This window comes from Mycolicibacterium llatzerense (assembly GCF_000878195.1).
In the GTDB taxonomy this organism is placed as follows: domain Bacteria; phylum Actinomycetota; class Actinomycetes; order Mycobacteriales; family Mycobacteriaceae; genus Mycobacterium; species Mycobacterium llatzerense.
In genome coordinates this window covers 1-56,438 of the sequence record NZ_JXST01000038.1, presented here as the reverse complement: position 1 = coordinate 56,438, position 56,438 = coordinate 1, and the positions used below count along the sequence as shown (strand labels likewise).

The window sequence follows — 56,438 nt, the reverse complement described above, 5'->3', positions numbered from 1 at the left end:
TTGGCGCACCTGCGATCTCGCGGACCAGGACGCCACTGCCCGACTGCTGACCGAGCTTGCCGATCAGCGGGTGGACGTCCTCGTGAACAACGCCGGCCACTCGATCCGCCGCAGCATCGCCGACGCCACCGACCGGTTGCACGACTACCAGCGCACGATGTCCCTCAACTACCTCGCGGCCGTCCAGCTGAGCCTGGGCCTGCTGCCCGGCATGATCGAACGCGGCCGCGGTCAGGTCATCAACATCTGCACGTGGGGCCTGCACGCCAACACATTTCCGCGATTCTCCGCCTATGCGGCCTCGAAGAGCGCGCTGGCGATCTTCGGCCGCAGCCTCAACGCCGAGCGGCCCCACCCCGGCATCAGCGCCACCAATGTCTACTTCCCGCTGGTCCGCACCGAGATGATCGCGCCCACTGCCGAATACGAAAGCGCCGCAGCACTTTCGGCGGAAGAAGCGGGACGCTGGATCGTCCGCGCGGTCACGCATCAGCCGGTGGAAGTCAGCCCGGCGGTCCTGCGTGCGGTCCTACCGACGATCGATCTCATCTCCCCTGCTACGGCCGACCGTGCCCTCGCGGCGCTCACGTAGCCCCGGCCGCAACTCGAAGGATCCGATGAACAAGCACCTGGTCTCCCGCGCGCTGTCGCGCGTCGTCATCGACGGCCTGCTGCCGCTGGTCGACAGCCGGCTGCCGGCGTCGCGCCTGCCGTTCGATGCCCCTGAGATTCTCAAACCCCATGATGTCTCGCGCGCCTGGGGCGTAACGCATTTCGGGGTGTTCGTCCCGGACCTGCCGGAGCCGTACCGCTACCTCAACACGATGACGCTGCTGGGCGCATCGGGTACCGAACTGTTCGACCTCGACCACCTCGCGGCGCCCGATGCGCGCGATACGTCCACGGTCTTCTCGTCGACGGCACATGCGGACCAGCGCTTCTATCGGGCCTACGACATGCACACTGACTGTTCGTTCACCGCCGACGGCCGCCGGCTGCGCTGGGCCGAGGACCTGGCCATCGATGTGGCGTTGCCCCACGTCGTCGTACGCGGCCGCTACCCGCAGTTCGACGTCGATCTGAAACTCGATGTCACAGATCAGGTTTCGTACTTCGTGAAATCGCCGGTGTACGACCATCTGAGCCTGCTCGCGCCGTATGCGGGCACCGTCGACGGCGTCGACGTCAGCGGTCTCGGCACCTTCGAGTACGCGAGAATCCGTACGCACCAGGCGCTTACCCGCAGTCCGGTGCCGGCCCGGTTCAAACTGCCGATGGACTTCTTCACCTACCAGATCATCAACCTCGATGAGCGCACTCAGGTGCTGCTGACCGACGTCCGGGCCCGGGGCCGGACTGCCTGCAAGTTGGCTCACGTACGAGTCCTCGGTGGTGAAACCGAGGTGTACTCCGACGTCCACTTCGCGGTCACCGAGTACGGCGAGCCACTGGTCGACGACCGCGGCAACACCATGCGAAGGCCCCGCAAGTTCAAGTGGTCGGTGCGCGACGGCGGCCGTGAGATTCTGGCCCTGATCGGCACCGTCGACTCGCCGTGGCGCCACGGCCACGGACCGGGATACGCCGCCGCCTACTCGTATACCGGTACCTGGGGTACCGGATCAGTTTCGGGCAGTGCATATCTGGAGTGGATCGACGTTCAGCCGCACTGAATCGGCCTGTTCGTCCCGGGCACCGGTCAACAACGGTTCGAACACCCGACAAGCCTGATTAGGCTGTCACGATGACCACGCGGCCCGTCAGCGGCAGAACCGGCACCAAAGGGGTGCCGCGCGGCGAGCGTGAGCAGCTGATCGTCGAGGCGGCAATCGCCGAATTCAGCCGGGCCACCTACGCGGGTGCGTCGCTGGCTGCCATCGCCGCGCAGGCCGAGGTCTCCAAGACCCTGATCATCAGCTACTTCGGGTCCAAAGAGGCGGTGTACGCCGCGTGCGTCACCAGGATCGGAAATCAGATCGAGCAGGCGGTCGCCGACGCGCTCCAGTCCCCCGATCACCTGGCCGGGGCCGGCGCCGCGGCCGGTGAGCCGGTGCTGGCCGCGATCTTCACGACGTTCGAGGGGCATCCGGGCGACTGGCATGTGCTGTTCGACCGGTCGGTCCCGAAGGGTCCGGCGCGGGATGCGGCGCGCGAGCAGCGGACGATCTTGCGCCAGCAGGCGTTCGCGGGAGTGTCGCGGTCCCTCGGCGGGGTCGGCCTGACCGATCCCGTCGATCTGGTCGCCGCCACCGGCGTGTGGGAACACATGGTGTCGGCACTGATGCTGTTCTGGCGCAATCATCCCGAGGAGCCCGCCGCTGAGATGGTCGCCCGCGCCCACCGGGTCCTGGCGGCCATGGCCGGGCACACGCTGGACAGCACGACGGGCTAGGTCACGACCCGTCCGTCGATACCGGCCGCCAACAACCTGCGGGGCGGCTCGGTCCCATCGAGGAGCCGGGTGATGCGTTTGACGATCAGCCAGCCGTGCGGTGCCTCGGCTGCGCGGTTCAGCTGGAAGTGGCTGACGCCGGCGCGGATGGCCTCGTAAGTCGTTGCGCGCCTGAGCAATAGCGTCGACTCACAGACCGCGACTGCCTCGTCGCCATGGATGGTGACGACGGCAGGACTCAGGAAGTGGGTGCATCCGGTGGTGATGAAGTCCTGATGACCGGGTGAGCGCACCATCGCGGCGACATCGTCGCGACCTGTCATGAGCCAGTTCTCGACGTCGTACACCCCGTCCGGTGCCCACATCGCGGCGACGGCGTCGGCCGAACCGGCGTCGACGAGCGGTCCGTACGAAGCGATCATCCGCTCGATGGCACGTTCGTCTTCGATGCGGCGCAGACGGGCTTCGAGCTCGGCGAGCCGCTGCTCGGTCACCGTTGCTCCGTGGCCAGCAGGTTCGTCAGGTCCGCCAAAGCGCCGAGCTGTTCGCAGCAGTGCGCGGCGGATCGGGAGGCGATGACGCACGTTGCCGCCGTCGCACCGGCGTCTTCGAGCGCACCGAGTTCGTCGAGTGTCTGTTGCGGTGCGCCCATCGGATCCAGCGGCCCCGTGGCGAGCACGACGTCGAAAGGGTCCGGAAGGTCCACGGCTGCAAGCATTGTCGCTATCTCGGCTGCCGTGAGGCCGAAGGGCATCCAGCCGTCCCCGAGCTCGACGGCGCGGCGAAGCGAACGCCGGGTCCGGCCGCCCACCCAGATCGGTACCCGCAGTTGCAGCGCGCAAGGGTCCATGACGACGGAGTCGTAGTTGTAGTACTTGCCTTGGTGCACTGGGTGATTGGTGGCCAAGGCCCCACGCAAGGCACTCATTGCCTCGTCTGCCCGGGCGCCCCGGTCGTCCCAGGCGGCGTCCAACAGGTCGAACTCTTCACGCAATGACCCGACGCCCACCCCCAGGATCAGCCGGCCGTCGCTGACCTGGTCGAGAGTGCCGTAGCGCTTGGCGATCTCCAGCGGATGGTGGTAGCCCAGCACCAGTACGGACGTCGCCAACTGAATTCGCGATGTCCGCCCGGCGATGAAAGCCAAGGTGGCCAACGGATCCCAGTACGTCGACCCCCGAGTGGCCGCGACATCAACTGGCACGACGACGTGCTCGGAGCAGGTGAGATAGTCGACGCCGAGCAGATCGGCCACGGCGGCGATCTCTCCGATCTCCGCGGCGCCTGCGGTTCTTTCCCACGTCGATGCGGTGGCCGGAACTTGGATGACCACCGGTGTCTGCAGTCCTATCCGCATGCACACGCCCTTCCGTCTTGGCGTCTGGATCGGATACCCTCGGACGCAGAAAACTAAAATGAATTTTAGATATGGGGTGAGAACTTGTCTAGCGAAGACGCGTTGCAGCTGCACAAGTACGGGCCGTGGGCCGTCATCGCGGGTGGCTCGGAAGGCGTCGGCGCCGAGTTCGCGGCACTGCTGGCGCAGGCCGGCATCAACCTGGTGTTGATCGCCCGCAAGCCGGGTCCACTGCAGGCCACCGCGAACCGGTGTCGCGAATCGGGCGTGGCGGTACGCGAACTCGCCGTCGACCTCACCACCGACGACGGCATCGACCAGATCATCAGCGCGACAGCTGATCTGGAAGTCGGGCTGCTCATCTACAACGCGGGCGCCAACACCCACAGCGCGGAGTTCCTCGACGGCGACCTCGGCGCGTTCCAGCGGGTCATCGATCTGAACATCACCACGCCGCTGCGGCTGGTCCAGCATTTCGGAGCGCCGATGCGCGAGCGCGGCCGCGGCGGACTGATGTTGGTCGGGTCGCTCAGCGGACATCTCGGGTCGGCGCGGCACACCGTGTACGGCGGTGTGAAGGCATTCAGCCGGATATATGCCGAAGGGCTCTGGCTGGAGCTGCGCGAGCACAACGTGGACGTCCTCGAGCTCGTCCTCGGCCTCACCAAGACACCGGCGATGGAGCGGGTCGGTCTCAATTTCGACATCCCCGGGATGCCGGCGTCCGATCCGGCCGACGTCGCGCGTGAAGGCCTGGCGAATCTCGCCAACGGCCCGGTGCACATCATCTCGAAGCACGCCGACAGCCCGGCCGTCCACGCCACCGGCGACCGCGGCAAGGTGCTGCTGGCGTCCCACGCGATGATCCAGAAGATGTTGCAGGGCACGCCTGCTGGACCACCGGAGTAGCGATGCCGCGAGCACCACTCGACCGGGAGCCGGCGACCCCGAGGACCCCCGCACAGATCGACCGCTGCGACCGCATCCTCGCCACCGCCGCGCGGCTCGGCGCGCGCCACGGACTCGAAGAAGTCCGGATGCAGGATGTGGCAGACCAGTCCGCGGTCTCGATCACCACGGTCTACCGCTACTACCCCACCAAGCATCATCTGTTCGCGGCGTTGCTCTTTCACTACACACAGAACGCCGCGCCGCCGGGCCCGACGACGGGGTACCCCATCGCCGACGTCACCGAACTCATGGCCGGCATCATTCGGACCATGCTCGCGCGCCCGCAACTGGCGCGCGCGATGATCACTTCGGTCAACGCCCGGCGCGCGGAATCGACTGTGAGCGGCGACTACAACCTGCGGAGCAACATCCTGGGTGTCGCCGGCATCGCCGCGCCGACCGCGGATGAGACGCAGATCGCGCTGCTGCTCGAGCAGTGCGCGTACGGCATCCTGTCGTGGGCCATCACCGGCGAGACGACGCCCGAGCAGGCCGAGCGCGACATGCGCCGCGCCTGTGAGCTGCTCATGGCGCCGTGGCGCCGACGCACCCGAACCAGACGAAATGAGGTCGACCGATGACCACCGACATCACCCTGAGCACCGGCGACCAAGCGCACGCCATCGAGGCATCAAACGCACCTTTGCCCGCCGCCTCCGGTGCATGGACACCAAGCAGTGGGAGATCTATCCGACGCTGCACACCGACGACGTCGTCTCCGAAACCTGGGATGGGTTGCCCGACAACAACAATTGGACACCCAAGGCCGGCAGTGGAAACCGTGTCGTCGGCAAAGAGCCACTGACGCGGGCCATTCGGTCACTGCTCGACGGCGGCACCACCGTCACGACCGTGCACCACGGCCACACCCCCGAGATCGAGCTGACCAGTGACACCACCGCCACCGGAATCTGGGCCATGGAGGACCAGCTGTGGTGGACCAACGGAGACATCGAAGAACATCTGCACGGTTACGGGCACTACCACGAGCAGTACCGCCTGGCGGACGGGAAGTGGCTGATCAGCTACCGCAAGCTGACGCGCCTGCGAGTCGACACCACGCCCCACTTCTTCGACTTCCTCAAGCGGCGGTAGGGCGCACTCTCATTTCAGCTGACTGGCCGCGTAGTCCTCGGGCCGGTTCGTCTTCATCCAGGCGCGCACCGGCCAGAACAACACCCACAGCACGCCGTACCCGACGGCGTAGATGGCCGCACACAGTGGGGCCGCAAACAGCCAGCCGGGGTAGATCAGCAGCAGGCAGAACTGCAGAAACTGTTTGACACCAACGGGATAGCCGTCGGCCATCGAAAAGAAGAATTTCGGGTGCATCGACCTCAGCAGGCCACGCCAGGCCGAGGTCGTCTCTTCCTCCGGTGTATCGCCGTCGGTGACGGCAGTCTGGTCGGGATGGGTCATGGGGCTCCTTGGCGGATCTCGGGATATCAGAGGGTCAGGCAGGGCTTGGCGCCGTCGTACACACCGCGGTGGTAGGCGTCGATGCGTTCGGTCCCCTGGCCGTGGTGTTGGACGTCCCCGCCGTCGGTGCGGTAGAGCAGCAGGGCGGCGACGGCCTTGTCCAGGTCGCCGGGCGAGAGGCTGTATCTGCTGTTGGGGCGGTTGTGGAGCAGGATGCTGGCGGCCCAGGAACCGGCGAGACAGTCTGCGCGCAGCGAGGTCTGCTTCGAGTCCTGCGGCTGGCCCATGCGGATCAGCGCCGCCAGTCCGTACTGTGTCGCGATGAGCGTCGCCACCGAGAAATCGCCGCCGCTGTCATAGATGTCGGGCATCGTCTTGACGTTGTCGAAGCCGACGTAATCGTCGTCCACGCAGTAGTACAGGACCGAACCCTTCATCGACTTGCCGCCGCAATCGGGCACCTTGTCAGGATCGATCTTGCGCGGTGCCTTCAGCGGAGTCCAGTCGTACTTGCCGTCGGTCAGCTCGGGGATCAGCTGCGTGAAGTAGTCCTCGAGATCCGCTGGGACACCATCGATTATCGCGTCATACGGAGCCTCGCCCCCGGAGGCCTGATCGGCGGCGTCGTTGAACGGCAATTCGACCACCACCGGGTCGCCGTTGCGATAGTCCGCACAGGCCTTCGGGCCCTTGCCGAACCCGGTGCGGAACGAGCTCACCCGGTCGAACCCACTGCCGTGCGCACTCAGATCGTGCTTGGCGGTACCCGGTTCATCGCGCAAGAACAAGAAACCGGCGAGGGCGTAGTCCATATCGTTGGCGCTGACGTTGTAGATGTCTTTGGCGTGGGCGGCCCACGCACCGGCAAAGCAGTCGGCCTGGATCTCCTTGGTCACCGTCTCGCCCTGGAAGTTCGCGCGGGCCTGGATCGCATGGCCCCACTCGTGGGCCAATACCAGCGGAATGACGAAGTCTCCGAACTTCTTTTGCAAGTCGGGTAGCAGCCCCGTGGCGTCCCAGGCCACGTCGTCGCCCTTGGAGCAGTAGAACGCATTGCCGGCAACGTCCGCGGGTGAGTCCGCACACGGCGGCACCGGGCCCTTCTTCGGGTCCACGGCGTAGAAGCCGCCCTTGACCGGCGTGTAGTCCTTCTCGTAGAGCTTGGGAAATTCGCTCTTCCAGTAGCTTTCGATGTTGCCGATGGCTTGGGCGACGATCTTGTTCACGGGATCCGATGCGTCGCCGTGGATCTCGGCCGGCGGGGCCATCGGCTTCGTCGTCGACGACGAACCCGCTTGAGGTTTCAGCTGCTTCTCGCCGCAGCCGGCGACGGCCAGGGTGCAGACCGCCAATAGCGCAGATGCCCGCCAGAGGGCTCGGTGCATTCCCATCGCTTACGACTTGGGCTTGTCGTCGACCTTGAACCCGTAGTTCACGTCGGAGCCGTCCACCTTGTTGACGGTGACCGTCACGCCGTACGTCTGGCCGCTGTCCTTGAGCTCGCAACGGAGGGTTGCGCCCTCCGTACCCTTCAGGTTCTCCGGGCACGTCAATGTTTCGGGCTTGGTCCCGAACTGCTGCCCCAGCTCTTCGCTGATCTGCTTGGCGACCTGGTCCTTGTCGATGGTCTGGACCATGTCGAACTTGACCTGCTCACCTTCGATGCTGGTGACCGTGACGTTGACGGTGCTGGTCTTGTCACCGACCTTCATGGTGCAGTTGATCTCGGCACCCTTTTGGCCCGCAAGGTTTTCGGGGCACGTCACCGAATCGGCCTTCTTGCCGTCGGCGCCGGTCATCTTGGTGATGATCTGGCTCTCGACATCCTTCTTGCTCACCGACGGCGTCCCGCTGGAGCAGGCAGCGGCGCCGAACACGGCAACCGTGATCGCGGACGCCAGAACGAGCCTCTGACACGTCGTGTTGGTCATGTCGCCAACCCCTTCCGAGTTTCGGGCGCCACTTACCGGCGCCGCACTGATCAAGCCGGACGGCAAAAGTTAGCTCCGCGGTGTTGGAATCCGGTTGGAAGTCCAGGCCGGTCTGGTTGGCGGCCGCCGGCGTTCCAACCACGTGCCGCGGCGAGTTCAACGGAATTCCAATCGGACGTCCATATCGTGACGCCGAGGACGTGACCGACGTCCGTCGTCTAACCCTGAGGAGTCACGATGCAGATGTCGCATCGGCCTGTCATCGCCGTTGCCGCCGCCGTTTGCCTGAGCTTCACGCTGGGCGCCTGCGGAGGCGACAAGGACAAGAGCACGACCAGCTCGAGCTCCAGTTCCAGCTCGTCGAGCTCGAGCAGCAGCTCGAGCGCGTCGTCGTCGACGAAGGCGGCGCCCAAGCTGAAGCCGCGCAAGGCTGACGAATCCGGGGCGAACCCCACGATCGCCGACTACATCAAGCAAGAGAAGATCCAGGAGACGTCGATCCATCCCGGGGATCCGGGCGCGCCCGCCGTGGACATCGAGCGGCCGACCGGTTGGGACAGCGCCGGGGAAGACACCCCCGATTACGCGTACGGCGCGCTCGTCTACACCGGGCCCGGCGCGCAGAGCACGGATTACACGGCGAACATCATTGCGCTGGTGTCGCGCCTGGACGGTCCGGTGGATCCGGACAAGCTGCTCAAGCTCGCCGGTGGCGAGGTGAAGAACCTCCCAGGTTTCGAGTCCGCCGGTGAGGAGGCGGGGACGTCAGCCGGCTTCCCGGCTTTCCGCATCGCCGGCACGTACAACCTCAAGGGCGGCGGCAAGGCCGCATTCGGCCAGGAGACCGTGGTCTTCAAGGGGCCCGACGGCTTGTACGTGCTGCAGATCAACGCGACCAGCGATGAGAGCCAGGGCAAGGAGCTGTTCGACGCGTTGGATGCGGTGGATAAATCTCTGAAGATCACCTTCTGACGAGATGGCGACGGCGCCACCCCGAAGTAAGGCGTATCTCCTCAAGAGCCGAACCAACACCTGGTGGGTGAACGTCGAACTGGAGTTGACGGACACCCAGGTGCGGTGCCTGGCGTCCGAGTATTCGAAATGGGTCGACGACCAGTTGGACCTGACCGACTATCAGGCGAAGCTGGCCGCGGGCCAGGAGGTGGTGATCTTCGACTACCCGCGGGACGCGGTGACGGTCACCTGGCTGCGTCAGTTGTATCGGGGCGGCTGTGAGGTCAGTCGTGGGAACTCCCGCAAATGGGTTGTCTCCCTGGTGTATCCGGCCGGATTCGGCAGTGTGCTGGATCTGATGACGGACCGGGCGATCTGGCGTCAGTGGCGCGAGGAACTCCCCGACCGGACCGTGCGGGCCTGATTCAGACGGGCTCGACCGACTGGGTCGCCAGCCGCTGTGCGATGCCACGGGCGAAGGCTTGTTCGCCCGTGGCATCGGCCAGGCGGCCGGCCCGGTGCAGCAGGGCGCGGGCGCTGTCGGGCCGGCCCTGGTACAGCTCGATGTCGGAGAGCAGGCACAGGAACATCGTGTTCATCACCGTGGTGCCGTCGCAGGTGTATTCCTCGAACGCCTGGAAGGCGACGGCGGCGTCCCCCTCGCCGGAGCCGAGCACCTGTGCCCAGACCCGGACGATGCGCGCGCACGCGGCCCATTGCGGGCTGCCCGCCGCGCTGAACTCGACGTCGACCTGGTCGGCCAGTTCGACGATGCCGTCGGTGATACCGAGGACGGCTGCGCATTCGACGTAGGTCAGGCGGGCGGCCAAGATGTTGAACACGTCGCCGCGGCTCTGTGCGAGATGCAGTGCGCGGCGGTGGTATTCGCGCATGGCGTCCACATCACCGCGGACTGCCTCGGCGATGGCCATCCAGCAGTAGACGCGGGGATGGAAGAAGTGCAGCGGATCGGTGACGGTCTCGGGCGGCGGGAAGGTGTCCATCATGTGCAGCCCGGTGCTGATCAGCATGTCGGTGTTGCCGCGCAGGGTGTACAGCAGGATGTGCACGAAGTCGTTGACCAGACCGATCACCGGATCACCGGATTTGTCGTACTGGTCCTGCAGACCGATCACGATGATCTCGACCTCGTCGATGCGGCCGTGCGCGCACAGCAACATGGACTGCAGCGCGATGGCGCCATAAAAGTTGCGGCCCTTGACTTCCTGGCCGATCTCGAAGGCCCGCTGGACGGCCGCGGCGGCCGACTCACTGGCCTGCCCCTCGAGGATGTTCTTCGCGCCGGCCAGGTGTAGCCACAGGGTGGCTTGCCGGTCCAGGTGTTCGGGCTTGGCCGGCAGCCGGTCACTGATCTGCAGCGCGTGCTCGGCGAGCCCGGCGACGTCGTGGTACGCGGACCGGTTCAGGGCCCGTTGGATGGACATCTCGAGGATGCCAAGGGCCACATCGGGATTGAGCTCGGCACCGGCCCGCCAGGCATGGTCGGCGGTGGCGATGACGTGTTCGTACGCGGCCGTCGCGAGCGTGGCCGCCCGGGTGGTGGCGATCGCGGCGTGCACGCTGGTGCGGTCGGTGGTGGCGAGCTGAGCGATGAGCGCGTCGCGTACCAGCCCGTGGCTGAATCGGTAGGCACCGGGGCGTGCCGGCAGTTCGTCGAGCAGGCCGGTCTGATACGCCGGACGCAGCCGGTTCTGCACTGTCGACACCGAAAGGTCGACGATGTCCGCCAGGTCGGCGACGTTGAATTCGGGCCCGACGACGGCGGCCGCGCACAGTACCCGCCGGCACGGCCGGTCCAGCACGCCGAGCCGCCGGCCGACGACGCCGACCACCGCGTCCGAGAGGGCGGGATGGCTGCGTTGCGGGCCACCGTCGGTATCGAGCGCCCGGGCGAGTTCCTTGATGTAGAAAGGGTTTCCGCCGGCCTGTTCCCAGACCTGGGCCGAGACGGCCGGCGGGATGGTGCCGCCGGCCACCGCGTCGACGAGGTGTGCGGCGGACGCGCGGTCGATGCCGTCCAGGTGCATCGTGACGGTGTCGTTCGACCGGACGATGCGCTCGAAAGACGACCGGTTCATCGGCCGGTCGGCGCCGAAGAAGGTCCAGTTGCCGATGATCTGGATGGGGATGCGCGGGAATTCTTCAGCGAGCAGGACCAGCGTGTTGATCGAGGCGGGGTCCGCCCGTTGCAGGTCGTCGATGACGAGCACCAGCGGGGCCATCGCCGACAGCTCGCGCAGCGCCGACACGATTCTCTCGACCAAGGCGAATCCTGTTGGCGCGAAACGACTACCGGTGCTGAGGTCGTCGTCGCCGTGCCATTCGGGCACCAGGGCATTCACCACGCCAGGCGCTTCCCGCAGTACCGCCTTGCGGCCGGCGGGTCCGAGCTCGCCGCCCAGCTGGCGCAGCAGCTGGATCCAGGTCCAGTGCAGGGGCAGCTTCACCCCGCTCGGGTGTCCGGCCCAGGCCACGGCGATGCCCGCCGCACGGGCGCGGGCGACGGCCGCCTGCGCCAACGTCGTCTTGCCGATGCCACTGTCGCCGGTGACGAGCGTCAGTCCGCCCGCTCCGCCCTCGGCTCGGCGCACGGCGGCGTTGACCGCACCGAGTTCGGTGTCCCGGCCGACGAATGGCGGCGGTGCTGCCGGATCGGGGTCGAGTGTGTGCAGCGGCGGCGCGACCCGCAGTTCCGCGGCCCCGTCCCGGATCTTCTCGAAGAGAGTCTGCAGGCCTTCGCCGGGCCGGGTGCCTACCTCGCGGTCGAGCGTCGTGCAGGCCCGCTCGAACGCCTGGATCGCGTCGGCGGTGCGGTTGGACCGGTGCAGGGCCAGCATCAGATGGCCCCACAACCGTTCCTGCAGAGGATGTTCCGCCAGTGCCGCCTCGACCTCGGGAACCAGTTCCCCGCCGCCGCCGAGTTGCAGTGCGGCGTCGAATCGCGCCTCGATGGCGGTGGTCCGCAGAGCCGCGAAGCGGATGGCCTCAGGCGCGGCGAACTCGTGATAGGCGAACTCTCCGAACGGATCTCCATGCCAGAGTCCCAGTGCCTCGGTAAGCATCTCGACGGCGGCGCCGGCCGCATGGCGGACCAGTGCCGTCCGGCCTTTGGCCACCAGGCTTTCGAAGCTGAGCAGGTCGATGGCGTCGCCGGTGAGCAGATTCAATTGGTAGCCGTGCGGATGCGAGGCGAGCCGTTGGCTCTGGCTGTCGGCCCGGCGGAGGTCCGGGGCCTGGTCAGGTCCGATATCTGCGCCCGGATCGAGGACCCGACGGAGGTTGGCCACATAGGAGCGGACCGAAGCCAGCGCCTTCGGCGGTGGCTCGTCGCCCCAGACGGCATCGATCAGGCGGTCGATGCTGACCACCGTGCCGTGATGGGCCAGCAGCACCGCCAGTACGCACCGCTGCTTCGGTCCGCCGAGCGCCGCCGGCGTGCCGTCGACCCGGGCCGTTACTGCACCCGAGAGGTAGTACTGGACCATTTCCCCCGATTCACAGCAAATTTGGAATTGGGGAGACGATACATCCGCGCGTGACCTGCGGCAGCCCAGATGAACCTGGCAATCTGCTGGACCGCCCGGTCACATCAGAGGATTTCCGGCCCCCGTTTACGCCCGGCCCGGCTCGCGATCCCGAATCCGGCGCCCACCAGGAGAAACGGGGCGCTGATGATGGCGAGCAGGGTCGGCAGGAACCACACCTGCCAATAGGTGTCGATGGTGGCGTCGTGCGGGTCATCGGGGTGGTAGCGGACGTCGACGTGCTCGCCGACCGTGGCCGGTGGTGGATTGCTGCTGATCGAGCTGAGGAAGCGGATGTGGGTGCCCGTCGAGGTGGCGAATTCGACGCGGGCCCGGTAGCGCGGGCTGCTGCCGCCGCCGCTGGGCACCAACTCGACGACCGTCCCGTCCGCGTGGCGGTCGGACGAATTCGATTGGGCCACAAACCCCGCGCAGATGCCGGCCGCGATGGCCAATGACAGCCCCACCGACAGGAATGCCTTCGCCAGGACCGGTGCCGGGGATTTCTTGGGCACGTCGGCGGTGGCGCCGAGTTCTGTTGGGACGGTCGTGGTGCCGGAGGCCGCCTTCCGGGCGCGTTGCTTGCGCAGCAGCGCAACGAGAATGGCGATGTCCACGATCACGATGACGGCGATCAGCACCACGATGTACTCGACGCGCATGGCCCCTCCGGAAATGTCGACACGGAGAGGGTAAGACGGCAGACGCCTGTGAGGGTTGTGTACGCGTATCTCGGGTTCCGCGTACACAACCCTCACAGGGATGCGGGGACAGGGACGGGCTAGGCCGGCCTAAGCATCCGTCTGCCCCAAGGTCACCTGCACCGAGCGTTCGGCTCCGGAGGGGTCGGCGTAGGTCACGGTGACGTTGTCGCCGGGCGCCTTGGACCGGATCGCCGCGACGAGCGCCTCAGGACCGTCGATCGGCTGGTTGTCGACCTTGGTGATCACCGCGCCCTTGTCCAGGCCGGCCGCGGCGGCGGGGCCGTCGGCGACGACACCGGCCACTGCCGCGCCCTGCGCGCTGGTGTTGGCGGCCAGCTTCACACCCAGCGAGGCGTGCTGCACGGTGCCGGTCGAAATCAGTTGGTCGGCGATGCGTTTGGCCTGATCGACCGGGATGGCGAAGCCGAGGCCGATCGAACCGGGCTGGGCACCACCGGAATCCGGGCCACCACCCAGCGAGGCGATCGCCGAGTTCACGCCGATGAGGTTGCCGTTCATGTCGACCAGCGCACCACCGGAGTTACCGGGGTTGATCGCGGCGTCGGTCTGGATGGCACTCATCACCGACTGCTGTCCGGTCTGCTCGTCACCGGTGCTCACCGGACGGTTCAGCGAGCTGATGATGCCGGTGGTGACGGTGCCCTGCAGGCCCAGCGGCGAGCCGACCGCCACCACGTTCTGCCCGACGCGCAGGTCCTTCGAGGAGCCGATGCTGATCGGGGTCAGGTCGGACACGCCCTGGGCCTTGACCACCGCGATGTCGTCGGCGGGATCGGCGCCCACCACGGTGAAGGGCACCGTGCGGCCGTCGGCCAGGGTGACGGTGGCCTTGGTCGGTCCGCCGGCGGTCATGCCGCGGGGCAGCCGGCCACTCGGGCTCAGCCCGCTCGGCAGTGAATCCTGTGCCGCGGCAGCCTGGTTGGCCTCGGCGACCACGTGGTTGTTGGTCAGGATCAGCCCGTCCGCGGTGAGGACGATGCCCGAGCCCTCGCCGCCCTGCTGGCCGGTCTGGACCTGCAGTTTCACGACGCTGGGCAGCACCTTGGCGGACACCGCTTCGACGGAGCCGGCCGGGGCCGCCGGCGCCTGCGCGGAAGCGGTTGGCAGCGAGCGGTTCTGAATTCCGGTGGCGAGCGGAACCTGCGCGGCCGGCACCACGCTGCCGAAGTGATCGACCGCGGCCATGGTGCCGGCGGCACCGGCCGCGATGGCTACCGCGGCGACGCCGAAGGCCAGCAATCCGGAGCGGGAACGCTTAGCTGGCGCCGGTGGAACGGGCGCGGCGGGGTACTGGTGCGGTGCCCCGTACGGAGTCCGCAGCGGCTGGGTGTGCTCGTCGGAAGCGTAGGGGCGCCGGTAGCGGTCATTGCTCCACTGGACCAGTTTCTCCTGCTCAGTGGCGTACTGCCGCGACCAGAGATGCTGGTTGTCCGGCGTCGGGGGTTCTGACGGGTGTCTCATTGGCGTTGACTACTTTCTCGAAACGTCGGTAAGACATGCGCGTTAACGCTTGATGTCTCCACCGTGCCGTCGCCAACTGAGGCGTTGCTGAGAAAGAGTTCGGGACAGCCCAAGACTTTTCAGATCACAAAAAGTGTCATTCCTGGCCGGGGCTCGGTACCGTCTGCGCATGTTCCGACGCGGCGTCGTGGTGCTTCTGACCATGTGGTTGTCGATCCTGGTCGGTACCGCGCAGGCGTGGGCGGAACCGGGCGTCGACCCCGGCTCACCGGCCGGCGAGGCCATCGTGGCGCCTGCCGTCGCGGCGTTGGCGGCCGAACTCGGCAAGCCCGCGACGCTGGCGGTCGAGACTGTCAACGTCTCCGGGCCGTGGGCATTCGTGTACGGCGGCATCCGCGGCGCTGACGGTCAGCCGTTCGACTTCCGCGGCACACCCCTCGCCGAGGGCGCTGCCGAAGGGTTCGTGTCCCGGACCTACGCGGCCCTGTTGAACCACCGAGGCGATCGGTGGACGGTGACGGAGCAGGCCGTCGGCCCGACGGACGTCGCATGGCAGGACTGGCCGCAGCGGTACGGCGCCCCGGCGTCGTTGGTCGCGGTTCCGTGAACCCCGGCTGAACTTCGGGCCTTGATTCCGGTGTCGGACTCGCGTGACGGTCCGTGCTGGGCCACGATCGACGGGTGCGTCCGACCCGACTGACCGCCGCCGGTGAAATCCCGGACACGGGACTACCCGACGACTTGTCGGCAACCATGACCATCGCCGAGCAGCACGACTGGCACCAGCAGTACCTGCGCCGGCACCGGGTATCGCGGCGGAACTTCCTGCGTGGGTCGGCTGCAGCCGCCGCGGTGGCGGCCCTGGGCCTGGCTCCGTTCGGGCGCCGCGCCTACGCGCAGGACGCGCCGCTGAGCGTGGCCAACCGCCGGGTCGGCTTCGGCGGTGACGCCACCAACCAGCTGAGGCTGTCCGCGCAGCTGTCGCGAAATCCCGGCATTACCAAGGTGTTCGTCGACCACGGACCCACCGATCAACTGGGCGCCACCTTCGAAGCCGAGGTACGCAACCTCGTCACCCAGATTCCGACCAACGACCGCGGCGTGCTGGCGGCCGAGCAGTTCTACGCCCATGTTCCGGTCGACGGCCTACCCGGCGGCACCGCGCACTTCTACCGGTGGCGCACCGAGGACGGTTTCGTCAGCGACGTGCGGTCTGCCAAGACGGCGATGCCCAGCGTGCGAAAGACGTTGGCACCGTTCCGGTTCACCATGATGGGCGACCAGGGCACCGATGATGTGCCCCGTCAGCCTGCGGGGCTCAAGCCGGGCGACTACGACGATCGCTACTACAAGCCGGACAACGAGCCCGACGCTCCGCACACCGCCAACGTGTTCAACCAGATCGTCGCGTCCAAACCCGAATTCCACCTGCTGGCTGGGGATATCGCCTACGCCGATCCGTCCGGCGGCGGCAAGCCGCTGTCGTTCGTCGCGTCGGGCAAGCCCGCGCACGGCTTCGACAAGTACAACCCGTTCGTCTGGGACGTCTACCTGGGCTCCATCGAGGCCAGCGCGGCGAGTACACCGTGGATGTTCGCGACGGGCAATCACGACATGGAGGCCTCGTATCCGAGCCACGGATACGGCGGCCACCTGGCGCGCATGGACTTTCCGGACAACGGCCCGGCGGCCTGCCCGTCGGTCTATTCGTTCACCTACGGCAACGTCGCGGTGCTGTCGCTGGACGCCAACGACGTCAGCTTCGAAATCCGTTCCAACACCGGCTATTCCGACGGCACGCAGAATTCCTGGGTCGAACGCACGCTGGCCGCCTACCGGGCCGACCCCAACATCGATTTCATCGTCTGCTTCTTTCACCACTGCGCCTACTCGACCACCGACTCCCACGCCAGCGACGGCGGTGTCCGGGCGGCCTGGTGCGAGCTGTTCGACCGCTACCAGGTCGATCTCGTGCTGCAGGGACACAACCACGTCTACGAACGCACCGACCCGATCCGCGCCGACCGCTCCACCAAGGTCGCCGGTGACAACTCCACCGTGGACGCGGAAACCGACGGCACCGTCTACTACACCGTGGGTTGCGCCGGCCGGCCGCGATACGGCTTCCAGCCGGGCGAGCCCGAGAGCTACCGCGGCCACGAGACTCCCGACACGTTCGTCCCCAACAGCTATGTCTGGACGTCCGACGGTGAGAAGAAGGCCGAAGCCGTCGGCTGGTCGCGGGTGCGCTTCCGCAACTACGCCTTCATCCGCGTGGACGTCAGGCCCGGGCAGCTGCTCAGCGAAATGGACGTGACCGCGGTCGACGAACACGGCCGGGAATTCGACAAGGTCACCTATCGCCGCAGGGTGCGCGCGTAACCGCGGATCACCCACCTCTGGCAGCTGACGCGGCTGCCTCTTATGGTTAGCCGGTGGATGGGACACCGTTCGGCCGCTACCGGCTGATTGAGCTGCTCGGCCGCGGCGGCATGGGTGAGGTCTGGAAGGCCTACGACACCACCATGAAGCGGGTCGTCGCGATGAAGGTGCTGCCCCCGACCTTCGCGGACGACGAGCAGTACCAGGTGCGTTTCCGGCGGGAGGCCCATGCGGCCGCCGGGCTGGACGAGCCGCACATCGTGCCGATCCACGATTTCGGTGAGATCGACGACCGGCTCTACGTGACGATGCGGCTCATCGACGGCAAGACCGTCCAGGAGCTGCTGGCCAACGGCCCGTTGCCGCCCGACCGCGCGGTCTCGATCGTCGAGCAGATCGCCGCCGCGCTCGGTGCCGCGCACGGTGTCGGCCTGGTGCACCGCGACGTGAAACCCGCCAACATCCTGGTCACCCCAGACGATTTCGCGTACCTCATCGACTTCGGTATCGCCCGCGCCGCCGGCGAGACCAAGCTGACCCACACCGGCGCCACCATCGGGACGGTCGCCTACATGGCGCCCGAGCGCTTCACCAGCGACCGTTGCGACGCGCGGTCCGACATCTACGCGCTGACCTGCGTGCTGCACGAATGTCTGGTCGGGGCCCCGCCGTTTCCGGGCGACAGCATGGAGCGGCAGATCACCAGCCACCTCTACTCGGATCCACCGCGGCCATCGACCATGCGGCCTGGTATCTCGGCGTACATGGATCAGGTGATCGCTACTGGCATGGCCAAAGATCCCGAACTGCGTTATGCCACAACCAAAGACCTGGCTGCCGCCGCCCGCGCCGCATTGGCCGGACCGGCGCAGCCCGCTCAGTTCGGTCAGCCCGCTCAGCAGACACCGCCGCCGGCGTGGGCCGCCCCGTCGGTCCCCTACCCCACGACCGGCCCCGAGTCCTACCCGGCGCACGCACACACGCAGTATGCGAGCCCGGCCCAGAGCCTGGGGCCCGGATCCGCGCAGTGGTCGCCGCCCCAGCTGACGAATGCCCAACCGGCACAGTCGTGGTGGCGCAACTCGGCGGTCGTGATCGTCGCCGCGTTGGTCACGGTGGTCGTCCTCGGAGGCGCCGGCATCGCCTACGTGATGTGGCCCGACAGCGGTTCGAGTGATCAGCCGGCGGCCACCAATGATCCCAGCGCGCAACTGTTTCCATCGATGCCCACCGGCCCCGGCGGCACCGTTGGGTACCCGACCGGTGGCATGTCCACTCCCGCCTCGACTGCCGCGTCGACACCGCCGGGACCCAGCCAGCTGCAGACCGCCGACGGCCTGACCAATCTGATCGGGACCATCAAGGCGAAGTTCGGGGACGCCATGGGATTCAAGCTCGTGGTCTACCCCGACTACGCGATCATGGATCGCGTCTCGCCCACCAACAAGCACGTCGACCAGAGCTTCATGTACCGCGGCGGCAGCTGGAACAAATGGGGTTCGGATACCAGCACCAGTTCGTTCGACGTGCTGGCGGATCTCGGTGCCATCAATGCGCAGGCGGTGGCTGCGACGATGGCCGGCGCGCCCCCACAACTGGGCGCGGAGCCGGGATCGCAGATGTACCTCATCATCGAGGGTGAAGAGGGCGGCGGCCTGGGCCTGGCGATTCACTCCACCGCACCGGGCACCGGATACATGCAGGTCAACGCCGACGGAACCGTCAAGCAGATCTACCCGCCGTAACGGGCTGCGCCCCCGCTGCGTAGTAACGGAGCGATCGCTCTGTTATGGTGTGCCGGTGCCCCGGCCTCGTGTCTACGACCTCGATGCGGTGCTCGACGCTGCCGAGTCGCTGGCCGTCGAGGCCGGACCGGCCGGCGTCACCACCCGCGCCGTCGCGGCTGCGGCCGGGATCTCCAACGGCGCGATCTATCACAATTTCGGCTCGCGGACGGATCTCGTCGCCCGGACGTGGCTGCGTGCGGCACGCCGATTCCTCGATGTCCAAACGGAATTGGTCGATGCGGCGCTGGCCGACACGGCTGCCGACCCGGTGGACGCCGTCGTCGCAGCCGCACAGGCCCCTGCGGTGTTCTACGAACGCCGGCGGCAGTCGGCTCAACTGGTGTGGCGGGTGCAGCGCGACCAGCTGCTCGGCCCCGACCTACCGGTGTCGCTGGCGGCCGAACTCAAAGACCTCGACCGCCAGCTGATCGATCTGATGGTGCGGCTGTCGTCGCACCTGTGGGACCGGCGCGACGGCGCGGCGGTCGATGCCATCACGGTGTGCATCGTGGATCTGCCGACGGCAATCATCTTGTCCCGCAACAGAATCAGTAACAGCTGGGCGCGCGATCGGCTGTCCGCAGCCGTTCGGGCGGTCCTTGCCGACGAACCCATCCCAACCAGGAGGAAACAACCATGACCATCACCGTCAGCTACCAGGACAAGATCGCCATCCTCAATCTCGGCGATGACGAGAACCGGTTCTCGCTGGGCTTCCTCGACGACATCAACGGCGCCATCGACGATCTCGTCGCGGGTGGCGCCCAGGGTCTGGTCACCACCGGTGCCGGGAAGTTCTACTCCAACGGGCTGGATCTCGACTGGCTGATGGCGCACGGCGACCAGATGCAGTCGTACGTCGGGCGGGTGCATGCGCTGTTCGCGCGGGTGCTGACCCTGCCGATCCCCACGGCCGCCGCGGTCAACGGGCACGCCTTCGGCGCCGGCGCCATGCTGGCGATGGCCCACGACTACCGGACCATGCGCTCCGACCGCGGATTCTTCTGTTTCCCCGAGGTCGACATCCGGATTCCGTTCACGCCCGGGATGGCCGCCCTGATCCAGGCCAAACTGACCCCGCAGGCGGCGATCGCCTCGATGACCACGGGCCGGCGCTTCGGTGGTGACGACGCCGCCAAGTACGGAATCGTGGAGGCCGCCGCGGCCGAGGACGCCGTGGTGCCTGCCGCGGTGGAGCTCGTGATTCCGGTGGCGGGCAAGGATTCTCAGACCATGGCCGCCATCAAGGCGACGATGTTCGGCCCGGCGATCGCGGCGCTGCAGGCCGAGTAAGAGCCGGCAGCTGGGGCGGCTGGACAGCTCGCTGCCGGGTCCGATGGGCAGCTCGCTGCCGGGTCCGATGGGCAGCTCGCTGCCGTGGCCTGATAGGCATAAGAGCGTGGGACAGAACGAGCGCAAGAAGATCGTCATGACCGACGACGAGATCGTCGAATTCATCGATCGCAGCCGGACCGCGACCATGGCCACCGTCCTGGCCGACGGCCGGCCGCACCTGGTGGCCATGTGGTACGCCGTGCTCGACGGCGAAATCTGGTTCGAGACCAAGGCCAAGTCGCAGAAGGCGCTCAACCTGCGCCGGGACTCGACCATCACCGTGATGATCGAGGACGGTGACACCTACGGCACCCTGCGCGGCGTCTCGATCGACGGCACCGCCGAGATCCTCGACGACGTCGACACCTGTCTGCGCGTGGGCATCAGCGTGTGGGAGCGCTACACCGGCCCCTACACCGACGAGATGCGCCCGTTCGTCGACCAGATGATGAACAACCGCGTCGCGGTCCGCGTCGTGCCGAGCCGGATGCGCAGCTGGGATCACCGCAAGCTCGGCATGCCCGACATGCCGGTCAGCGGTTCGACCGCGCAGTACCTGGGCCAGCAGTGATCTCGGCGCGCCCCGTATCACTCTCCGATACGGAGCGCGCCCAAACCACTCAGGCCGGATCGACCAGCGGCGCGTACTCGGGATGCTTGGCGATGTATCCGCTGACCATCGAGCATTCCGGGACGATGCGTAACCCTGCGGCTCGCGTGGCGTCCAATGCCTCGGCGACGAGGATTGTCGCCAGCCCGCGGCCACCGTATTCGGGCTGAACTTCGGTGTGCGGGAAGATGCGTCGGCCGCCCTGGTCGAGGTAGTCGATCAGCCCGACAGTCCTGCCGTCGACGGCGATGGTGAATCGTCCGGCTTCGGCGGTGACGGTGGTGGGTGCTCCGGTGTTGTCGGTAACGCTCATCCCGCCACGGTAACCCTCATGCGTAAAACCGCTGCCCGCGCTGCCGCCCCCTCAAACGGCAGCGTGGGCAGCGGGTACTACGCGACTTCGAGGAAGATGCGGCGCTGACGGCGGACCGGGTAGCCGTTGGCTTCGGCCAGGGACCGCAGCTGCTTCAGCGCGAACGTCCGGCCGCGACCCTCGTCGGCCGGAATGACGATGCCGGCCCAGAGGCCTTCGGCGCGGGGCAGTTCGACGGCGTCACGCGCGCAGGCCCAGCGGCGGGGGCACTGCCGGCAGAGGCTCTTGGCTTCTTCGCTGGCGATCGTCGTCCACTGCTCCGGGCTCCGGGTGCACTCGCCGAGCGGCAGGCCGTCCATGGCAATTGCGGTCATCGGGGTACTCCTTAGCTGTTGCGCTGCGACTGTTCCGTCGCGGTTGAGAAGAATCTATAGCACCAGACTGCAGTAACGCAACAGTTAAACCGTAGCGCTAGACATATTCGCAGGTCAGTGCGCTATTGACGCTCAGAAATCATCCGAATGGTCCGGAATAACATTGGTGAAAGTCGCGGTTTGGGGAGGGTGTACGGTCTAACTGAAGCGCTTCCGGGCCTACCGATACGGTTCAGTGACCGTCAACGCAATAGTTATGCGAGACGGAACGGGCTAAGCTGTACCGGACCGCTGACAGCGCTCCGGATTTCTTGTTGAGCGCGGGCCGCAATGAGATGGAGGTGACCTCGGGTGCCGAACATCGATCCCGATGACGTCACCGAGTACATCGCCCTGCCCGCCGTCGATCCCGGGATGGAGCGTGCCGGTGCGGCCGCCGCAGCTCGCCGCCGCGAGCTCGACATCAGCCAGCGCAGTCTGGCGGCCGACGGCATCATCAACGCCGGAGCACTGATCTCCTTCGAAAAAGGCCGCAGCTGGCCGCGCGAAAGAACGCGCCTGCGCCTCGAAGAGGTGTTGCACTGGCCGCCGGGAACCATCGCACGGATCCGCAGTGGCGAGCCCGTCCCGGCGCAGGCACAGTTCGCGGCGGCGCCACAAGCCGCGCCCGCCCCGCCGATGACCAACGCAGGTGAGGTTCCGCTGATCGCCCAGGCGGTCGTCGCCGCGGTGAACACCTTGGGTGCCACCGCCGACGCCCTGCCGGCCATTGAAGATTCCGAATTCACGCCGTGGGTGACGCAGATACTTTCCGACCTGCGGCAGCTCGAAGCCGTCGCCGCGAGCGCCGCCCGGCTCGGGCCGGTATCGCCGCCGCTGATCAAAGCACTGGGATTGGTGCGCGCCCGGATCGACGAACTGACACTGCTCGGCGCCAAAGCACCGACCGCGACTCTCGGGCAGCGGCTGTACGCCGCGCGGCGCGGTGCCAACCTGACCATCCAGGAGACGGCCCTGGCCGCCGGCGTGCCCGAGGCCGTCGTGGTCGGTGCCGAAGCCGAAGCGACCGTGTCGGAGCAGGACAAGCAGCTGGTCGAAAAATTGCTCCTGCAGCTGGTCTAGTTGCAGCTATCAGGAACGCTCGCGGTGCCGGTCGTCACTGGTCGGGAAGTTTGCCGCGAGTGCGGCCGCGATCTCGATGAACTTGCGTCGCGTCGCCGGCGCCAGCTGCCGGGTACCGGCGATGACGCCACCCGGCCGCAGGTGCCCGTCGAACGGGACCTCGACGACGGCCTGACCCTGCCCGGCGAACTGCTGGGCCAGCACCGAGCGCGTGCGCTTGTCGGCATGGCCGTCGGAATCGTTGAGCACCACCACCGTTCGCTGCAACAGACCGTTGAGGCCGTGTGCCGCCAGCCAATCCAGCGTCTGCCCGGCCGCGCCGGCCCCGTCGACCCAGGGTGATGACACGACGATGAGCGCGTCCAGATCCCGGAGCACCTCCTGAGTGACGGGGCTGTCCATCGTCGAGCTGCAGTCGATGATCGAAATGGTGAAGTGACGATCCAGCCGGGAGGCCGCCTCCCGGTAAACCGCGGGGTCCAGCACCCGCCGGCGGGCCGGGCTCGCCTCACCGGCCAGCACGAACAGTCCGGCGGCATTGCTGCCCACGCGGTTACGGATATCGGCGAAACTCTCGAGATGCTGGTCGGACGCCAACTCCCAGTACGAACTCAGGGCCTTGGGATCGACACGGCTGCCGAGCTTGCCGAACGCGGTGTCGGCGTCGACGGCCACGACGCGGTCCTCCTGCCGGAGCTCGGCGAACAGCGACCCGATCGAGGCGGACATCGTCGTCTTGCCGACACCGCCCTTGCCCATGACGCCGACCTTGTAGTGGCCCGACAACGCCGACCGAATCCGGTTGATCTGCTGAGCCTCGTGGATCTCATCGGGTGACGGCCCGAGGTTGACCAGCCCGAACGTCGCCTTGAACAGCGTCTTGCGCCAGCCGCGACCGGGTTCGGGCTTGCGGGCCCGGAGCAGGTCGTCCCGGCGGATGGCGTCGGCGTACGACCCCGGTGCCGTGAACTGACCCTGCGGGCCGTACGGCCACGGCTGCTGTGGCGGGCGACCTGGCTGGATGGGGCCGGGCTGCGGCGGGTAAACGGTCCTGCGCTGCAGCGGTTCGGTGTGCTGCATGCCGGTGTTGCCGCCCGCCGGATTCACGCGTGGCCAGGCCGGCGGCGTGTTCACCGGATGTCCGGCAAAAGCGCTTTCCGGGGGGTTGTGCTGCGGTTCGAAGTGGTCAGTCACCGAATACGCGCTTTCTCTCCTCGGTTGGCTCGACGCAGGTGCCAAGACGCAGATGCCCTCCCAGTATCGACCACGTCAGTGGCGATAGCGGGATGGCCGGGCCCAATACCGTTGCCTGCCGTCCGGCCGACGGTTCGACGGAGGTTCGCGCAGTGCCGTCGAATTGCTTGTCCACCAAGACCTTTCGGCGTGTGACGGTGACGGCCGACCAGGCCGTGGCGGTGCCGAATTGGTGCGGACCTGTGGTCAGACCCGCTGGTAGGCTCGATGCGGGTTGTGGGGAAGCGCTGTGGGGGTGGTGTGGGGCCGCCTGTGCAGGTCAGATGCCGTGACTCGCGTAGGAGTTTGGCCATCGGCCTGCCGCCTGTGAGGTGGCATACCAAGATGGTCACGGAGGACAGCGATGCCCGGCGCTTGGCGCTGGGAACAGGGGGTGGAGCCGAGATGCAGCGGGTGGACACATGTACCGGGCGTGAGGCCAGGTCACTGACGCGGTCGGGGCAGTGGACGTGACCGGCCCGTACACCGCGGCCAGCAGCGCCTCGGGCGGCATCGACGACGTCGTGGCCGTCGAGGTCACCATCGACGGCATGCTCGTCATCGCCGACAAGCTCGGTCTCATGGATTTCCCTACAAGCCTCGGCATCCGGCCGAACATCCCACAACTGGACCTGCGGAACATCGTCTGGGACCAGGTCCGGCGGGATCTGACGGCGCAGGGCGTCCTCGACATCTACGGGAACCCGCATCCAGAAGTGGCCGCGATGGTCGACACCCTCAGCCGCGCCGACCGCACCATCGAGGGTCGTTGGTGGCGCCGCGACGTCGGCGGGAAGATGCTGCGGTTCGTGGTTTGTCGCAAGGGTGAGCGGCATGTGGTCGCGGCCCGTGACGGCGAGATGCTGGTCCTACAGCGGGTTGCCCCGCAGGTGGGACTGGCCGGCATGGTCAATGCCGTGCTCGGCTCGGCCAACCCGGCCAACGTCGAGCCACTGACCGCGTCGAGCAGCCGCCTCACCGAGTCCCGCACCCCCGACCAGCTCACCCAGTTCGGCATCAGCCTGAGTTCGGCGCGGACCTACTCCGAACTCATCGGCAATCCCGACTCATGGGTCGAACTCACCGCCAACGAGCGGCACGCGGGCGGCACCTACAGCCAGGCCGACGTGGCCGCCGGTGTCCTGGACTCCCGGCTGGGCCGCATCGTGTCCCTGCCGCGGAAGGTCAGTGGGGAGCTCTACGGCAGCTTCCTCGCCGGCACCGACGAGAACCTGGAACGCGCACTCCAGGGACTGATGGAGTTCCTGCCGTCGCGCTCGTGGTTCGACACACCGTCCGCGGGCGCCTCCGGCGACGACTACCAGGACTGACGTTGGCGGCCCACCATCCAGACGACGGGTTTGACGACGAGCCGTCGGGCGATGATCCGGACGACGGTTCGGACGACGATCTCGGCGGTGCACTCGACTACCTGTACGCCGACGACGACGTGGTCAGCCCGGGCGCGCTGGCTGCCGAGGACGGTGAGTCGTCCGTCGACGACCAGCCGGTCCCGTTCGGGTACACCGTCGCGAACCCACCGCAGACGGTGACTGTCACGGCCCTCATGGACGGCCGGATCCACCGCGTGCGGCTCGCCCCGGGAGTCACCAACATGACGGAAGTGGAACTGGCGCAGGAAGTTCTCTTGATCGCCGACCTGGCCCGCCAGGACGGGCGGTCGGCGCAGTACGACGTCATGTATTCGGGGCTTCGGGAACTGGGCCACGACCGCGCCGAGGCCAAGGATTTCCTGTCCCGCAGTCTCGACCTGCCGTCGCCCGAAGAGGCCGCCGCGACCCGCGCCCACATCTTTGCCACCAGATATTCAGGGGAAACACTGACCTGGGCACCGAGGTTCGCCGCATGCACGATGGCGCGCGCCAGGCTGCGCAGCGAGCCGGCGGTCTGGGTGGTGTTCGGGTCGTTCGGGTCGCTGCGCGAGTCCTTCGGCATGAAGGCTTCCGAGGTCTGGCGCAGCGACAGGATGCGGGCCTCGGGGGCGACGCCGATGAATGCGTCCGTCGGCGCCGGGCGGCCGGCGATGATCGACGCCGTCAGGGTGCCGTGGGCATCGCAGTCCGACAGGCCGTTGCCGCCCTTGTCGACGAAGTCGCCGCCGGGTTCGGCGGGCACGCGCGGCGAGGCGTTCACGCCCGTGTCGATGACCGCGACGGTGACGCCCGCCCCGGTGGCGAATTTCTGCGCCTCCGCGAGGTGCAGATAGTCGGCCGCCCACGGCTTGTCGGCGAAGTTCGAGTTCGGCAGCACAGTCGGCGCGGAGCAGATCTTGCGCTGCTCCATCGCCTGATCGGGGCCGGTGTCGTCGGGAGGGACGGCGCCGGGGTCGATGGCCGGCGGTTCGATGGCCAGTGCGGGCGGCGCGCTGGCGACAGCCAGCAGCAACGCCGCAGCGACGGCGGCTAGACGACGCACGAGCTACCGCCCCCACCATGGGGACGACCGCTCGTGAACTTCCGAGTCCCCCGTGACATTTTCCCTGCTACGACATCTGCGTGAACCGCGATGCCTTCCCCGTAACCATGTAGCACGAATTCATACTAGTGGTGTGTAGCGGGGGCTCAGTGCGCTTTCTGTGGCCGCTGGGAGTGGCCCCGAGCGGTGCGCGTCAGGCGTCGAGGTCCTGCGACACCAGGTCGGCGACCACCGCGAGCGCGGTTTCGTCGTCCGAAGCCACCGTCACCTGGGCGCCGTTGCCGGCCCCGAGCGTCATGATCATGAGCGCCGAGCCGGCGTCCACGGGTTCGCCGTCGTCGACCGCGAGGGTTACCTGCGCGCCGGAGTTGACGACGGCCTCGGAGATGACGGCTGCCGGACGGGCGTGCAGGCCGATGGCGGATCCGACGGTGACGGTCTTGCTGGGCATGGCTTCTCCTTTGTGGGGTTGGGTTGGTTGTCTGATCTGGAAGTTGCTCAGCTGCCGGCGGGCTGCAGGGACGCGCTGGCCTCGGCCGCCGGGACTGCCCTGCCGGCGCTCTTGGCGACGACGACCGCCAGTGCGCTGCAGACGGCTCCGACGACGACGGCCACGACGAACCAGATGAGGTGGTCGATGGCGAAGAAGACGAAGATGCCGCCGTGCGGTGCCTTGGAGGTCACGTCGAACGTCATCACCAGGGCCCCGGTGACGGCGCCGCCGAACATCATCGACGGGATGACCCGCAGCGGGTCGGCCGCGGCGAACGGGATGGCGCCCTCGGTGATGAAGCACGCGCCGAGAAGCCAAGCGGCCCGGCCATTTTCGCGCTCGGGTTCGGTGAAGAGCCGGGGCCGGACGGCCGAGGCCAACGCCATGGCCAGCGGCGGCACCATCCCGGCGGCCATGACGGCGGCCATGATCCGCAGCGACGCGACGTCGGTGATGTTCAGTCCGGCGGCGGCGAAGGCGTAGGCCGCCTTGTTGACCGGTCCACCCAGGTCGAAGCACATCATCAGGCCGAGGATGACGCCCAGCAGGACCAGTGAGCTGCCGGTCATGCTGCCGAGCCAGTGGGTCAGGCCCGAGGTGACGGCGGCCAAGGGGCGACCCAGCAGCAGGAACATGGACAGGCCGACGATCAGTGAGGCGCCGAGCGGAATCACCACCACCGGCATCAGGCCGCGGAACCATTGGGGCACTTTGAACGAGCCGATCCACAGTGCGGAGAACCCGGCGATCAGCCCGCCGACGATGCCGCCGATGAACCCGCCCCCGACGGCGACGGCCACCGCACCGGCGGTGAAACCCGGTGCGATACCGGGACGGTCGGCGATGGCGAACGAGATGTAGCCCGCGAGGGCCGGGACGAGGAACCCGAATGCCAGCCCGCCGAGCGTGAACAGCACCGCACCGAGGTACTGCAGGAGTCCTCCGGTCGGCAGGTTGGTCAGTGAATTGGTGGTCGCGATGATGTGCGCGAGTGAATCAGATTGCCCGGCAGGCTTGTTGGCGATCTCGTAGCCCGCGAACAGGAAGCCCAACGCGATCAGCAGGCCGCCGGCCGCGACGAACGGGATCATGTAGCTGACGCCGGTCAGCAGGATCTGGCGCAGCCGCGTGCCCCAACCCAACCCGCCGCGGGCATCGGTGGGCGCGGGGGCCGCGGCATCGCCCTGCACCCGGGCGGCCCGCGGATCCTTGGCCGCGGCAACGGCTTCGGCGATCATGGTGTCGGGTTCGTTGATGGCCCGCTTCACACCCGAGGCGACGACGGGCTTGCCGGCGAACCGCTGTTTGTCCTTGACTCCGACATCGGTGGCGAAGATGACAGCATCGGCCGCGGCGATGGTCTCGGCCGACAGTGGGGTCGAGCCGGATGACCCTTGGGTTTCGACGCTGAAGCGAACGCCCGCGCGGTCGGCGGCCAGTTTCAGGGCGTCGGCGGCCATGTAGGTGTGGGCAATTCCGGTGGGACAGGCGGTGATTGCGATGAGTGAGGCGGCGGGTGCCGATTCGGGCGTGGGGGCCGGGGCCGGCGGTGCGACTGGGGCTGCGGGTGCCGGGCTGACGACGCCCTCCACGAGAGCGACCACCTCGGCGTCCGTACCCGCGGCACGGAGCTGTTCGACGAAGTCCTTGCGCACCAGGGCCCGGGCCAGGCTGGACAGCAGCTTCATGTGTTCGGCGCCGCCCGATTCCGGCGCCGCGATGAGGAACGCCAGGTCGGCGGGACCGTCGGGTGCGCCGAACGGGACCCGGGGTGTCAGCCGGGCGAAAGCGATGGTGGGCTCGTCGACATGGGGTGAGCGGCAGTGCGGGATCGCGATGCCACCGGGAAGGCCGGTCGCGGACTGGGATTCGCGCGCCAGTGCCGCCTCGATGAGTCCGTCGCGGTTGGTGGCGCGGCCGGCCGCGGCCATCCGGCCGGCCAGCAGTTCGATCACATTCTGCTTGTCGGGGCCGGCGTCGACGTCGAGTGCGACGAGGTCCGAGGTGATGATCGGCATGGGTGTTCCTTTGACTAGAACGGGATCAGAGAGTGGCTGAGGCGGAGGTGACTGCCTGTACGCGAACGGTTTTCACATCGATCTGCTCGGGGTTGGGCAGCGCGGAACCTGGTAACGAGGCAGCTGCGCTGCCGTAGGCGACGGCCGTTTGGAGCCGCTGCGCGGGCGGGGCGCCGGCGATGGTGGCGGCGAGATATCCCGCCAGCGATGCGTCACCCGCGCCGACAGTGCTGCGCGGCACGATGGACGGGGCCGTTGCCGCCCATACGCCGTCGTGGTCGACCAGGACCGCGCCCGCGCCACCGAGGGTGACGAGCACGGTGTGCGCCCCGCGGGTGACGAGTTGCTGGGCGGCGGAGATCACCGGCAGTGAATCACCTTGTGCGGCAGCCGCTTCCAGCTCATGCGCTGAGCGTCCGGTCAACCACGCCAATTCCTCGGAATTGGGCTTGATCAGATCGGGCGCCGCGGTCGAGAAGGCTTCGGCGAGTGCGGTCAGGGGACGCTCGGAGGTGTCCACCGCGACGCGGCACGGCAGGGCCGCCAGCTGCGCGACGATGTCGGCGTACCAACCGTCGGGAACGCCCGGCGGCAGCGATCCGGACAGCACCACCCAGGTGGCCCGCGCCGCGTGATCGGAGACGACTGCGGTCAGCGCCGCCAGGGTGGCGTCATCCAGATGTGCCCCGGGCTCGTTGAGTTTTGTTGTGGTGCCGTCAGTTTCGGTGATCGTCAGATTGCTGCGCACGGTGCCCGGGATGTCGATGTTGTGGAACGGCACCCCGCGGGTCCGCAGCTCCGCCAGGATCGGATCGTGGTCGGCGGCAGGCAGCAGGGCGACGGTGTCGACACCGTTCTGCGTCAGCGCGCGAGATACGTTGACGCCCTTGCCCCCTGGCTCGGTGGAGACGGGGATCAGGCGGTGTACCGCTCCCCTGGTCAGCGGTTCGTCGAGGGAGAGGGTGCGGTCCAGGCTGGGGTTGAGGGTGACGGTGACGATCACGAGCCGGCCTCCGCGCAGATGACGTCGACTCCGGCGTCGATGAGTTGGCGGCGCTCGTGATCGCGGATCTCGTTGTCGGTGACGACGGTCCGCACGGCCGACAGCGGTGCGAAACTGACCAGGTCCTCGCGGCCGAACTTGCTCGAATCAGCCGTCACCACAACGTGGTTGGCGCACTTGGCCATGGCGCGCTTGATGGCGGCCTCGTCACTGTCGGGGGTGGAGAAGCCGTGCCGGACGGTGATGCCGTTGGTGCCGAGGAAGGCGACGTCGACGCGCAGGGAGTCGAGGGTTCGCAGCGCCTGCTCCCCCACCACGGCCTGGGTCAGGCTGCGGACCCGGCCGCCCAGCAGTTGCAGGGAGATTGTCGGGTTGGACGTCAGCTTCGCGGCCGCGGGAATCGAGTTCGTGATGATGACGAGGTCGCGGTCGGTGGGGATGAGCTCGGCGATGCGCGCGGTGGTGGTGCCGGCGTCGATGAGTACCGTCCCGCCGGTGGCGGGCAGCAGGGCAACCGCCGCGGCGGCGATCGCGGCCTTCTGTTGGGTCTGGGTGGAATCGCGCTGGACCACGCCCTGCTCCACCAGGTGCAGTGTGCGGGCCGGCACCGCTCCCCCGTGCACTCGGCGGATGACCCCCGCTTTGTCGAGGACGTCGAGGTCGCGGCGCACCGTTTCTGTGGTGACGTCGTAGGCGTCTGCCAGTTCGTTGACCGAGGCGCGGCCGTCGGCGAGCACTTGCGAGGCGATGGCCTGCTGCCGTTCTTCCGCGTACATGACCCTCCAAGATTGTGGGAACACATCCGATTCGATCTTTATATTGTTTGTTTTACGCTTGGATATGTTGACTTGTCAACGGTTCGGAGTAATCTACATCACATGAGCCAGACATCTGTGAGCCCGGCCCCGACGCCACAGTCAATGCCGGTCGATGTGGAAACCGGCGGCGCACCGGTGGTGCTGCGCGGAGTTCCCGCAGTCGGCGGAGTGCGTTACGCGCCGGTGCTGTGGCCAGGGGCGCGACCCACGCCCGAGGCCGATGCCGTGCCCGTTGAACTGGGGGAGTCGGAGCGAGCGGGGGAGCGGGAGCGCTTCGCGGCCGCGTCTGTCACCGTCGCGGACCGCCTCCGGACCCGGGCGGCCAAGGCCACCGGAGCGGCCGCGGAGGTGTTGGCCACGACGGCGACGCTGGCGCAGGACCGGGCCTGGGCGGCGGCGACGGACAAGCGCATCGCCGACGGCATGTCCGCGGTGCGGGCCGTGGTCGCCACGGCAGACCAGTTCGTCGAGATGTTCACTCGGATGGGCGGATTGATGGCCGAGCGGGTCGCCGACCTCAGGGATATCCGGGATCGCGTGATCGCCGAACTGCGCGGACTTCCCGAGCCGGGGGTGCCGGTGCCGGACGTGCCGTCGGTGCTCTGCGCCGAGGACCTGGCGCCGGCGGACACGGCCGGGCTGGACCCGCAGCTGGTGGTGGCGTTGGTGACCAGCCTCGGCGGGCCGACCAGCCACACCGCGATCATCGCCCGTCAACTAGGCATTCCGTGTGTGGTGGCCGTTTCCGGGCTCGAGCAGGTGCAGTCGGGCGCGATGGTGCTGGTGGACGGCACCCACGGCACGGTGGCGATCGAGCCCGACGCGACCGCAGCGGCCGAGGCTGTGGCGCAGGCGCGGCGTGAGTCCGACCTTGCCGACAGCTGGCGTGGCCCCGGATCCACCGCCGATGGGCATCGGGTAGCGGTGCTCGCCAACGTGCAGGACGGCGCCGCCGCGCACGCGGCCGCCGCGACCCCGGCGGAGGGCATCGGGCTGTTCCGGACCGAATTGTGCTTCCTGAATCGGGATTTGGAACCGACCGTCGACGAGCAGGCGCAGATCTACGGCGACGTGCTGGCGGCGTTCCCGGAGCGAAAGGTGGTGGTGCGCACCCTCGACGCTGGTTCGGACAAGCCGCTGCGATTCGCCGGTCATGCCGATGAAGCCAACCCGGCGCTGGGAGTACGCGGCATCCGCATCGCCCAGGGCAATCCGGAGCTGCTGACCCGCCAGCTCCAGGCGATCGCGGCTGCGGCCGCGGCGACCGGCCAGCGTCCGTGGGTGATGGCCCCGATGATCGCGACGCCGGCGGAGGCGAAAGCCTTTGCGGCACAGGTGCGGTCTTTCGGTCTGACGCCCGGCGTGATGATCGAGGTGCCCGCCGCGGCGCTCCTGGCCGACCGGATCTTGCGGCACGTCGACTTCCTGTCGATCGGCACCAATGACTTGACGCAGTACACGATGGCGGCCGATCGGATGTCGGCCGACCTGGCGACACTGAGCGACCCGTGGCAGCCGGCGGTGCTGGCGCTGGTGCGCGCGGCGGCCAAGGCGGGCGAGGAGCAGGGCAAGCCGGTCGGCGTGTGTGGAGAGGCCGCGGCTGATCCGGCGCTGGCGTGCGTGCTGGTCGGGCTGGGCGTGACGTCACTGTCGACGGCTGCTGCCGCGGTCCGCGCGGTCGGTGCGGCGCTGGCGGGGGTGACGCTCGATCAGTGCCGGGCGGCCGCCGATGCCGCGCTGGCGGCGGAGTCGTCGGACGAGGCGCGCAGTGTCGCGATTGCGGCGCTGGCCGGGCATTGACCTGCGCTGTTGCCGTCCGGAATTAATCGGACTGCGGTCCGGTTATAGGTGACATGCCTGCTATCACTGCTGACACGATCAGCTTGCCGCGTATCGCTTCCGCCGCACCGAGTGAGACAGAACGCCCGGTGCGATCCATCACCACCGGCCCCCGGGGCTATGAGGGCGAGGGTTTCCCAGTCGTCCGTGCCTTCGCCGGGGTCAGCCCGGCCGACCTCGATCCGTTCGTCCACATGGACCAGATGGGCGAGGTCGAGTACGAGCCCGGCGAACCGACGGGCACCGACTGGCACCCGCACCGCGGTTTCGAGACCGTGACGTACATGATCGACGGCCGCTTCGCACACCAGGATTCACACGGTGGCGGCGGCCTGATCACCGACGGCGCCACCCAGTGGATGACCGCCGGATCGGGCATCCTGCACATCGAGACGCCGCCGGCCGAACTTGTCGAGAGCGGTGGCCTGTTCCACGGCCTGCAGCTGTGGGTGAACCTGCCCAAGAAGGACAAGTTCGCCGCCCCCAGGTACCAGGCCATCGAGGGCACCGACGTGACCCTGTTGTCCTCCGACGACGGCGGCGCGCTGGTGCGCGTCATCGCCGGTGAGATCGGCGACGCCACGGGGCCGGGCGGTACCCACACGCCAATCACCATGGCACACGCCACAATTGCGCCCGGAGCTCGACTCGACGTGCCGTGGAACCGCAAGTTCAACGCGCTCGTCTACATCCTCTCCGGACGCGGCACCGTCGGACCCGTCGGGCACCCCATCCACCAGGGCCAGCTGGCCGTGCTGGGACCGGGGGACCGCATCACCGTCGCAGCCGACGCGGGCCAGGACTCCAACCGGCCCGCGCTCGAGGTGCTGTTGCTCGGGGGCCAGCCGATCCGGGAACCGGTCTTCCACTACGGCCCGTTCGTGATGAACTCCAAGTCGGAGCTCATCGAGGCGTTCGAGGACTTCCAGTCCGGCAAGTTCGGCCAAATTCCGCCGAATGCGTTGAAGCCGCACCGGCCCGGTCGCTGATCAAGCGGGCGCGGGGTCCGGGTAGAGCAGCTCCAATTCGCCGAGGCTGGCCGCGACGGTCACCAGAGGCAGCGCGGCCTCGACCGACAAGGTTCCGCCTCCAGATTCGGCGCGCAGAGCCAGCACGAAGTCGTCACTGATCGGGCTGCGCTCTGCGGCGCCGGGATCTTCGGTGCCCGAGATTCGGGCGCAGATCGACGCGGTGTGTTCTTCGAGTACGGCGCGGGCGGCCGGGTACGGGGCCAGGGGCGGCGGCACGACGTCAGCGATGAGGTCGGCCGCCGCCCGCAACCGGACCGTCTGATTGGCAGCCCGGACCACCGGCGCCCGTAACTCCGTGGCCCCACTGCTCTCCGAAAGAAAGTGGCGCACAGCATCATCCACGGTGCGGGAGGCGGTCAGGGCGTCGTAGCTCAAGGCGTGCACCCGGTCGGTGGCTGCCTCGGATGCGCCGCGGGTCACCCGCCGCACGGCGGCGATCAGGTACCGCGTGCCGGCGGTGCGCGCCGAGTCCAGCGTGCGCTGCACCACCGCCGCTGAACCTCGTGGCCACAGCAGCAGCGACACCACGACGCCCACCGCGGCGCCGACCAGGACATTCTCGAGCCTGATCAGCCCGACCCGCCAGCCCGCCGGACTGAGCAGGTTGTAGATCGTGAGCACCAACATCGTGAACATCGCCTGGCCCGCGACGAACGAAAACACGTCGGGCACATAGGCGGAACCGAACGCCACTATCGGCAGGAGCAACCACAGCAGGACGGGATTCGCCCCGATCAGGTGGATCACCACGGTGCCGAGCAGGAACCCGATCGCGGTGCCGCCGACCGCACGCACGACGCGCGTCCCGGTGGTCAGCGCGCTGCTGCGCAGCACGGACAGGGACGCCATGGCGATCCAGAATCCGTGTTGCAGCGGAAACAGATGAACGACCGCCACCGCCACGGCCAGCCCGATGCCGGTGCGGAGGCTGTTCTGCACCACCACGGCCCGGGTCGCGACGAACCCCGACGGGATGGCGGACACGGCCTGGGATTCGGACAACACCCGATCGAAGTTCCCGGAAACCGGCAATCGCCGACCGAGGACGCGGGCCCACACCGGGCGGGCGTCGGCGTCGGCCGCCAACCCGATGACCCGGCCGGTGGCCCCCACACATGCCGAGAAGGTGCGTAGCCGCAACAGTTTTCGGCCGGCCGCGACAGCCAGCAGGTCGTCGGGCTCGCCCCGGATCAATTCGATGTCCTCGCGGTAACGCCCCCGGGTCGCGGCCCGATGCGCGGTCAACGCCTCGGCCAGATCGGCGCGGTACCGATTGCGGCCCTCGGCCCGCGGCGTGCTCAGCACCCGGGCGCAGTCGTTCAATACCCGAATGGCCGGCCCACGGGTCTCCGCCAGCAGTGAGCCGGTGGCATCGGTGGCACGGTCGCACAGCCAGCGCAGATCGTCGACCACCCGCACCAGGGCGCGACTGCCGGCGGTCAAACCGACCGGACGGAAATCGGCGCCGAGGAAGTTGTCACCCAGCACCTCCATCGCATCGGAGAGCTCCTGAGCCGTCGCCGACCCCTCCAGCCGGGCCGCCAGCAGCCGGCACACCTGCGCCGCGTGCTTGCGCAGGTCGTCGTGATGCGTGGGCGGCAGCAGGAACAACGCGGCCGGGACGGCAATGGCCCAGGCCACCGCCCAGCCGAGCAGTCGATCGGGGACCGGGCCTGCCGGCGTGCACACCGGCAGCACGAACGTCATCAAGGTGGAGCGCTGGCCGGCGGCGATGATCTCGCTGAGGACACCGGAGAACGTCACCAGCACGCCGATGGCGAACATCGCCGGTACGGCGAGCCACGGATGCGGGGACAGCAGCGTGCCCAGGGTGATCAGGACCGTTCCGTTGAAGCCGAGGCCGGCATAGGCCAGCGCCCGCGCCGGCCGGTTGCCGGGAAAATCCACCACCACCAACAGCGCGACCGCGCCGAAGATGGCGAACATCGTCGTCTGTGAACCGCTGCCGACGGCGGTACCGACCGCCAGTCCGACGACGGCGACGACCGGCAGCACCAATCCCGCACGGGTCGCCCGGCGCAGGGCGTCATGTTCGGGATCGCCGTCGTGTGGCCGCGTTCGGAGCTGCTGCCAGCGCACCGCCAGCGACTCTCGCGACACCACGCCCGTCATGGCGCCCAACATTAATTTGGCTGACGTCGTCATGCGCCGGCAACAACACGCCTATGGGCCGGCTTTCTCCGTGCCGTCGCCGACGCGGGGTCGTTCCTGGCCGGGCTACCGATCGGGACCGGCCGGCGGACGCGAACCTGGCGCCGTGCAGCAATCGGTCATTGACATAACTGCAAGTTTGCTGGAAGAAGCAATTTCAGCGGCCATGCTTCGCATACGAGCAGGGTCGGGCCGAGATCTGTGGCACAATTTGACGATGCCGTACATCGCCACCCGAGGCCCGGGTCGCCCTCCCGCGGCGAAGGCGGCCGAAACCCGTGAGCGCATCCTGCGCGCTGCCCGCGAGGTTTTCAGTGAACTCGGTTACGACGCAGCAACATTCCAAGCCATCGCCATCCGCGCGGATTTGACGCGCCCAGCGATCAATCATTACTTCGCGAACAAGCGGGTGCTGTACGGCGAGGTCCTCGATCAGACCAACGCCTTGGTGGTCGCTGCGGGCCGTCGCCGGGCCGAGGAGGAGACCACCTTCATCAGGCGTTTGTCGTCCTTCTTCGTCGCCGCCATCCAAGGTGACTCCGAGGACCGATCCGCCGCGGCGTTTCTGGTGACCTCGATTCTCGAGGCGCAGCGACATCCCGAATTGCGCCAGGAGGAGCACGACGCGCTCGTGGCCTCCCGTGACTTCGTGACCTGGGCTGTCACCGACGCCATCGAGCGCGGTGAGCTGGCCGTCGACACCGAGGTGCCCACCGTGGTGGAGATGCTGATCGCCGTCATGTGGGGGATGGGCTTCTACGCCGGATATGTCGGCAGTCACCAGGAGCTGACGGCCGTCATCGAACGGCTCGAACTTTTGCTCGCCAACAAGTTGTGGCGGGTCACCGAATAGGCCGGCGTCAGCTGGTACATCTAGTACATGGGCAGCGAACGCTCCGACGACGACACCTGGGATATCGCTAGCAGCGTCGGCGCGACGGCGGTGATGGTTGCCGCAGCGCGGGCCGGGGAATCCGAACGTGACGACGCGTTGATCCGCGACCCGTTCGCCAAGATCCTGGTCGCCGGCGCCGGTACCGGCGTGTGGGAGACGATCCTGGACGCCGACTTCAACAACCGGATGGCCGGCGCCGATCCTGAGGTCGCCGCGGTGCTCGAGCACATGGGCAACTACCAGGCGGTGCGCACGCATTTCTTCGACGCGTATTTCGCCGACGCCGCTGCGGCCGGCATTCGGCAGGTCGTGATCCTGGCGTCCGGGCTGGATTCGCGGGCCTACCGATTGGCTTGGCCGGCCGGCACGACGGTCTTCGAGATCGACCAGCCGAAGGTGCTGGAGTACAAGGACCAGACCTTGAAGGCGCACGGTGCGACGCCGGTCGCGGTATTGCACCAGCTGCCGATCGACCTGCGCAACGACTGGCCGAAAGCGTTGCGGGACGCAGGATTTGACGATTCGGCGCCGACCGCCTGGCTGGCTGAAGGGCTGTTGATGTACCTGCCGGCCGACGCGCAGGACCGCCTCTTCGACAACATCACCGCGCTGAGTGCACCGGGTAGCCGCATCTCGGTCGAGACGGTCGGCGAGCACGCCGCCGAACGCCGCCAGCGGATGCGCGATCGGTTCGACAAGCTCGCCGGGCAGTTCGGCATGGGACAGGTCATGAACGTGCAGGACCTGATGTACGAAGACCCCGATCGCGCCGACGTGGCCCAATGGCTCGACTCGCACGGCTGGTCGTCCACGTCCGTCACCTCCCAGGACGAGATGCGCCGGCTGAATCGCTGGGTTCAGGTCGATGCCACCGATGACAAGGCGTTTTCTACGTTCGTGACCGCACTCAAGCGCTGATCCGGAGCGGCCGGCCCTTCTAACCAACCGGCCGGTTGGCTAGGATTCGAATGTTGCCTGGCTCACGTAAGGACGTTCGTCATGACCCTTGATTCAGCTGTATCCGTCGGCCCAACAGCTGCTGATATCCCGGCGGTTGTCGCCGGCCTACGCAAGACCTACGCCACCGGGCGCACCCGTGACCTGCAGTGGCGCAAGAAGCAATTGCTCGCGCTGGCCCAGGCGATGGAAGAGAACGAGACCGCCATCGCCAAGGCGCTCGAGGCCGATCTCGGCCGCAAGCCCTTCGAGGCCTGGCTCGCGGACAGCGTCGGCACCATCGCCGAGGCCAAGGACGCGGCCAAGAACTTGCACAAGTGGGCGAAACGTCGCTACCGCCTGTTGGAGCGCTCGCAGCTACCCGGCCGTGGCTGGGTGGAATACGAGCCCTACGGCACGGTGCTGATCATCGGCGCGTGGAACTTCCCGTTCTACCTCACGCTGGGCCCGCTCGTCGGCGCCATCGCCGCAGGAAACACCGTGGTGCTCAAGCCATCTGAGTTCGCTCCGGCCTCGTCGCGACTGATGGTCGAGCTGGTCGAGAAGTACCTGGACACCTCGGCCATCGCCGTGGTGGAGGGCGACGGCATGGTCAGCCAGGAACTCATCGCGCAGGGCCTGGACCGCATCATGTTCACCGGCGGCACCGAGATCGGCAAGAAGATCATGGCCGCGGCCGCACCGCACCTGACGCCCGTGACCCTGGAACTGGGCGGCAAGAGCCCGGTGATCGTCGCCGCCGACGCCGATATCGATGTCGCCGCCAAGCGCATCGCCTTCGCCAAGGTGGTCAACTCGGGCCAGATCTGTGTGGCTCCGGACTACGTGGTGGCCGAGAAGCCCATCCGTGACGAGCTGGTCGCCAAGATCCGCGACGCCATCGTGGCCTTCACCGCCGACGACGCCGACGGCCTGCCGATCGTCAGCGAGCGGCAGTTCAACCGGCTCAGCAGCTACCTGGGCACCGGCGGGGACGTCGTCACCGGCGGCGGCACCAACCCGGCCCGGCTCACCATGCAGCCGACCGTCGTGGTCGACCCGCCGCTGGACGCACCGGTGATGACCGAGGAGATTTTCGGGCCGATCCTGCCGGTGATCACCGTCGATTCGCTCGACCACGCCATCGCCTTCGTCAACGCCCGGCCCAAGCCGCTGGCCGCGTACCTGTTCACCAAGGCCAAGGCCGTCCGCGAGCGCTTCATCCGTGAGGTGCCGGCCGGCGGCATGCTGGTCAACCACCTGATCTTCCAGGTTTCCACGGCCCGGCTGCCGTTCGGTGGCGTCGGACCGTCCGGCATGGGTGCCTACCACGGCCGGTACGGCTTCCTGGAGTTCAGCCACGCGAAGTCGGTGATGACGAAGCCGACGCGGCCCGACCTGGGCAAGCTGATCTACCCGCCGTACACCGACAAGGCGTGGAAGATCGCGCGCAAGTTCTTCTAGGCCGGTCGATGTCAGACCGGACCCACCGATGCGGCGGCCAATCGGTCGCCGTATACACAAGGGGACGCCCACCGCGGTGTCCCGCTGACCTTCCATGAGAGGAAACCCATGCCCGGAGTGCAGGATCGCGTCATTGTCGTCACCGGTGCCGGTGGCGGCCTGGGTCGCGAATACGCGCTGACGCTGGCCCGTGAAGGCGCCTGCGTCGTGGTCAACGACCTCGGCGGCGCGCGTGACGGCACCGGTGCCGGCCACAACATGGCCGACCAGGTCGTCGAGGAGATCAAGGCCGCCGGCGGCCGCGCTGCCGCCAACTACGACAGCGTCGCCGAGGCCGAGGGCGCCGAAAGCATCGTCAACACCGCGATCGAAGCCTTCGGCAAGATCGACGGCGTGGTGTCCAACGCGGGCATCCTGCGGGACGGCACCTTCCACAAGATGACCGCCGACCAGTGGGACATCGTGCTCAAGGTGCACCTGTACGGCGGGTACAACGTGATCCGTGCCGCCTGGCCGCACTTCCGCGAGAACGCCTACGGCCGCGTCGTGGTCGCCACCTCGACCAGCGGTCTGTTCGGCAACTTCGGTCAGGCCAACTACAGCGCCGCCAAGCTGGGTCTGGTCGGCCTGATCAACACGCTGGCCCAGGAAGGCGCCAAGTACAACATCAAGCTCAATGCCGTCGCGCCGATCGCCGCCACCCGGATGACCGAGGACATCGTGCCGCCGGAGGTCTTCGCGAAGCTGTCGCCGGAGTACGTGGCGCCGGTCGTGGCGCAGCTGTGCAGCGAAGAGCTGCCGGAGACGGGGTCGATCTTCATCGTCGGTGGTGGCAAGGTGCAGCGCACCGCGCTGTTCCAGAACGACGGTGTCACCTTTGACGACGTGCCCAGTGTCGACGAGGTCGCCGCGCGGTGGGGCGAGATCACCGATCTGTCTGCCGCCAAGGCCGCGTCGTTCGCGCTCGGCTGATAGGTGAAAGCGCTTGTTGCACAGTCGCTGACCGGCCCCTCGGGCCTTGCCTACGCCGATATCGATGACGCCGCTGACCCTTCGGGCAACGCGGTGGTCATCGATGTCGGTGCGGCCGGCGTCTGCTTCCCCGATCTGCTGCTGATCCGCGGCGAGTACCAGCTCAAGCTGCCGCCGGGATTCACCCCGGGCATGGAGGTGGCGGGTACCGTCCGGTCGGCGCCAGAGGGATCCGATTTCGTTGCCGGTCAACGGGTTTCAGCCTTCACGATGATGGGCGGCTATGCCGAGCGGGCACTGGCTCTGCCGTCGTCGGTGATCCCCACGCCCGACGGTCTGGATGACGCCTTGGCGGTCTGCCTGCTCGGCAACTACTACACGATGTACTTCGCGTTGGCCCGCCGCGGCGGGCTGTTGGCGGGGGAGACCGTGCTGGTGCTGGGTTCGGCCGGCGGCGTCGGGGTCGCGGCCATCCAGATCGCAAAGGCCATGGGCGCCAAGGTGATCGCCATGGTGCACCGGGTCGAGGCGATGGATTTCGTGGCCTCACTCGGCGCCGACGAGGTGCTACCGCTCACCGACGGCTGGCGCGACGCGGCGCTGGCGGCCACCGACGGCCGGGGAGTGGACCTGGTGGTCGACCCGGTCGGCGGCGACGCCTTCGATGACGCGATTCGGGTGCTGGCCACCGAGGGCCGGCTGCTGGTGCTGGGTTTCGCTGCCGGACAGGGTATTCCGTCAGTCAAGGTGAATCGGCTGCTGCTGCGCAACATCAGCGTGGTGGGCGTCGGGTACGGCGAGTACATCAACCGGGTGCCGGGTTCGGCCGCCGAGATCGGTGCCGGCCTGGCGAAGCTGGTCGAAGCCGGGCTGCGACCGCCGGAGCCGATGCGCTTTCCGCTGGCCGACGGTGCTGCGGCACTGCAGGCGTTGGCCGACGGGAAGATTCACGGCAAGGCAGTCCTGGAGCCCTAGTCGTGCATACCTTGGGAACAGTGCTGGTTGCGCTGGTCATCGCGATCGGCCTGGTCGGCATCGTGGTGCCGGTGCTACCCGGCGGTTTGGTCGTATTCCTCGCGATCGCGGTGTGGGCGGTAGTCGTCCACACTGCGACGTCGTGGGTGGTGCTCGGCGTCGCGGCGGCGTTGTTCCTGGCCGGCGAGGTGATCAAGTACCTCTGGCCGATGCGCCGGATGCGACAGGCTGACGTGTCCACCCGCAGCCTCGTCGTCGGCGGAATCCTTGGTGTCATCGGGTTTTTCGTGATCCCCGTGCTGGGACTGGCCCTCGGCTTCGTGCTGGGGGTCTACCTGTCCGAGTACTCGGCACTACGTGACAAGGGCCGGGCCTGGACGTCGACCAAGCACGCCCTGAAGGGCGTTGCGTTGGCCATGGGGGTCGAGTTGACAGCCGCGCTGCTCTCGACGGTCGCCTGGGTGACGGGTTTGGTGTTGGGCAATTGACCTCTACGCAATGGAGTCTCGGCGAAGCCGATGGCGAGCTGCTGCTGCACACCGGCGTGACCGGCAGTGCGGCCAGGATGGGGCACCGATTGACCATCGCGTTGAGCTCCTGGCGGGCGACCGTGGACTGGGACGGAGACAAACCCGCCTCGGTCGAGGTGACCGTCGAACTGAACTCACTCGAAGTGCTGACCGGTGAGGGCGGGATGACTCCGCTGTCCAGCGCGGAGAAGTCGTTAGTGCGGAGCAACGCGCTGAAGACGTTGCAGGTCAAGCGCTTTCCGCAGGCGACATTCCGTACGTCGTCGATCGAACCCGATGCGGACTCGTGGCGGTTGACCGGAACGTTGGACCTCTGCGGACGCAGCAGCGAGCAGACCGTCCACGTCGAGGCGGTACGGGACGACGCCGGTTGGCGGCTGAGCGGAGCGGCGGTCGTACGGCACAGTGACCACGGCATCAAGCAATATTCGATGCTGATGGGCGCGATGAAGGTGACGGACGAGGTTCGGGTGACACTTACCGCGAGTCGCGGCTAGGCACCGCCTCAGCCTCGCAGCACGCCTCGCAATCGCGTCAACTGCTCATCGGTAACCCCAATGGCCGCAAGGTAATTCGCCTGCGAGCCGTACTCGGCCTCCACGACCCCAAGGGCCGCATCCAGGTACTCCTCGCGGACCCCGAGCACCTCTTCGGTGAGCCGGGCCTCGGCGAACGTGACCACCTCGGCCGTCTGGCCGGCCCGGGTGCGGATGGTCTCCAGGATGCCCTCCCGCAGCTGCGGCACCGCGTCGTTGCTGCGCAGGAAGTCGGTCAGGATCGCGTCGCGCCCGACCCCGACGGCGCCCAGCACTGTCGCCACCGTGAATCCGGTGCGGTCCTTGCCGGCGAAGCAGTGCGCGATCACCGGGCGCGAGTCGGCGAGCATCGAAATGACCTGGCGCACCGCAAGATGCGCGCCCGGCAGGGTGGGGAAGCGGCGGTACTCCTCGACCATGAAGCGACCGGCGGCCGCCGCGACGTCCTCGTCGTCGGGCTTCTCCGTCATCATCTTCTCGAAGGCGTTCTCGTGCGGCGCCTCGGCTTCTTCAGTGCCGGCGGCGGCCAATTCGTGGAACGGCAGCAGGTGGATCGCGACGCCGTCGGGCACCTGCCCGGGACCCCGGCGCTCGACCTCGCGCAGCGACCGGAGGTCGGCGACATCGCTGATGCCGTAGCGCTGCAGGGCTTTACGGCCGTCGTCGTCCAGTCCGCTCAGCTCGCTGGACCGGAACAACCGACCACCGGCGATGCCCGTCTCCTCGGCGACATCGCGGAAGTTCCAGGCGCCGGCGAGTTCCAGGCCAGTCGACCGCATCAGTGACCCAACGCCGCGGCCGCCAGTGCCGACTTCTCTCGGCCGAGTTCGGCGCGCGCGATGGTGCGCATGTGCACCTCGTCCGGGCCGTCGAACAACCGCATCGCCCGGTGCCAGCCGTACAACCGCGCCAGCGGGACGTCATCGCAGATTCCCGCCGCGCCGTGCACCTGGATGGCCCGGTCGATCACATCGCACGCCACCTGCGGGGCCACCGACTTGATCTGCGACACCAGCACATGGGCAGCCTTGTTGCCCTGCTGGTCGATGGTCCAGGCAGCCTTCTCACACAACAACCGCGCCTGGTCGATCTCATTGCGGGACTTGGCAATCGACTCGCGCACCACGCCTTGCTCGGCCAGCGGCTTACCGAACGCCACCCGCGTGGACACCCGGTCGATCATCAACGCCAGCGCCCGCTCAGCGGCCCCGATCGCGCGCATACAGTGATGGATACGGCCCGGCCCCAGCCGCGCCTGCGCGATCGCAAACCCCGAACCCTCCTCGTGCAGCAGGTTCTCCGCCGGCACCCGGACGTTGTCGAAGACGATCTCGCAGTGCCCGTGCTGGTCCTGCCAGCCGAACACCGGCAACGACCGCTGGATGTCCACGCCGGGGGTATCGACCGGCACCAGGATCATCGACTGCTGCTGGTGTGAGGCCGCATCCGGGTTGGTGCGGCCCATGACGATCAGAATCTTGCAGCGCGGGTCGGCGGCGCCGGTGATCCACCACTTGCGGCCGTTGATGACATAGTCCCCGCCGTCGCGCAGCATCGTCGTCTCGATGTTGCGGGCATCCGAGGACGCCACGGCGGGCTCGGTCATGGCGAACGCGCTGCGAATCTCCCCGTTGAGCAGGGGTTCGAGCCACTGCTTGCTCTGCTGTTCGTTCGCGAACAGGTGCAGGGTCTCCATGTTGCCGGTGTCCGGCGCCGCGCAGTTGATGGCCTCCGGCGCGATCTCCATGCTCCAGCCGGAAATCTCCGCCAACGGGGCGTACTCCAGGTTGGTCAACCCGGACTCCGACGGCAGGAACAGATTCCACAGGCCACGCTTGCGGGCCTCGATCTTGAGCTCCTCGACCACCGGCGGCACCGTGTGATCCTTCGGGCCCTTCTCCTCGCGATAGGCGTGGTAGGAGGCCTCGGCCGGCAGCACGAGTTCGGTCATGAACTCGGTGAGCCTGTGCTGGTAATCCTGCGCTTTTGCCGACAACGCGAAGTCCATGACCGCCACGATATGCCACCTGGTTAGACATGTGACAGTGGGTCGGCGGCGTGACGCCCGGCCCAGGCAACAGCGGATTCCCTCCCCGCGACGACTTCGGGGAGGGAATCCGGGTATGGGTCCGGTCAGCGGCCCTGCAAAGCGGCCACCCGGTAGACGCCGCGGTGCCAGATGGCACCGGGCAGCGGCGTCCCCGCCGGCGGCGCGATGACCGACGGGGTCGCGACGATGTGTGGCGGGCGGACGTCGGGTCCGAGGGTGGTGGCGCCCGCGGCGCCGGCCAGGCCGAGTGCCGAGCCACCCAGGACGCCGGCGGCGATGATCGAGAAACCGAAGGTGCGGACGGTGATGCTCATTTGAATTCTCCTGTGTCAGTTAGCTTTTGATGTCTTGCTCCGGTGTGTTCCGGTGATGACTCAAGAGTGCCGGGTTGGGGGTCTGATGTCTGTCCGGTGATCGGCTGGTCCGCCGGTGGATTCGGGTGTCCCCTGATCGGGGGACACCCGGCCGCCAATTGGCGATCTTGTTACTTTTTCGCTGGCCGCCGTGCGACGCTGACGGCATGACCGACGAACGGGTTCGCGTTGTGGTGGGGGACGACCACCCGATGTTTCGCGACGGCGTCGTCCGCGCGCTGACGGCGAGTGGCGCCATCGAGGTACTCGCCGAAGCGGACGACGGGACCTCCGCGCTGGAGGCGATCCGGACCCACAAACCCCAGGTCGCTCTGCTGGACTACCGCATGCCTGGCATGGACGGCGCCGAGGTGGCCGCGGCGGTGCTGCGCGACGGCCTGCCGACCCGGGTGCTCCTGCTCTCCGCCCACGACGAGGCGGAGATCGTGTACCGAGCCTTGCAGGAAGGCGCGGCGGGCTTTCTGCCGAAGGAGTCGACGCGCAGCGAGCTCGTCAACGCGATCCTCGAATGCGCGAAGGGCCGCGACGTCGTCGCACCCAGCCTCGCCGCGGGGCTGGCCGGCGAGATCCGCCGGCGCGCCGAGCCGGACGCCCCGGTGCTCAGCCCGCGCGAACGCGAGGTGCTGCAGCTGATCGCCAAGGGCGCGAGCATCCCGACCATGGCCAAGGAGCTGTTCCTGGCGCCGTCGACCGTCAAGACCCACGTGCAGCGGCTCTACGAGAAGCTCGGGGTCGGGGACCGCGGCGCAGCCGTGGCCGAGGCGATGCGTCGCAAGCTGCTGGACTGACGTGAGCCCGACACTCAGCCGGATCGGCGAGTACCTGGCTGCCGAACCGGTGCGGATTTCGGCCGGGCTGCGGCTTCCGCTGATCGCGCTGATCGGCGTCCTGGTGTGGATCTGGGAGGTCGACCACTGGCTGCCCGTGCTGTACGCGGTGATCCTGGGGCTGTACGCCATCGCCGCGGTGATCTGGCTGGTGGCGGTGCTGCGCGGGCCGGTGCCACGCTGGGCGGATTGGGCGTCCACCGGCATCGACCTGCTGGTCATCCTGGCGCTGTGCCTGGTGTCGGGCGGTGCGACGGCGGCCCTGCTGCCGGTCTTCTTCCTATTGCCGATCTCGGTGGCGTTCCAGGATCAGCCATTGATGACCGCGGCCATCGGCACGTTGACGGCCGCCGGCTATCTGTCGGTGTGGATCTTCTACTCCAAGCACGACGACCGCATGGGCCTGCCGAACATGGTCTACACCCACTTCGGGTTCCTGGTCTGGCTGGCGGTGGCCACCACGGTGTTGTGTTTCGTGCTGGTACGGCGCCAGGAAAACGTGCAGGCCCTGCAGGAGGTGCGTCGCCAGCTGGTGTCCGAGGCCATGCAGTCCGACGAACGGCACAACCGGGAAGTCGCCGAAGGGCTACACGACGGCCCGTTGCAGACGCTGCTGGCAGCCCGTCTGCAGCTCGACGAGGTTCGGGAACGGACCCCCGGGCCGGAACTCGATGCGGTCTACGCAGCGTTGGAAGACACTGCAGCGGCGCTGCGCTCGACGGTCACCGAGCTGCATCCGCAGGTGCTCGCGCAGCTCGGCCTGACCCCGGCGGTGCGGGAACTGGTGCGGCAGTTCGAGTCTCGTACCCACCTGGTGGTGCGGGCCGACCTCGAGGAGGTGGGCAAGCCCGATTCGCAGCAGCTGCTGTACCGGGCGGCCCGCGAGCTGCTGACCAATATCGGCAAGCATGCGCAGGCCACGACGGTGTCGGTGCGGCTGGGCCCCATCGGCAATCGGATCGTCCTGACCATCGCCGACGACGGCGTCGGGTTCGACGCGGCGGTGGTCGCCCAGTACGTGGCCGACGGCCACATCGGCCTGGGCTCGCTGCTGGCCCGCTTGGACGCGATGGGTGGCTCGATGCTCGTCGACTCGGCGGCCGACGGCGGCACCCGCGTGACGGTGACGTCACCGCCCGAGCGCGAGTAGTCCTCTCGCGAGCAGACATAAAACTGTCGGTTTGGCCCCCTACAACGACAGTTTTACGTCTGCTCGGCAGGGAAAACCAGGTCGCTCGAAGCGGGCTCCGGGCGGTAGCGTCGCGCCATGAAGCTACGCATTCTGGTTGGCCTGCTGGTCGCGGCGGTGGTGGCGTTGGTCGTGAACATGGTGGTCGTGGAGCACACCAGCCGGGCGGCGGAACCGTTCGCCGGCGGTCATGTCCTCAAGCTCGATGGCCCCGACCTGAACGTCCGCGAGTACGGGCCACCAGGTGACCGGGCAATCGTTCTGCTGCATGGCTATTCGGCCTCCATCGAGTGGTGGGAGAAGGTCGCGCCGGCCCTGGCCGCGCATCAGCGGGTGATTGCCATCGACCTCGTCGGCCATGGTGGCTCCGAGGCCCCGACCGATCCCGCGCCGTATCACGCCGACGGTCAGGCCGAAGCCGTGCACCGGGCGCTCGAGGCGATGGGTGTCCGGCATGCCGAGCTCGTCGGACATTCGATGGGCGGCAAGGTGGCCGCCGAGTTCGCCACCAAGTACCCGGAAATGGTTGAGCGCGTGGCGGTTTCGGATACCCCGGCCGCGGAGGATCTGGTCGCGATGCCGTTGCTCGGCAGGATGCTGTGCTGGCCGGTCATCGGGCCCGCGCTGGATCGCTTCCGCGGCGTCGACGCGATCAGTGAAAGCTCGCTGCAGACCGGGTTCGCCGCCGACTACCCCGTTCCGCCGCTGGCGTACCGTTCGTTGAAGCAGCTGAACTACGCGGGCGTCTGCGACTCCAAGGAAGCCGGACGTCCCGTCGTGGAGACGCTCAAGGGGCTGGGGAAACCGGTGCTGGTGCTGTGGGGCGACAAGGATGTCCTGACCCCGACGGCGTCGAACGTCGCGCGCTACACCGCCGCCGGCCTGCCGCCGCACCTGATCGCAGGCTCGGGGCACAGCCCCATGGTGGAGAAGCCCGACCAATTCCTCGCCGCGATCGGTGATTTCGTGCGCTGAAGATCCCCGCGAGCAGACGCAAAACTGTCATCTAGCGGGCCAAAACGACAGTTTTGTGTCTGTTCGCGAGGAGAAAGTTTGTCAGACGCAGAAACCCCCAAATCCCTAGGGAATTGGGGGTTTCTGCGTTGGGAATTACAGCGCAGCCAGGATGTCGTTGACGCGGTCGCGTGCGTCGCCGAAGAGCATCTGGGTGTTGTCGCGGAAGAACAGCGGGTTCTGCACGCCCGCGTAGCCCGAGGCCATGGAGCGCTTGAACACGATGACGTTCTCGGCGTTCCACACCGTGAGCACCGGCATGCCGGCGATCGGGCTGCTCGGGTCCTCGGACGCGGCCGGGTTGACGGTGTCGTTGGCGCCGATGACGAGCACGACGGCGGTGTCGTCGAAGTCGTCGTTGATCTCGTCCATCTCGAGCACGATGTCGTAGGGCACCTTGGCCTCGGCCAGCAGCACGTTCATGTGACCGGGCAGGCGGCCGGCGACGGGGTGGATACCGAAGCGGACGTTGACGCCCTTTTCGCGCAGCTTGCGGGTCAGGTCGGCGACGCCGTACTGGGCCTGGGCCACAGCCATGCCGTAGCCCGGCGTGATGATGACCGAGTCGGCGGAGCCCAGCAGCTCGGCGGCGCCTTCGGCGGTGATCTCGCGGTGCTCGCCGTAGTCCTTGTCCTCGGCCGGGCCGGCTTCGATGCCGAAGCCACCGGCGATGACGGAGATGAACGACCGGTTCATGGCCTTGCACATGATGTAGGACAGGTAGGCGCCGGAGGAGCCGACGAGCGCGCCGGTGATGATCAGCAGGTCGTTGGACAGCAGGAAGCCCGACGCCGCGGCAGCCCAACCGGAGTAGCTGTTGAGCATCGAGACCACGACGGGCATGTCGCCGCCGCCGATGGAGGCGACCAGGTGCCAGCCCAGCAGCAGGGCCAGGGCGGTGACGCCGACCAGCAGCCACAGGTTCGGGGAGATGACGAACCAGACGGTCAGCGCGACGAACAGCACCAGCGAGCCGACGTTGAGGAAGTTCTTGCCCGGCAGCATCAGCGGGGAGGAGCTGATCTTGGCCGACAGCTTCAGGTTGGCGACGATCGAACCGGTGAAGGTCACCGCACCGATGAACACGCCGATGAACACCTCGGCGGAGTGGATGCCGAGCATGCCTTCCTTGGCGAGCTCGAGGGCGCCCTGGCTGTTCGGGTCGAACTCGGCGTGCAGGTAGCCGCTCCAGCCGACGAGCACGGCAGCCAGACCGACAAAGCTGTGCAGCAGCGCGATCAGTTCGGGCATGCCGGTCATCTCGACGACGCGGGCGCGCCACAGACCGATGGCCGCACCGACGGCCATGGCGCCGACCAGCAGCGCCAGGCCCAGCGGCTCGATCTTGTTGTTGATGGCCAGGACGATGGTGGCGATCAGTGCCACCCCCATGCCGGCCATACCGAAGGCGTTACCGGCCTTGGAGGTCTCGTGCTTGGAGAGCCCGGCCAGAGCGAGGATGAACAACAGGGCAGCGACGACGTAGGCCGCGTTCGCCACGTTGGTGATGGTTTCTGCGTTGAACATGAATCCGTTCCAAAGGTCTCTGAGGTTCGCAGGCTCTAGCTGCGGGAGAACATGGCCAGCATGCGGCGGGTCACCGCGAAGCCACCGAAGACGTTGATGCTGGCGAGCAGAATCGCGACGCCGGCCAGGGCGGTGATCGGGGTGTTGTGATGCCCGATCTGCAGCAGCGCGCCGACCACGATGATTCCGGAGATCGCGTTGGTCACCGACATCAGCGGGGTGTGCAGGGCGTGGTGCACGTGCCCGATCACGTAGTAGCCGATCACGATCGCCAGCGCGAACACCGTCAGGTGGACCTGCAGGGCGGCCGGCGACGCGGCGATCAGGGCAAAGAGCACGGCTGCGGCGCCGAACGTCACACCGAGGCGACGCTGCGTCGACATCGGCTCCTTGACCTTGGACACCACCGGCGCGGCAGCGGCCGCGGCTTGGGCGGGGGCGGCGGAGACCTGCACCGGCGGCGGGGGCCAGGTGATCTCGCCGTCGCGCACGACGGTCACGCCGCGCTGCACCACGTCGTCGAAGTCCAGGACGACCTGGCCGTCCTTCTCCGGGGTGAGCAGCTTGAGCAGGTTGACCAGGTTGGTGCCGTACAGCTGCGAGGCCTGCGCAGGCAGGCGGCCGGCCAGGTCGGTGTAGCCGATGATCGTCACGCCGTTGTCGGTGACGACGGACTGGTCCTTGACGGTGCCTTCGACGTTGCCGCCGTTGGCTGCGGCCATGTCGACGATCACCGAGCCGGCCTTCATCGAGGCCACCATGTCCGCGGTGATGATCCGCGGCGCGGGACGGCCCGGGATCAGCGCGGTGGTGATGATGATGTCGACATCTTGGGCGAGTTGTGCGTAGAGCTCGGCTTCGCGGGCTTTGTAGTCGTCGCCCATTTCTTTGGCGTAGCCGGTGGCGGAGACTTCGCCGGCGTTGGGGTCGACCGAGACGTATTCACCGCCGAGGGAGGCGACCTGGTCGGCCACCTCGGGACGGGGGTCGGTGGCGCGCACGACCGCACCGAGCGAACCGGCGGCACCGATCGCGGCCAGGCCGGCGACACCGGCGCCGACGACCAGGACCTTGGCCGGCGGGACCTTGCCGGCGGCGGTGACCTGGCCGGTGAAGAACCGGCCGAATGCGTGGGCGGCTTCGACGACGGCGCGGTAGCCGGCGATGTTGGCCATCGACGACAGCACGTCGAGGGACTGGGCGCGCGAGATGCGCGGCACCGCGTCCATGGCCAGGACGGTGATCGGGCGCGTTGCCAGTTTCTCGACCAGTTCCGGCTTCAAACCGGGGGAGATCAGCGACACGAGGGTGGCGCCGTCCTTGACCGCGGCGATCTCGCCGTCGTCGGGGGCGTTGACCTTCAGCACGATGTCGGCGGCCCAGGGGGAGCCGATGTCGGCCCCGGCCTCTACATAGGCGGCGTCGGCGAAACTGGACAAGTTGCCAGCGCCGGACTCGACCACTACCGAATAGCCGAGCTTGATCAGCTGGCCGACAGTTGCAGGAGTGGCGGCAACCCGCGTCTCACCAGCCAGAGACTCGCGGGGAATCCCGATGATCATCGAATTCGATCCGATCTGTGTTGGTTTGCTTGCAAGAGTCTCCCCCATCCACGTCTGGATGGTGCTCTTACCCCCCTGTACGAGTTAGCAATCGCTTATAAATTAGCAGTCGCTCATAAGTCCACCAAAAGCTCACTGCCGGCATTGCCTGGATATGGCTACGTCACCGACGGGGGTTCGGGTACGCAAAATTCGGCCGGTGGGACGACGTGCGTCTGACACCGGCCGGTTGGGTGAAACTGGTTGTACGTCTACACCGGGGGGTACGCCGGGGGCGGGTATACGCCGCGAATGCCCCACGGGACCCAGTTGAAGAAGTACTCGACCTCGTCGCTCGCGTCGTAATCCGGACTCGGATCCATCAGTACCTCCAGCCGACATGCTTGTTACTGCGGAGTTTAGCTGCTGGGGCCCGCCTGCGAGTGGCAGATCGGCTGTCGAGATGCCACGGCATAGACTGGCCAACCAGTTGATTGGGTCCCGGGCCGCGCGCCCGGCTGCATAGAGTTGAGCTGATATGTCCACAGAGTCGTCGGCAAAGGGTTCTGCGACGGGATCGGCCGCCTCAAACGGCTCGTCGCGGCGCGAGGAGTTGCTGGCGGTGGCCGCCAAGCTATTCGCGGCCCGCGGCTACCACGGGACACGCATGGACGACGTGGCCGACGCGGTCGGGCTGAACAAGGCGACGGTCTACCACTACTACGCCAGCAAGTCGTTGATCCTCTGGGACATCTACAAGGCGACCGCCGACTTCACCGTCGACGCCCTGCACGACGACCCGACGGCCTCGGCGCGGGAGACCATCTTCAACTTCACCCGGCGGCTGCTCACCGGCATCGCCACTGACCTGGAACGCGCGGCGGTGTACTTCCAGGAGGGGCCGTACATCACCGAATGGTTCACCGAGGAACAGGTCGCCTACATCCGCCAGGCCGAGACCACGGTCTATGAACACGTCCGCGACGTCATCGACCGCGGTATCGCCAGTGGTGAATTCAGCGACTGCGACTCGCATGTGCTGGCGCTCGGCTACATCGGGATGACGCTCGGCGCCTACCGGTGGCTGCGGCCCCACGGCCGGCGCTCGGCCTCCGAAATCGCCGTCGAGTTCAGCACCGCACTGCTGCGTGGCCTGATCCGCGACGAGAAGATCCGCGCCGAGGACCCCCTCGGTGGCGGAGCATAGGACTGACCGCGCAATCGAGAGGTGACTGAGGTCCGATGAAATCTCTGCTGCTGTCCCGACGGGACCTCGACTTCCTGCTGTACGAGTGGCTCAAGGTCGACGAGCTGACCGGTCGCAAACGATTCGCCGACCATTCGCGCGAGACCTTCGACGGGGTCCTGGACCTCAGCGAGCAGCTGGCCGAACGCTACTTCGCGCCGCACAACAAGAAGAGTGACGCCAACGAGCCCACCTTCGACGGGCAGACCGTCACCATGGTCCCGGAGGTCAAGGAGGCCTGGGACGCGTTCGTCGCGGCCGACCTGATCGGCATGTCGATGGAAGAGTCGGTCGGCGGGGCGCAACTGCCGGCGGTCGTCGCACAGGCGGCGTTCGCCTGGATCGCCGCCGCCAACGTGTCGACGTCGGGCTACCTGATGCTGACCATCGCCAACGCCAATCTGCTGACCAAGTTCGGTACGCCCGAGCAGATCGAGACCTACGTCAAACCCATGCTGGCCGGCCGCTTTTCGGGCACCATGGCGCTCTCGGAGACCCAGGCCGGGTCGTCGCTGGCCGACGTGGCCACCCGCGCCGAACCGCAAGACGACGGCACCTACCGGCTGTTCGGATCCAAGATGTGGATTTCGGGCGCCGAGCACGAGATCACCGACAACATCGTCAACCTGGTGCTGGCCAAGCTTCCCGGCGGACCTCCCGGCACCAAGGGCATCTCGCTGTTCATCGTGCCCAAGTACCTGGTGAACGCCGACGGGTCGATCGGCGAGCGCAACGACGTCGCCATCGCGGGCCTGAACCACAAGATGGGGCAGCGCGGCGTCACCAACACCGTGCTGAATTTCGGTGACACGCAATTCAATCCGGGCGGCGAGAACGGCGCGGTCGGTTACCTGGTGGGCGAGCCGCACCGCGGCATCGTCTACATGTTCCAGATGATGAACGAGGCCCGGCTGGCCGTCGGCATGGGTGCGGTGGCGCTGGGCTACACGGGCTACCTCAAGTCGGTGCAGTACGCGCGGGAGCGGCCGCAGGGCCGCCCGCTGGACGTCAAGGACCCGACGACGCCGCAGGTGCCCATCGTCGAGCATCCCGACGTCAGGCGAATGTTGTTGGCGCAGAAGGCGTATGTCGAAGGCGGGCTGGCGCTGGGCCTGTACTGCGCACGGCTGGTGGACGTGCAGCACAGCGCGGAGTCGGACGCCGAAGCCGACGCGGCCGGTCTGTTGATCGACATCCTGACCCCGATCGGCAAGAGCTGGCCCTCGCAGTGGTGCCTGGAGGCCAACAACCTGGCGATCCAGGTGCACGGCGGGTACGGCTACACCCGCGAATATGACGTCGAGCAGCATTACCGGGACAACCGGCTGAACCCGATCCATGAGGGCACCAACGGCATCCAGAGCCTGGACCTGTTGGGCCGCAAGGTGACTCAGCGCGGCGGAGCCAGCCTGGCAGCGCTGGGACAGGTCATCTCGGAGACGGTCCGGGCGGCGAACGAACTGGGCGGCGATGGCGCCGAACTGGCGGCCGCGCTGGATGCGTCCTGGCAGCGGCTCGTCGCCGTCACCACCGGCATGTTCGGCTCGGGCGACATTCCTGCGGTGATGGCCAACAGCCACGTCTACCTGGAAGCGTTCGGGCACATCGTGGTGGCGTGGTTGTGGCTGGAACAGTTCGTGGCAGCCGCGGGCAAGGACGGCGACTTCTACGACGGTAAGCGGCAGGCCGCCCGGTACTTCTTCCGGTTCGAATTGCCCAAGACCGCACCGCAATTGGACCTGCTGGAGTCGCTGGACCGGACGACGCTGGAGATGCGGGACGGCTGGTTCTAGCCTTCGAACGTGAACTAGATTGCGAAGATTCGGCGAAATCACGCGATCTACTTCACGTTCGGCGACTAGAACTCAACGATCTGCCGCACCGCGTGGCCCGAGGCGAGGGCGTCCATGCCGGTGTTGATGTCGTCGAGGGTGATGGTGTCGGACACCAGCTTCTCGACCGGCAGCCGTCCGGACCGCCACAGGTCGACGAAGCGCGGGATGTCCCGCGCCGGCACGGCCGACCCGAGGTAGCTGCCGATCAGCGAGCGGCCGTCCGCGACCAATGCCAGCGGTGACACCGTGATTCGCGCATCGGGGTGTGGCAGCCCGACGGTGATGGTCTTGCCGCCGGGCGCGGTCATGCCGATCGCGGTTTCGAGCGCCGCGGGATGGCCGGCGGCCTCGATCACCACGTCGGCCTTGAGGTCGCCGGGGTCGGTGACGGCGTCGTGCGCGCCGAGTGCGCGGGCCTGATCGAGCTTGTCGGGCAACCTGTCCACCGCGACGACCCGGACGTCGTCGTGCGCCAGCGCGGTGAGCATCGCGGCCATCCCGACCCCGCCCATGCCCACGATGGCCACCGTCTGACCCGGTTTCGGTTGTCCGGCGTTGAGCACCGCGCCGCCGCCCGTCAGCACCGCGCAGCCGAGCAGCGATGCGACGACCGGAGGGACGTCAGCGTCTACCGGTACCACCGATCGGCGGTCCACCACCGCGTACGTCGCGAAGGCGGACACTCCGAGGTGGTGCAGAACCGTTGTGCCGCTTCGGGATAACCGCGTCGCGCCGCCGAGCAGCGTGCCCGCGCCGTTGGCGGCGCTACCCGGGATGCAGGGTGCCAGGCCGTTCGTCGCGCAGGACCGGCACGCCCCGCAGCGCGGCAGGAACGTCATGACCACCCGTTGGCCGACGGCCAAATCAGAAGTGCCGCCGACCTGTTCGACGATGCCGGCAGCCTCGTGGCCGAGCAGCATGGGAACCGGTCGGACCCGGTTGCCGTCCACCACCGACAGATCGGAATGACACAGCCCGGCGGCCTCGATGCGGACCAGCACCTCGCCGTCGCCCGGCGCGGCCAGATCCAGTTCACTGACGGTGAGCGGCCGCGAATCGGCGTACGGGCGGGGCCGCCCGATCTCCTCGAGTACGGCACCGCGAATCTTCATGGCCCCAGCCTGACAGACTGGCCGCCATGGAGCAGGCACTGACCACCGCAGACTTTCCGGTGCACTGGCCCGTGCAGACCCGGTGGACCGACAACGACATGTTCGGCCACCTCAACAACGCGGTCTACTACGAGCTGTTCGACACCGCGATCAACGCGTGGATCAACACCACGCGCGACGTCGACCCGGTGGCCGCACCGTGGCTCGGGGTGGTCGCCGAATCGAGCTGCCGCTACTTCGCCGAGCTGAAGTTCCCGTCGCAGCTGGTGGTCGGGCTCGCGGTGAGCCGGCTGGGCAACAGCAGCGTCACCTACCGAACCGGGTTGTGGGCGGACGGCGACGGCACACCTGCCGCGGTCGGCAGCTGGGTTCACGTCTACGTCGACCGCGACACCCGTCGTCCGGTTCCCATTCCGGCGCCCATCCGGGAGCTGCTGGAGACCGCCGTCGTCAGTTGACTCTGTACTGAGGGCGCAGAAGTGCGCCCGAGGGACTTGCGCCCGCAGTTCAGGGTCAACGGCTACACGCGCGGGAGCAACGGAACAGTGGCCTCGATATGCTCTGGCCCATGCCGATCGTGAGCAAGACCGTCGAGGTCTCCGCACCCGCAGCGCAGATCCTGGGGATCGTCGCCGACTTCGAGGCCTACCCGCAGTGGAACGAAGAGGTCACCGGCTGCTGGATCCTGCACCGCTACGACGACGGCCGGCCCAGCCAGCTCCGTCTGGACACCAAGATTCAGGGGATGGACGGCTCCTACATCCAGGCCGTCTACTACCCGGGTGACGGCCAGATTCAGACCGTCATGCAGCAGGGCAACCTGTTCTCCAAGCAGGAGCAGCTGTTCTCCGTGGTCGACCTCGGGGCGAGCGCCCTGCTGACCGTCGACATGGACGTCGAGGTCGACATGCCGGGTATCCCGGCGATGATGATCAAGAAGGTCGTGGGCGACGCACTGGACCACCTGGCCGGCAACCTGAAGACGCGCGCCGAGCAGCTCGCCGCCAACTAGCCCGGCCACAACCCGAGCTCGTCCAGACGTCCGGTCAACCGCTCGGCGGCGTCGTCGAACTGGCGGCGGGTCTGCCGCACCACCTCGTCGATGTTCTTGTCCCGCAAGGCCGCAACCAATTCGCGGTGATTGGCAACTGTCGCGGCACCCCACTGCGGATCGGTGGCGTAGATACGGACCGGCAGGTACCGGGCCGCGTGCAGCAGGAACCACGCCAGCTTGGTCCGGCCGGCGGCGCGGTTGAACTCCTTGTGGAACAGGAACTCCGCCTGGGCGATCGCGTCGATGTCGCCCGCCGCGACGGCAGCGGCCAGTTCGTCGGTGAGCCGGTCGAGTTCGGCGATGCCTGGTTCGGTGATCCGCCGGGCCGCGTTCGCGGCGATCTCGGTGGCGATGGTGGCCTGCAACCAGAAGATGTCGGCGATGTCGTCACGGGTGAACGCGGACACCACGTGGCCACGGTTGGGCTCGAGCTGGACCATGCCCTCACCGCGCAGGGTGCGCAGTGCCTCGCGGACCGGCGTGATGCTCACGCCGAGTGCGGCGGCGGTCTCGTCCAGTCGGACGAAGGTGCCCGGCCGCAGGGTGCCCGACATGATGGCCGTTCGGAGATGGGCCGCCACCTCGTCGGACAGCTGTTCGCGCCGGCGCAGGCCGGGTAGCGGTTTCGCCGAGACGTTCACGGCATTCCTTCGGGTGGGC

54 protein-coding genes and 3 pseudogenes (1 of these 57 running past the window's edge) are annotated in these 56,438 nt (G+C 67.7%); 32 read left to right on the top strand and 25 right to left on the bottom strand.

Annotated features, from left to right (window positions below; genetic code table 11):
* From TL10_RS22955 to TL10_RS22945, 3 genes are all read left to right on the top strand, one after another.
* Nucleotides 1-592, top strand: partial view of an SDR family NAD(P)-dependent oxidoreductase gene (locus tag TL10_RS22955; protein ID WP_043987505.1) — the 3' portion only. It extends 242 nt beyond the left edge of the window; only the last 592 of its 834 coding nucleotides appear in the window; the start codon falls outside the window, past its left edge; it ends in the stop codon at nt 590-592.
* Between the two features lie 25 nt (nt 593-617).
* Nucleotides 618-1,673 (top strand): DUF6670 family protein, encoded by a 1,056-nt coding sequence (locus TL10_RS22950; RefSeq protein WP_043987504.1) that lies wholly within the window; start codon nt 618-620, stop codon nt 1,671-1,673.
* A 113-nt stretch (nt 1,674-1,786) separates the two neighbouring features.
* Nucleotides 1,787-2,392, top strand: coding sequence for a TetR/AcrR family transcriptional regulator (locus tag TL10_RS22945; protein ID WP_043391920.1), 606 nt, complete (start codon nt 1,787-1,789; stop codon nt 2,390-2,392).
* Here the strand turns inward: TL10_RS22945 and TL10_RS22940 are convergent.
* Together TL10_RS22940 and TL10_RS22935 are read right to left on the bottom strand one after the other, a co-directional pair.
* Nucleotides 2,389-2,886 carry a nuclear transport factor 2 family protein gene (locus TL10_RS22940; RefSeq protein WP_043987493.1) on the bottom strand — a complete coding sequence of 166 codons (498 nt, stop codon included), beginning with the start codon at nt 2,884-2,886 and terminating at the stop codon, nt 2,389-2,391. The two genes, TL10_RS22945 and TL10_RS22940, sit on opposite strands and share 4 nt — an antisense overlap.
* Nucleotides 2,883-3,749, bottom strand: coding sequence for an LLM class F420-dependent oxidoreductase (locus TL10_RS22935; RefSeq protein ID WP_043987492.1), 867 nt, complete (start codon nt 3,747-3,749; stop codon nt 2,883-2,885). The genes TL10_RS22940 and TL10_RS22935 overlap by 4 nt, the downstream gene beginning before the upstream one ends.
* A gap of 84 nt (nt 3,750-3,833) precedes the next feature.
* Between TL10_RS22935 and TL10_RS22930 the strand changes: the two genes are divergently transcribed.
* The 3 genes and pseudogenes from TL10_RS22930 (at nt 3,834) to TL10_RS22920 (ending at nt 5,795) form a co-directional block, all read left to right on the top strand.
* Nucleotides 3,834-4,658, top strand: coding sequence for an SDR family NAD(P)-dependent oxidoreductase (locus tag TL10_RS22930; RefSeq protein WP_082068045.1), 825 nt, complete (start codon nt 3,834-3,836; stop codon nt 4,656-4,658).
* A gap of 2 nt (nt 4,659-4,660) precedes the next feature.
* Nucleotides 4,661-5,281, top strand: a complete 621-nt coding sequence (locus tag TL10_RS22925) for a TetR/AcrR family transcriptional regulator (protein ID WP_043987490.1) — start codon at nt 4,661-4,663, stop codon at nt 5,279-5,281.
* Nucleotides 5,278-5,795, top strand: a pseudogene (locus TL10_RS22920) (nuclear transport factor 2 family protein). The gene TL10_RS22925 and the pseudogene TL10_RS22920 overlap by 4 nt, the downstream one beginning before the upstream one ends.
* 9 nt (nt 5,796-5,804) lie before the next feature.
* Here the strand turns inward: TL10_RS22920 and TL10_RS22915 are convergent.
* The 3 genes from TL10_RS22915 to TL10_RS22905 are packed head-to-tail and all read right to left on the bottom strand — an operon-like array spanning nt 5,805 to nt 8,050.
* A complete protein-coding gene (locus TL10_RS22915; RefSeq protein ID WP_043391397.1) occupies nt 5,805-6,119 on the bottom strand; it encodes a hypothetical protein in 315 nt (104 codons plus the stop codon).
* Nucleotides 6,120-6,145: 26 nt separating this feature from the next.
* Nucleotides 6,146-7,510: a neutral zinc metallopeptidase gene (locus tag TL10_RS22910; protein ID WP_043987489.1), complete on the bottom strand. Its 1,365-nt coding sequence runs from the start codon at nt 7,508-7,510 to the stop codon at nt 6,146-6,148.
* 3 nt (nt 7,511-7,513) lie between these two features.
* Nucleotides 7,514-8,050, bottom strand: coding sequence for an anti-apoptotic protein (locus TL10_RS22905; RefSeq protein WP_043391392.1), 537 nt, complete (start codon nt 8,048-8,050; stop codon nt 7,514-7,516).
* Between the two features lie 237 nt (nt 8,051-8,287).
* Between TL10_RS22905 and TL10_RS22900 the strand changes: the two genes are divergently transcribed.
* The gene (locus TL10_RS22900; RefSeq protein ID WP_043987487.1) at nt 8,288-9,022 is read left to right on the top strand and encodes an LpqN/LpqT family lipoprotein; all 735 of its coding nucleotides are present in this window, start codon (nt 8,288-8,290) and stop codon (nt 9,020-9,022) included.
* Nucleotides 9,023-9,026: 4 nt separating this feature from the next.
* Nucleotides 9,027-9,428 (top strand): hypothetical protein, encoded by a 402-nt coding sequence (locus TL10_RS22895; protein ID WP_043987486.1) that lies wholly within the window; start codon nt 9,027-9,029, stop codon nt 9,426-9,428.
* A gap of 1 nt (nt 9,429) precedes the next feature.
* Here TL10_RS22895 and TL10_RS22890 read toward each other — a convergent pair whose 3' ends face one another.
* The 3 genes from TL10_RS22890 to TL10_RS22880 form a co-directional block, all read right to left on the bottom strand.
* Nucleotides 9,430-12,510, bottom strand: coding sequence for an ATP-binding protein (locus tag TL10_RS22890; protein WP_043987485.1), 3,081 nt, complete (start codon nt 12,508-12,510; stop codon nt 9,430-9,432).
* A 104-nt stretch (nt 12,511-12,614) separates the two neighbouring features.
* A complete protein-coding gene (locus TL10_RS22885) occupies nt 12,615-13,211 on the bottom strand; it encodes a DUF3592 domain-containing protein (protein WP_043987483.1) in 597 nt (198 codons plus the stop codon).
* Between the two features lie 129 nt (nt 13,212-13,340).
* Nucleotides 13,341-14,510: a S1C family serine protease gene (locus TL10_RS22880; RefSeq protein WP_043987503.1), complete on the bottom strand. Its 1,170-nt coding sequence runs from the start codon at nt 14,508-14,510 to the stop codon at nt 13,341-13,343.
* 394 nt (nt 14,511-14,904) lie between these two features.
* Between TL10_RS22880 and TL10_RS22875 the strand changes: the two genes are divergently transcribed.
* The 6 genes from TL10_RS22875 (at nt 14,905) to TL10_RS22850 (ending at nt 20,810) form a co-directional block, all read left to right on the top strand.
* Complete coding sequence (locus TL10_RS22875; protein ID WP_043987481.1) at nt 14,905-15,342, top strand: hypothetical protein; 438 nt, start codon at nt 14,905-14,907, stop codon at nt 15,340-15,342.
* A 146-nt stretch (nt 15,343-15,488) separates the two neighbouring features.
* Nucleotides 15,489-17,117 (top strand): metallophosphoesterase, encoded by a 1,629-nt coding sequence (locus TL10_RS22870; protein WP_234711521.1) that lies wholly within the window; start codon nt 15,489-15,491, stop codon nt 17,115-17,117.
* A gap of 53 nt (nt 17,118-17,170) precedes the next feature.
* A complete protein-coding gene (locus TL10_RS22865; protein WP_043987478.1) occupies nt 17,171-18,862 on the top strand; it encodes a serine/threonine-protein kinase in 1,692 nt (563 codons plus the stop codon).
* Nucleotides 18,863-18,917: 55 nt separating this feature from the next.
* A complete protein-coding gene (locus tag TL10_RS22860) occupies nt 18,918-19,544 on the top strand; it encodes a TetR/AcrR family transcriptional regulator (protein WP_043391914.1) in 627 nt (208 codons plus the stop codon).
* The gene (locus tag TL10_RS22855; RefSeq protein ID WP_043987476.1) at nt 19,541-20,197 is read left to right on the top strand and encodes an enoyl-CoA hydratase-related protein; all 657 of its coding nucleotides are present in this window, start codon (nt 19,541-19,543) and stop codon (nt 20,195-20,197) included. The genes TL10_RS22860 and TL10_RS22855 overlap by 4 nt, the downstream gene beginning before the upstream one ends.
* 106 nt (nt 20,198-20,303) lie before the next feature.
* Nucleotides 20,304-20,810, top strand: coding sequence for a pyridoxamine 5'-phosphate oxidase family protein (locus TL10_RS22850; RefSeq protein ID WP_043391371.1), 507 nt, complete (start codon nt 20,304-20,306; stop codon nt 20,808-20,810).
* A gap of 49 nt (nt 20,811-20,859) precedes the next feature.
* Here the strand turns inward: TL10_RS22850 and TL10_RS22845 are convergent, their stop codons facing one another.
* Nucleotides 20,860-21,162 carry a GNAT family N-acetyltransferase gene (locus TL10_RS22845; protein WP_043391370.1) on the bottom strand — a complete coding sequence of 101 codons (303 nt, stop codon included), beginning with the start codon at nt 21,160-21,162 and terminating at the stop codon, nt 20,860-20,862.
* A gap of 77 nt (nt 21,163-21,239) precedes the next feature.
* Nucleotides 21,240-21,536: a WhiB family transcriptional regulator gene (locus tag TL10_RS22840; RefSeq protein ID WP_043391368.1), complete on the bottom strand. Its 297-nt coding sequence runs from the start codon at nt 21,534-21,536 to the stop codon at nt 21,240-21,242.
* A gap of 351 nt (nt 21,537-21,887) precedes the next feature.
* On the opposite strand from TL10_RS22840, the gene TL10_RS22835 reads away from it, so the two are divergent.
* Nucleotides 21,888-22,658: a transcriptional regulator gene (locus TL10_RS22835; RefSeq protein WP_390892702.1), complete on the top strand. Its 771-nt coding sequence runs from the start codon at nt 21,888-21,890 to the stop codon at nt 22,656-22,658.
* A gap of 9 nt (nt 22,659-22,667) precedes the next feature.
* On the opposite strand, the gene TL10_RS22830 is transcribed toward TL10_RS22835, so the two are convergent.
* Nucleotides 22,668-23,852, bottom strand: a complete 1,185-nt coding sequence (locus tag TL10_RS22830) for a MinD/ParA family ATP-binding protein (RefSeq protein ID WP_192830288.1) — start codon at nt 23,850-23,852, stop codon at nt 22,668-22,670.
* Between the two features lie 509 nt (nt 23,853-24,361).
* Here TL10_RS22830 and TL10_RS22825 point away from each other — a divergent pair.
* Complete coding sequence (locus TL10_RS22825; protein WP_043391910.1) at nt 24,362-25,222, top strand: ESX secretion-associated protein EspG; 861 nt, start codon at nt 24,362-24,364, stop codon at nt 25,220-25,222.
* Between the two features lie 511 nt (nt 25,223-25,733).
* On the opposite strand, the pseudogene TL10_RS32050 reads toward TL10_RS22825, so the two are convergent.
* The 5 genes and pseudogenes from TL10_RS32050 to TL10_RS22800 all read right to left on the bottom strand — a co-directional run.
* Nucleotides 25,734-26,327 (bottom strand): annotated as a pseudogene (locus TL10_RS32050) (S8 family serine peptidase); the annotation flags it as partial.
* Between the two features lie 193 nt (nt 26,328-26,520).
* Nucleotides 26,521-26,778 carry an HPr family phosphocarrier protein gene (locus TL10_RS22815; protein ID WP_043391320.1) on the bottom strand — a complete coding sequence of 86 codons (258 nt, stop codon included), beginning with the start codon at nt 26,776-26,778 and terminating at the stop codon, nt 26,521-26,523.
* Between the two features lie 47 nt (nt 26,779-26,825).
* Nucleotides 26,826-28,838, bottom strand: coding sequence for a PTS fructose transporter subunit IIABC (locus TL10_RS22810; protein WP_043987475.1), 2,013 nt, complete (start codon nt 28,836-28,838; stop codon nt 26,826-26,828).
* 25 nt (nt 28,839-28,863) lie between these two features.
* The gene (gene pfkB / locus TL10_RS22805; RefSeq protein WP_043391315.1) at nt 28,864-29,841 is read right to left on the bottom strand and encodes a 1-phosphofructokinase; all 978 of its coding nucleotides are present in this window, start codon (nt 29,839-29,841) and stop codon (nt 28,864-28,866) included.
* Nucleotides 29,838-30,617, bottom strand: a complete 780-nt coding sequence (locus TL10_RS22800; protein ID WP_043987473.1) for a DeoR/GlpR family DNA-binding transcription regulator — start codon at nt 30,615-30,617, stop codon at nt 29,838-29,840. Before TL10_RS22800 ends, pfkB begins: the two co-directional genes overlap by 4 nt.
* Before the next feature lie 102 nt (nt 30,618-30,719).
* On the opposite strand from TL10_RS22800, the gene ptsP reads away from it, so the two are divergent.
* Together ptsP and TL10_RS22790 are read left to right on the top strand one after the other, a co-directional pair.
* The gene (ptsP, locus tag TL10_RS22795) at nt 30,720-32,459 is read left to right on the top strand and encodes a phosphoenolpyruvate--protein phosphotransferase (protein WP_043987472.1); all 1,740 of its coding nucleotides are present in this window, start codon (nt 30,720-30,722) and stop codon (nt 32,457-32,459) included.
* A gap of 53 nt (nt 32,460-32,512) precedes the next feature.
* A complete protein-coding gene (locus tag TL10_RS22790) occupies nt 32,513-33,487 on the top strand; it encodes a pirin family protein (protein ID WP_043391311.1) in 975 nt (324 codons plus the stop codon).
* Here TL10_RS22790 and TL10_RS22785 read toward each other — a convergent pair whose 3' ends face one another.
* The gene (locus TL10_RS22785) at nt 33,488-35,662 is read right to left on the bottom strand and encodes an FUSC family protein (protein ID WP_043391900.1); all 2,175 of its coding nucleotides are present in this window, start codon (nt 35,660-35,662) and stop codon (nt 33,488-33,490) included.
* A gap of 256 nt (nt 35,663-35,918) precedes the next feature.
* Between TL10_RS22785 and TL10_RS22780 the strand changes: the two genes are divergently transcribed.
* The 7 genes from TL10_RS22780 (at nt 35,919) to TL10_RS22750 (ending at nt 41,970) form a co-directional block, all read left to right on the top strand.
* Complete coding sequence (locus tag TL10_RS22780) at nt 35,919-36,554, top strand: TetR/AcrR family transcriptional regulator (protein WP_043391310.1); 636 nt, start codon at nt 35,919-35,921, stop codon at nt 36,552-36,554.
* 27 nt (nt 36,555-36,581) lie between these two features.
* Nucleotides 36,582-37,514: an SAM-dependent methyltransferase gene (locus tag TL10_RS22775; RefSeq protein ID WP_043391308.1), complete on the top strand. Its 933-nt coding sequence runs from the start codon at nt 36,582-36,584 to the stop codon at nt 37,512-37,514.
* 81 nt (nt 37,515-37,595) lie between these two features.
* Nucleotides 37,596-38,996, top strand: coding sequence for an aldehyde dehydrogenase family protein (locus tag TL10_RS22770; RefSeq protein ID WP_043391307.1), 1,401 nt, complete (start codon nt 37,596-37,598; stop codon nt 38,994-38,996).
* A 108-nt stretch (nt 38,997-39,104) separates the two neighbouring features.
* A complete protein-coding gene (locus tag TL10_RS22765) occupies nt 39,105-39,968 on the top strand; it encodes an SDR family oxidoreductase (RefSeq protein WP_043987471.1) in 864 nt (287 codons plus the stop codon).
* A 3-nt stretch (nt 39,969-39,971) separates the two neighbouring features.
* A complete protein-coding gene (locus TL10_RS22760; RefSeq protein WP_043987470.1) occupies nt 39,972-40,943 on the top strand; it encodes an NADPH:quinone oxidoreductase family protein in 972 nt (323 codons plus the stop codon).
* A gap of 2 nt (nt 40,944-40,945) precedes the next feature.
* Complete coding sequence (locus TL10_RS22755; protein WP_043391300.1) at nt 40,946-41,431, top strand: DUF456 domain-containing protein; 486 nt, start codon at nt 40,946-40,948, stop codon at nt 41,429-41,431.
* A complete protein-coding gene (locus TL10_RS22750) occupies nt 41,428-41,970 on the top strand; it encodes a YceI family protein (RefSeq protein ID WP_231575479.1) in 543 nt (180 codons plus the stop codon). The genes TL10_RS22755 and TL10_RS22750 overlap by 4 nt, the downstream gene beginning before the upstream one ends.
* An 8-nt stretch (nt 41,971-41,978) precedes the next feature.
* Here TL10_RS22750 and TL10_RS22745 read toward each other — a convergent pair whose 3' ends face one another.
* The 3 genes from TL10_RS22745 to TL10_RS22735 all read right to left on the bottom strand — a co-directional run bounded on the left by TL10_RS22745 (nt 41,979) and on the right by TL10_RS22735 (nt 44,373).
* Entirely contained in the window at nt 41,979-42,788 is an 810-nt protein-coding gene (locus TL10_RS22745; protein ID WP_043391296.1) for a tyrosine-protein phosphatase, read from the bottom strand.
* Nucleotides 42,788-44,017: an acyl-CoA dehydrogenase family protein gene (locus tag TL10_RS22740; protein ID WP_043987468.1), complete on the bottom strand. Its 1,230-nt coding sequence runs from the start codon at nt 44,015-44,017 to the stop codon at nt 42,788-42,790. The genes TL10_RS22745 and TL10_RS22740 overlap by 1 nt, the downstream gene beginning before the upstream one ends.
* Before the next feature lie 125 nt (nt 44,018-44,142).
* Entirely contained in the window at nt 44,143-44,373 is a 231-nt protein-coding gene (locus tag TL10_RS22735; protein ID WP_043391284.1) for a hypothetical protein, read from the bottom strand.
* A gap of 206 nt (nt 44,374-44,579) precedes the next feature.
* On the opposite strand from TL10_RS22735, the gene TL10_RS22730 reads away from it, so the two are divergent.
* From TL10_RS22730 to TL10_RS22720, 3 genes are all read left to right on the top strand, one after another.
* Entirely contained in the window at nt 44,580-45,221 is a 642-nt protein-coding gene (locus TL10_RS22730; RefSeq protein WP_043391282.1) for a response regulator, read from the top strand.
* Between the two features lies 1 nt (nt 45,222).
* The gene (locus tag TL10_RS22725; RefSeq protein WP_043391280.1) at nt 45,223-46,410 is read left to right on the top strand and encodes a sensor histidine kinase; all 1,188 of its coding nucleotides are present in this window, start codon (nt 45,223-45,225) and stop codon (nt 46,408-46,410) included.
* Nucleotides 46,411-46,527: 117 nt separating this feature from the next.
* Nucleotides 46,528-47,424 (top strand): alpha/beta fold hydrolase, encoded by an 897-nt coding sequence (locus TL10_RS22720; RefSeq protein WP_043391277.1) that lies wholly within the window; start codon nt 46,528-46,530, stop codon nt 47,422-47,424.
* Between the two features lie 135 nt (nt 47,425-47,559).
* On the opposite strand, the gene pntB is transcribed toward TL10_RS22720, so the two are convergent.
* The 3 genes and pseudogenes from pntB to TL10_RS31765 all read right to left on the bottom strand — a co-directional run.
* Nucleotides 47,560-48,990, bottom strand: coding sequence for a Re/Si-specific NAD(P)(+) transhydrogenase subunit beta (gene pntB / locus TL10_RS22715; RefSeq protein ID WP_043987466.1), 1,431 nt, complete (start codon nt 48,988-48,990; stop codon nt 47,560-47,562).
* Nucleotides 48,991-49,025: 35 nt separating this feature from the next.
* Nucleotides 49,026-50,552 carry a Re/Si-specific NAD(P)(+) transhydrogenase subunit alpha gene (locus TL10_RS22710; protein ID WP_043391272.1) on the bottom strand — a complete coding sequence of 509 codons (1,527 nt, stop codon included), beginning with the start codon at nt 50,550-50,552 and terminating at the stop codon, nt 49,026-49,028.
* A 251-nt stretch (nt 50,553-50,803) separates the two neighbouring features.
* Nucleotides 50,804-50,920, bottom strand: a pseudogene (locus tag TL10_RS31765) (CAP domain-containing protein); the annotation flags it as partial.
* 149 nt (nt 50,921-51,069) lie between these two features.
* On the opposite strand from TL10_RS31765, the gene TL10_RS22705 reads away from it, so the two are divergent.
* Both TL10_RS22705 and TL10_RS22700 read left to right on the top strand, forming a co-directional pair.
* A complete protein-coding gene (locus TL10_RS22705) occupies nt 51,070-51,738 on the top strand; it encodes a TetR/AcrR family transcriptional regulator (protein WP_043391269.1) in 669 nt (222 codons plus the stop codon).
* A 35-nt stretch (nt 51,739-51,773) separates the two neighbouring features.
* Nucleotides 51,774-53,570, top strand: coding sequence for an acyl-CoA dehydrogenase (locus tag TL10_RS22700; RefSeq protein ID WP_043987465.1), 1,797 nt, complete (start codon nt 51,774-51,776; stop codon nt 53,568-53,570).
* Between the two features lie 65 nt (nt 53,571-53,635).
* Here TL10_RS22700 and TL10_RS22695 read toward each other — a convergent pair whose 3' ends face one another.
* On the bottom strand, nt 53,636-54,724 hold the full coding sequence (locus TL10_RS22695) for an alcohol dehydrogenase catalytic domain-containing protein (protein ID WP_043987463.1): 1,089 nt from the start codon (nt 54,722-54,724) through the stop codon (nt 53,636-53,638).
* Between the two features lie 26 nt (nt 54,725-54,750).
* Between TL10_RS22695 and TL10_RS22690 the strand changes: the two genes are divergently transcribed.
* The gene (locus TL10_RS22690; protein WP_043987461.1) at nt 54,751-55,182 is read left to right on the top strand and encodes an acyl-CoA thioesterase; all 432 of its coding nucleotides are present in this window, start codon (nt 54,751-54,753) and stop codon (nt 55,180-55,182) included.
* A gap of 110 nt (nt 55,183-55,292) precedes the next feature.
* On the top strand, nt 55,293-55,736 hold the full coding sequence (locus TL10_RS22685; protein ID WP_043391893.1) for an SRPBCC family protein: 444 nt from the start codon (nt 55,293-55,295) through the stop codon (nt 55,734-55,736).
* Here the strand turns inward: TL10_RS22685 and TL10_RS22680 are convergent.
* Nucleotides 55,733-56,419 carry a GntR family transcriptional regulator gene (locus TL10_RS22680; RefSeq protein WP_043391259.1) on the bottom strand — a complete coding sequence of 229 codons (687 nt, stop codon included), beginning with the start codon at nt 56,417-56,419 and terminating at the stop codon, nt 55,733-55,735. The two genes, TL10_RS22685 and TL10_RS22680, sit on opposite strands and share 4 nt — an antisense overlap.
* Between the last annotated feature and the right edge of the window lie 19 nt (nt 56,420-56,438).

Bases quoted from the DNA above. Each gene is read 5' to 3' on its own strand.
- TL10_RS22730 (WP_043391282.1), top strand. From the start codon at position 44,580: ATGACCGACGAACGGGTTCGCGTTGTGGTGGGGGACGACCACCCGATG.
- TL10_RS22705 (WP_043391269.1), top strand. From the start codon at position 51,070: ATGTCCACAGAGTCGTCGGCAAAGGGTTCTGCGACGGGATCGGCCGCC.
- TL10_RS22735 (WP_043391284.1), bottom strand. From the start codon at position 44,373: ATGAGCATCACCGTCCGCACCTTCGGTTTCTCGATCATCGCCGCCGGC.
- TL10_RS22685 (WP_043391893.1), top strand. From the start codon at position 55,293: ATGCCGATCGTGAGCAAGACCGTCGAGGTCTCCGCACCCGCAGCGCAG.
- TL10_RS22745 (WP_043391296.1), bottom strand. From the start codon at position 42,788: ATGCGGTCGACTGGCCTGGAACTCGCCGGCGCCTGGAACTTCCGCGAT.
- ptsP (WP_043987472.1), top strand. From the start codon at position 30,720: ATGAGCCAGACATCTGTGAGCCCGGCCCCGACGCCACAGTCAATGCCG.
- TL10_RS22910 (WP_043987489.1), bottom strand. From the start codon at position 7,510: ATGGGAATGCACCGAGCCCTCTGGCGGGCATCTGCGCTATTGGCGGTC.
- TL10_RS22810 (WP_043987475.1), bottom strand. From the start codon at position 28,838: ATGCCGATCATCACCTCGGACCTCGTCGCACTCGACGTCGACGCCGGC.
- TL10_RS22740 (WP_043987468.1), bottom strand. From the start codon at position 44,017: ATGGACTTCGCGTTGTCGGCAAAAGCGCAGGATTACCAGCACAGGCTC.
- TL10_RS22890 (WP_043987485.1), bottom strand. From the start codon at position 12,510: ATGGTCCAGTACTACCTCTCGGGTGCAGTAACGGCCCGGGTCGACGGC.
- TL10_RS22875 (WP_043987481.1), top strand. From the start codon at position 14,905: ATGTTCCGACGCGGCGTCGTGGTGCTTCTGACCATGTGGTTGTCGATC.
- TL10_RS22905 (WP_043391392.1), bottom strand. From the start codon at position 8,050: ATGACCAACACGACGTGTCAGAGGCTCGTTCTGGCGTCCGCGATCACG.
- TL10_RS22815 (WP_043391320.1), bottom strand. From the start codon at position 26,778: ATGCCCAGCAAGACCGTCACCGTCGGATCCGCCATCGGCCTGCACGCC.
- TL10_RS22900 (WP_043987487.1), top strand. From the start codon at position 8,288: ATGCAGATGTCGCATCGGCCTGTCATCGCCGTTGCCGCCGCCGTTTGC.
- TL10_RS22780 (WP_043391310.1), top strand. From the start codon at position 35,919: ATGCCGTACATCGCCACCCGAGGCCCGGGTCGCCCTCCCGCGGCGAAG.
- TL10_RS22695 (WP_043987463.1), bottom strand. From the start codon at position 54,724: ATGAAGATTCGCGGTGCCGTACTCGAGGAGATCGGGCGGCCCCGCCCG.
- TL10_RS22690 (WP_043987461.1), top strand. From the start codon at position 54,751: ATGGAGCAGGCACTGACCACCGCAGACTTTCCGGTGCACTGGCCCGTG.
- TL10_RS22895 (WP_043987486.1), top strand. From the start codon at position 9,027: ATGGCGACGGCGCCACCCCGAAGTAAGGCGTATCTCCTCAAGAGCCGA.
- TL10_RS22790 (WP_043391311.1), top strand. From the start codon at position 32,513: ATGCCTGCTATCACTGCTGACACGATCAGCTTGCCGCGTATCGCTTCC.
- TL10_RS22915 (WP_043391397.1), bottom strand. From the start codon at position 6,119: ATGACCCATCCCGACCAGACTGCCGTCACCGACGGCGATACACCGGAG.
- TL10_RS22925 (WP_043987490.1), top strand. From the start codon at position 4,661: ATGCCGCGAGCACCACTCGACCGGGAGCCGGCGACCCCGAGGACCCCC.
- TL10_RS22775 (WP_043391308.1), top strand. From the start codon at position 36,582: ATGGGCAGCGAACGCTCCGACGACGACACCTGGGATATCGCTAGCAGC.
- TL10_RS22765 (WP_043987471.1), top strand. From the start codon at position 39,105: ATGCCCGGAGTGCAGGATCGCGTCATTGTCGTCACCGGTGCCGGTGGC.
- TL10_RS22720 (WP_043391277.1), top strand. From the start codon at position 46,528: ATGAAGCTACGCATTCTGGTTGGCCTGCTGGTCGCGGCGGTGGTGGCG.
- TL10_RS22785 (WP_043391900.1), bottom strand. From the start codon at position 35,662: ATGACGGGCGTGGTGTCGCGAGAGTCGCTGGCGGTGCGCTGGCAGCAG.
- TL10_RS22845 (WP_043391370.1), bottom strand. From the start codon at position 21,162: ATGAGCGTTACCGACAACACCGGAGCACCCACCACCGTCACCGCCGAA.
- TL10_RS22770 (WP_043391307.1), top strand. From the start codon at position 37,596: ATGACCCTTGATTCAGCTGTATCCGTCGGCCCAACAGCTGCTGATATC.
- TL10_RS22710 (WP_043391272.1), bottom strand. From the start codon at position 50,552: ATGATCATCGGGATTCCCCGCGAGTCTCTGGCTGGTGAGACGCGGGTT.
- TL10_RS22935 (WP_043987492.1), bottom strand. From the start codon at position 3,749: ATGCGGATAGGACTGCAGACACCGGTGGTCATCCAAGTTCCGGCCACC.
- TL10_RS22700 (WP_043987465.1), top strand. From the start codon at position 51,774: ATGAAATCTCTGCTGCTGTCCCGACGGGACCTCGACTTCCTGCTGTAC.
- TL10_RS22800 (WP_043987473.1), bottom strand. From the start codon at position 30,617: ATGTACGCGGAAGAACGGCAGCAGGCCATCGCCTCGCAAGTGCTCGCC.
- TL10_RS22870 (WP_234711521.1), top strand. From the start codon at position 15,489: ATGACCATCGCCGAGCAGCACGACTGGCACCAGCAGTACCTGCGCCGG.
- TL10_RS22885 (WP_043987483.1), bottom strand. From the start codon at position 13,211: ATGCGCGTCGAGTACATCGTGGTGCTGATCGCCGTCATCGTGATCGTG.
- TL10_RS22855 (WP_043987476.1), top strand. From the start codon at position 19,541: ATGACCATCACCGTCAGCTACCAGGACAAGATCGCCATCCTCAATCTC.
- TL10_RS22950 (WP_043987504.1), top strand. From the start codon at position 618: ATGAACAAGCACCTGGTCTCCCGCGCGCTGTCGCGCGTCGTCATCGAC.
- TL10_RS22840 (WP_043391368.1), bottom strand. From the start codon at position 21,536: ATGACCGCAATTGCCATGGACGGCCTGCCGCTCGGCGAGTGCACCCGG.
- pntB (WP_043987466.1), bottom strand. From the start codon at position 48,990: ATGTTCAACGCAGAAACCATCACCAACGTGGCGAACGCGGCCTACGTC.